Source organism: Mycolicibacterium sp. XJ662 (genome assembly GCF_053484035.1).
On sequence record NZ_JBEFTL010000002.1, the window covers coordinates 111867 to 168589 of the forward strand.

58 protein-coding genes (2 of these 58 cut by a window edge) are annotated in these 56723 nt (G+C 67.5%); 22 read left to right on the forward strand and 36 right to left on the reverse strand.

Annotated features, from left to right (window positions below; translation table 11 throughout):
- The 3 genes from ybaK to ABQE93_RS07805 all read left to right on the forward strand — a co-directional run.
- Positions 1-486, forward strand: the 3' portion of a protein-coding gene (ybaK, locus tag ABQE93_RS07795; protein WP_448407106.1) for a Cys-tRNA(Pro) deacylase. It extends 12 nt beyond the left edge of the window; the window shows 486 of its 498 coding nt (coding positions 13-498); its start codon lies beyond the left edge, outside the window; the stop codon is at positions 484-486.
- A 101-nt stretch (positions 487-587) separates the two neighbouring features.
- On the forward strand, positions 588-1436 hold the full coding sequence (locus ABQE93_RS07800) for an SDR family oxidoreductase (RefSeq protein ID WP_448407105.1): 849 nt from the start codon (positions 588-590) through the stop codon (positions 1434-1436).
- A 4-nt stretch (positions 1437-1440) separates the two neighbouring features.
- The gene (locus ABQE93_RS07805) at positions 1441-2286 is read left to right on the forward strand and encodes a thioesterase family protein (RefSeq protein WP_448407104.1); all 846 of its coding nucleotides are present in this window, start codon (positions 1441-1443) and stop codon (positions 2284-2286) included.
- A gap of 5 nt (positions 2287-2291) precedes the next feature.
- On the opposite strand, the gene ABQE93_RS07810 is transcribed toward ABQE93_RS07805, so the two are convergent.
- The 6 genes from ABQE93_RS07810 to ABQE93_RS07835 form a co-directional block, all read right to left on the reverse strand.
- On the reverse strand, positions 2292-3137 hold the full coding sequence (locus ABQE93_RS07810) for an enoyl-CoA hydratase/isomerase family protein (RefSeq protein ID WP_448407103.1): 846 nt from the start codon (positions 3135-3137) through the stop codon (positions 2292-2294).
- Complete coding sequence (locus tag ABQE93_RS07815; protein ID WP_448407102.1) at positions 3134-3733, reverse strand: TetR/AcrR family transcriptional regulator; 600 nt, start codon at positions 3731-3733, stop codon at positions 3134-3136. The genes ABQE93_RS07810 and ABQE93_RS07815 overlap by 4 nt, the downstream gene beginning before the upstream one ends.
- 75 nt (positions 3734-3808) lie before the next feature.
- The gene (locus ABQE93_RS07820; RefSeq protein WP_448407287.1) at positions 3809-4051 is read right to left on the reverse strand and encodes a hypothetical protein; all 243 of its coding nucleotides are present in this window, start codon (positions 4049-4051) and stop codon (positions 3809-3811) included.
- Positions 4052-4053: 2 nt separating this feature from the next.
- A complete protein-coding gene (locus tag ABQE93_RS07825; RefSeq protein WP_448407101.1) occupies positions 4054-4917 on the reverse strand; it encodes an oxygenase MpaB family protein in 864 nt (287 codons plus the stop codon).
- Entirely contained in the window at positions 4914-5150 is a 237-nt protein-coding gene (locus ABQE93_RS07830; RefSeq protein WP_448407100.1) for a hypothetical protein, read from the reverse strand. The genes ABQE93_RS07825 and ABQE93_RS07830 overlap by 4 nt, the downstream gene beginning before the upstream one ends.
- Before the next feature lie 83 nt (positions 5151-5233).
- Positions 5234-6004, reverse strand: coding sequence for an SOS response-associated peptidase (locus tag ABQE93_RS07835; RefSeq protein ID WP_448407099.1), 771 nt, complete (start codon positions 6002-6004; stop codon positions 5234-5236).
- 99 nt (positions 6005-6103) lie between these two features.
- On the opposite strand from ABQE93_RS07835, the gene aroA reads away from it, so the two are divergent.
- The 3 genes from aroA to ABQE93_RS07850 all read left to right on the forward strand — a co-directional run bounded on the left by aroA (position 6104) and on the right by ABQE93_RS07850 (position 9104).
- Positions 6104-7378 carry a 3-phosphoshikimate 1-carboxyvinyltransferase gene (gene aroA / locus ABQE93_RS07840; protein WP_448407286.1) on the forward strand — a complete coding sequence of 425 codons (1275 nt, stop codon included), beginning with the start codon at positions 6104-6106 and terminating at the stop codon, positions 7376-7378.
- Positions 7375-8355 carry a ribosome small subunit-dependent GTPase A gene (gene rsgA / locus ABQE93_RS07845; RefSeq protein WP_448407098.1) on the forward strand — a complete coding sequence of 327 codons (981 nt, stop codon included), beginning with the start codon at positions 7375-7377 and terminating at the stop codon, positions 8353-8355. Before aroA ends, rsgA begins: the two co-directional genes overlap by 4 nt.
- Before the next feature lie 95 nt (positions 8356-8450).
- A complete protein-coding gene (locus ABQE93_RS07850; RefSeq protein WP_448407097.1) occupies positions 8451-9104 on the forward strand; it encodes a class I SAM-dependent methyltransferase in 654 nt (217 codons plus the stop codon).
- A 104-nt stretch (positions 9105-9208) separates the two neighbouring features.
- On the opposite strand, the gene ABQE93_RS07855 is transcribed toward ABQE93_RS07850, so the two are convergent.
- From ABQE93_RS07855 to ABQE93_RS07875, 5 genes are all read right to left on the reverse strand, one after another.
- Positions 9209-10441, reverse strand: coding sequence for a fatty acid desaturase family protein (locus tag ABQE93_RS07855; protein WP_448407096.1), 1233 nt, complete (start codon positions 10439-10441; stop codon positions 9209-9211).
- 68 nt (positions 10442-10509) lie between these two features.
- Entirely contained in the window at positions 10510-11646 is a 1137-nt protein-coding gene (locus tag ABQE93_RS07860; protein WP_448407095.1) for a ferredoxin reductase, read from the reverse strand.
- Positions 11647-11713: 67 nt separating this feature from the next.
- Positions 11714-12208, reverse strand: coding sequence for a DUF6912 family protein (locus ABQE93_RS07865; RefSeq protein WP_448407094.1), 495 nt, complete (start codon positions 12206-12208; stop codon positions 11714-11716).
- A gap of 9 nt (positions 12209-12217) precedes the next feature.
- Positions 12218-13954 carry a BCCT family transporter gene (locus ABQE93_RS07870; RefSeq protein ID WP_448407093.1) on the reverse strand — a complete coding sequence of 579 codons (1737 nt, stop codon included), beginning with the start codon at positions 13952-13954 and terminating at the stop codon, positions 12218-12220.
- 60 nt (positions 13955-14014) lie between these two features.
- Positions 14015-15424, reverse strand: coding sequence for a WS/DGAT/MGAT family O-acyltransferase (locus ABQE93_RS07875; RefSeq protein ID WP_448407092.1), 1410 nt, complete (start codon positions 15422-15424; stop codon positions 14015-14017).
- Between the two features lie 216 nt (positions 15425-15640).
- Between ABQE93_RS07875 and ABQE93_RS07880 the strand changes: the two genes are divergently transcribed.
- Complete coding sequence (locus ABQE93_RS07880) at positions 15641-16168, forward strand: Rv3235 family protein (protein WP_448407091.1); 528 nt, start codon at positions 15641-15643, stop codon at positions 16166-16168.
- 18 nt (positions 16169-16186) lie between these two features.
- On the forward strand, positions 16187-16657 hold the full coding sequence (locus ABQE93_RS07885) for an SRPBCC family protein (protein WP_448407090.1): 471 nt from the start codon (positions 16187-16189) through the stop codon (positions 16655-16657).
- On the opposite strand, the gene secA is transcribed toward ABQE93_RS07885, so the two are convergent.
- The 7 genes from secA to ABQE93_RS07920 all read right to left on the reverse strand — a co-directional run bounded on the left by secA (position 16654) and on the right by ABQE93_RS07920 (position 26154).
- Positions 16654-19509, reverse strand: coding sequence for a preprotein translocase subunit SecA (gene secA, locus ABQE93_RS07890; RefSeq protein WP_448407089.1), 2856 nt, complete (start codon positions 19507-19509; stop codon positions 16654-16656). The genes ABQE93_RS07885 and secA overlap by 4 nt on opposite strands.
- A gap of 99 nt (positions 19510-19608) precedes the next feature.
- Positions 19609-20271: a ribosome hibernation-promoting factor, HPF/YfiA family gene (gene hpf / locus ABQE93_RS07895; protein ID WP_448407088.1), complete on the reverse strand. Its 663-nt coding sequence runs from the start codon at positions 20269-20271 to the stop codon at positions 19609-19611.
- Positions 20272-20570: 299 nt separating this feature from the next.
- Positions 20571-21200 (reverse strand): ComF family protein, encoded by a 630-nt coding sequence (locus ABQE93_RS07900; RefSeq protein ID WP_448407087.1) that lies wholly within the window; start codon positions 21198-21200, stop codon positions 20571-20573.
- Between the two features lie 107 nt (positions 21201-21307).
- A complete protein-coding gene (lpqB, locus tag ABQE93_RS07905; protein WP_448407086.1) occupies positions 21308-23065 on the reverse strand; it encodes an MtrAB system accessory lipoprotein LpqB in 1758 nt (585 codons plus the stop codon).
- On the reverse strand, positions 23062-24717 hold the full coding sequence (mtrB, locus tag ABQE93_RS07910; protein ID WP_448407085.1) for an MtrAB system histidine kinase MtrB: 1656 nt from the start codon (positions 24715-24717) through the stop codon (positions 23062-23064). The genes lpqB and mtrB overlap by 4 nt, the downstream gene beginning before the upstream one ends.
- Before the next feature lie 48 nt (positions 24718-24765).
- A complete protein-coding gene (mtrA, locus tag ABQE93_RS07915) occupies positions 24766-25452 on the reverse strand; it encodes a two-component system response regulator MtrA (protein ID WP_448393113.1) in 687 nt (228 codons plus the stop codon).
- A 69-nt stretch (positions 25453-25521) separates the two neighbouring features.
- Positions 25522-26154 (reverse strand): dTMP kinase, encoded by a 633-nt coding sequence (locus tag ABQE93_RS07920; RefSeq protein WP_448407084.1) that lies wholly within the window; start codon positions 26152-26154, stop codon positions 25522-25524.
- A 93-nt stretch (positions 26155-26247) separates the two neighbouring features.
- On the opposite strand from ABQE93_RS07920, the gene ABQE93_RS07925 reads away from it, so the two are divergent.
- Together ABQE93_RS07925 and ABQE93_RS07930 are read left to right on the forward strand one after the other, a co-directional pair.
- Positions 26248-26934, forward strand: a complete 687-nt coding sequence (locus ABQE93_RS07925) for a DUF899 domain-containing protein (RefSeq protein ID WP_448407083.1) — start codon at positions 26248-26250, stop codon at positions 26932-26934.
- A gap of 110 nt (positions 26935-27044) precedes the next feature.
- Positions 27045-27413, forward strand: a complete 369-nt coding sequence (locus ABQE93_RS07930) for a heme-binding protein (RefSeq protein ID WP_448407082.1) — start codon at positions 27045-27047, stop codon at positions 27411-27413.
- 2 nt (positions 27414-27415) lie between these two features.
- On the opposite strand, the gene acnA is transcribed toward ABQE93_RS07930, so the two are convergent.
- Complete coding sequence (gene acnA, locus ABQE93_RS07935; RefSeq protein WP_448407081.1) at positions 27416-30214, reverse strand: aconitate hydratase; 2799 nt, start codon at positions 30212-30214, stop codon at positions 27416-27418.
- Between the two features lie 118 nt (positions 30215-30332).
- Positions 30333-30809, reverse strand: coding sequence for a MarR family winged helix-turn-helix transcriptional regulator (locus ABQE93_RS07940; protein ID WP_448407080.1), 477 nt, complete (start codon positions 30807-30809; stop codon positions 30333-30335).
- Between the two features lie 88 nt (positions 30810-30897).
- Between ABQE93_RS07940 and ABQE93_RS07945 the strand changes: the two genes are divergently transcribed.
- The 4 genes from ABQE93_RS07945 to ftsH all read left to right on the forward strand — a co-directional run bounded on the left by ABQE93_RS07945 (position 30898) and on the right by ftsH (position 34881).
- Positions 30898-31362 carry a YflT domain-containing protein gene (locus tag ABQE93_RS07945; RefSeq protein ID WP_448407079.1) on the forward strand — a complete coding sequence of 155 codons (465 nt, stop codon included), beginning with the start codon at positions 30898-30900 and terminating at the stop codon, positions 31360-31362.
- Positions 31363-31443: 81 nt separating this feature from the next.
- Entirely contained in the window at positions 31444-32193 is a 750-nt protein-coding gene (locus tag ABQE93_RS07950; RefSeq protein ID WP_448407078.1) for an SPW repeat domain-containing protein, read from the forward strand.
- Between the two features lie 41 nt (positions 32194-32234).
- Complete coding sequence (locus ABQE93_RS07955; RefSeq protein ID WP_448407077.1) at positions 32235-32861, forward strand: trimeric intracellular cation channel family protein; 627 nt, start codon at positions 32235-32237, stop codon at positions 32859-32861.
- A 46-nt stretch (positions 32862-32907) separates the two neighbouring features.
- Positions 32908-34881: an ATP-dependent zinc metalloprotease FtsH gene (gene ftsH, locus ABQE93_RS07960; RefSeq protein ID WP_448407076.1), complete on the forward strand. Its 1974-nt coding sequence runs from the start codon at positions 32908-32910 to the stop codon at positions 34879-34881.
- Positions 34882-34891: 10 nt separating this feature from the next.
- Here ftsH and ABQE93_RS07965 read toward each other — a convergent pair whose 3' ends face one another.
- From ABQE93_RS07965 to ABQE93_RS07975, 3 genes are read right to left on the reverse strand one after another with little or no spacing between them, the layout of a single operon-like run.
- Positions 34892-35788, reverse strand: coding sequence for an LLM class flavin-dependent oxidoreductase (locus ABQE93_RS07965; RefSeq protein WP_448407075.1), 897 nt, complete (start codon positions 35786-35788; stop codon positions 34892-34894).
- Positions 35789-35812: 24 nt separating this feature from the next.
- Complete coding sequence (gene ggt, locus ABQE93_RS07970; RefSeq protein WP_448407074.1) at positions 35813-37465, reverse strand: gamma-glutamyltransferase; 1653 nt, start codon at positions 37463-37465, stop codon at positions 35813-35815.
- Between the two features lie 49 nt (positions 37466-37514).
- Positions 37515-38144: a DedA family protein gene (locus tag ABQE93_RS07975; protein ID WP_448407073.1), complete on the reverse strand. Its 630-nt coding sequence runs from the start codon at positions 38142-38144 to the stop codon at positions 37515-37517.
- 138 nt (positions 38145-38282) lie between these two features.
- Here ABQE93_RS07975 and ABQE93_RS07980 point away from each other — a divergent pair, with 138 nt between their 5' ends.
- Positions 38283-38663: an SHOCT domain-containing protein gene (locus tag ABQE93_RS07980; protein ID WP_448407072.1), complete on the forward strand. Its 381-nt coding sequence runs from the start codon at positions 38283-38285 to the stop codon at positions 38661-38663.
- 69 nt (positions 38664-38732) lie between these two features.
- Positions 38733-39251, forward strand: coding sequence for a DUF421 domain-containing protein (locus ABQE93_RS07985; protein WP_448407071.1), 519 nt, complete (start codon positions 38733-38735; stop codon positions 39249-39251).
- Here the strand turns inward: ABQE93_RS07985 and ABQE93_RS07990 are convergent, their stop codons facing one another.
- From ABQE93_RS07990 to ABQE93_RS08020, 7 genes are all read right to left on the reverse strand, one after another.
- On the reverse strand, positions 39252-40412 hold the full coding sequence (locus tag ABQE93_RS07990) for an alpha/beta hydrolase family protein (protein ID WP_448407070.1): 1161 nt from the start codon (positions 40410-40412) through the stop codon (positions 39252-39254).
- A 41-nt stretch (positions 40413-40453) separates the two neighbouring features.
- A complete protein-coding gene (ahcY, locus tag ABQE93_RS07995; protein WP_448407069.1) occupies positions 40454-41923 on the reverse strand; it encodes an adenosylhomocysteinase in 1470 nt (489 codons plus the stop codon).
- Positions 41924-41990: 67 nt separating this feature from the next.
- Entirely contained in the window at positions 41991-42623 is a 633-nt protein-coding gene (alkX, locus tag ABQE93_RS08000; RefSeq protein ID WP_448407068.1) for a TetR family transcriptional regulator AlkX, read from the reverse strand.
- Between the two features lie 46 nt (positions 42624-42669).
- On the reverse strand, positions 42670-42849 hold the full coding sequence (locus ABQE93_RS08005) for a rubredoxin (protein ID WP_448393099.1): 180 nt from the start codon (positions 42847-42849) through the stop codon (positions 42670-42672).
- Positions 42850-42868: 19 nt separating this feature from the next.
- Positions 42869-43039 carry a rubredoxin gene (locus ABQE93_RS08010; RefSeq protein WP_448407067.1) on the reverse strand — a complete coding sequence of 57 codons (171 nt, stop codon included), beginning with the start codon at positions 43037-43039 and terminating at the stop codon, positions 42869-42871.
- A complete protein-coding gene (locus ABQE93_RS08015; protein WP_448407285.1) occupies positions 43039-44250 on the reverse strand; it encodes an alkane 1-monooxygenase in 1212 nt (403 codons plus the stop codon). Before ABQE93_RS08015 ends, ABQE93_RS08010 begins: the two co-directional genes overlap by 1 nt.
- A 150-nt stretch (positions 44251-44400) precedes the next feature.
- Positions 44401-45870 (reverse strand): amino acid permease, encoded by a 1470-nt coding sequence (locus ABQE93_RS08020; protein WP_448407066.1) that lies wholly within the window; start codon positions 45868-45870, stop codon positions 44401-44403.
- 52 nt (positions 45871-45922) lie between these two features.
- Between ABQE93_RS08020 and ABQE93_RS08025 the strand changes: the two genes are divergently transcribed.
- Together ABQE93_RS08025 and ABQE93_RS08030 are read left to right on the forward strand one after the other, a co-directional pair.
- The gene (locus tag ABQE93_RS08025; RefSeq protein ID WP_448407065.1) at positions 45923-47302 is read left to right on the forward strand and encodes an FAD-dependent oxidoreductase; all 1380 of its coding nucleotides are present in this window, start codon (positions 45923-45925) and stop codon (positions 47300-47302) included.
- The gene (locus ABQE93_RS08030; protein ID WP_448407064.1) at positions 47299-48237 is read left to right on the forward strand and encodes a DUF808 domain-containing protein; all 939 of its coding nucleotides are present in this window, start codon (positions 47299-47301) and stop codon (positions 48235-48237) included. Before ABQE93_RS08025 ends, ABQE93_RS08030 begins: the two co-directional genes overlap by 4 nt.
- Before the next feature lie 4 nt (positions 48238-48241).
- Here ABQE93_RS08030 and manA read toward each other — a convergent pair whose 3' ends face one another.
- The 4 genes from manA to ABQE93_RS08050 all read right to left on the reverse strand — a co-directional run bounded on the left by manA (position 48242) and on the right by ABQE93_RS08050 (position 52484).
- Positions 48242-49480: a mannose-6-phosphate isomerase, class I gene (manA, locus tag ABQE93_RS08035; protein ID WP_448407063.1), complete on the reverse strand. Its 1239-nt coding sequence runs from the start codon at positions 49478-49480 to the stop codon at positions 48242-48244.
- A gap of 4 nt (positions 49481-49484) precedes the next feature.
- Entirely contained in the window at positions 49485-50567 is a 1083-nt protein-coding gene (locus tag ABQE93_RS08040; protein ID WP_448407062.1) for a TobH protein, read from the reverse strand.
- The gene (locus ABQE93_RS08045) at positions 50564-51970 is read right to left on the reverse strand and encodes a phosphomannomutase/phosphoglucomutase (RefSeq protein ID WP_448407061.1); all 1407 of its coding nucleotides are present in this window, start codon (positions 51968-51970) and stop codon (positions 50564-50566) included. The genes ABQE93_RS08040 and ABQE93_RS08045 overlap by 4 nt, the downstream gene beginning before the upstream one ends.
- Before the next feature lie 94 nt (positions 51971-52064).
- Positions 52065-52484 carry a DUF3499 domain-containing protein gene (locus ABQE93_RS08050; protein WP_448407060.1) on the reverse strand — a complete coding sequence of 140 codons (420 nt, stop codon included), beginning with the start codon at positions 52482-52484 and terminating at the stop codon, positions 52065-52067.
- A gap of 131 nt (positions 52485-52615) precedes the next feature.
- On the opposite strand from ABQE93_RS08050, the gene ABQE93_RS08055 reads away from it, so the two are divergent.
- Positions 52616-53038 (forward strand): metallopeptidase family protein, encoded by a 423-nt coding sequence (locus ABQE93_RS08055; protein ID WP_448407284.1) that lies wholly within the window; start codon positions 52616-52618, stop codon positions 53036-53038.
- 10 nt (positions 53039-53048) lie between these two features.
- Here the strand turns inward: ABQE93_RS08055 and ABQE93_RS08060 are convergent, their stop codons facing one another.
- Positions 53049-53444 carry a WhiB family transcriptional regulator gene (locus ABQE93_RS08060; protein ID WP_448407059.1) on the reverse strand — a complete coding sequence of 132 codons (396 nt, stop codon included), beginning with the start codon at positions 53442-53444 and terminating at the stop codon, positions 53049-53051.
- Positions 53445-53750: 306 nt separating this feature from the next.
- Between ABQE93_RS08060 and cofD the strand changes: the two genes are divergently transcribed.
- Genes cofD through ABQE93_RS08075 form a run of 3 tightly spaced genes read left to right on the forward strand, consistent with a single transcriptional unit; the run spans position 53751 to position 56625 of the window.
- Entirely contained in the window at positions 53751-54731 is a 981-nt protein-coding gene (cofD, locus tag ABQE93_RS08065; protein WP_448407058.1) for a 2-phospho-L-lactate transferase, read from the forward strand.
- Positions 54728-56077, forward strand: coding sequence for a coenzyme F420-0:L-glutamate ligase (locus ABQE93_RS08070; RefSeq protein ID WP_448407057.1), 1350 nt, complete (start codon positions 54728-54730; stop codon positions 56075-56077). The genes cofD and ABQE93_RS08070 overlap by 4 nt, the downstream gene beginning before the upstream one ends.
- Positions 56074-56625 carry an NUDIX hydrolase gene (locus ABQE93_RS08075; RefSeq protein WP_448407056.1) on the forward strand — a complete coding sequence of 184 codons (552 nt, stop codon included), beginning with the start codon at positions 56074-56076 and terminating at the stop codon, positions 56623-56625. Before ABQE93_RS08070 ends, ABQE93_RS08075 begins: the two co-directional genes overlap by 4 nt.
- A gap of 17 nt (positions 56626-56642) precedes the next feature.
- Here ABQE93_RS08075 and ABQE93_RS08080 read toward each other — a convergent pair whose 3' ends face one another.
- A protein-coding gene (locus ABQE93_RS08080) for a mannose-1-phosphate guanylyltransferase ManB (protein ID WP_448407055.1) crosses the window boundary here: on the reverse strand, positions 56643-56723 show its 3' portion. 996 nt of this gene lie beyond the right edge of the window; the window shows 81 of its 1077 coding nt (coding positions 997-1077); its start codon lies beyond the right edge, outside the window; its stop codon occupies positions 56643-56645.

Genomic DNA, 56723 nt, shown 5'->3' on the forward strand with positions numbered 1-56723 from the left:
GCGACCCCGGCGATCAGGGCCCTGCTGGGTGCCGAGATTCCCCACGAGGTGCTTCAGTACGACCACGATCCCCGCCACGAGTCCTACGGCGAGGAAGCCGTCCAGGAACTCGTGCGGGTCCAGGGCGTCGACCCGCAGCAGGTGTTCAAGACGCTGGTGGTGGCCTCGGAGGCGTTGCCAAAGGGCCTCGGCGTCGCGGTGTTGCCCGTGCCCGCGAAACTGTCGCTGAAGGCCGTCGCGGCCGCACTGGGCGTGCCAAAGGTGACGATGGCCGAACCGGCCGCGGCCGAACGCGCCACCGGCTACGTCGTCGGGGGAATCTCGCCGTTCGGCCAGCGCAAGGCGCTACCCACGGTGGTCGACGCATCCGCGATGCGGTGGAACCGGGTGCTGTGCAGCGCCGGAAAGCGCGGTTGGGAGGTCGCGGTACACCCGCAGGACCTCGTCGGTCTCAGCGCGGCCGTCGTCGCCGACATCCAAGCCTGAAACCGGCCGCGAACGTGGGTTACCGACACGTCCTCGCGCCCGAGGCGTGACAAAAGGCCACACTCGGCGGTCGGACGGCGTGCAGGTCATAGGGTGAGCCCATGTCGCTATCCGGGAAAACCATGTTCATCTCCGGCGCGAGCCGCGGTATCGGCCTCGCCATCGCCAAGCGTGCGGCCGCCGACGGTGCCAATATCGCGCTGGTCGCCAAGACCGCCGAGCCGCACCCCAAGCTGCCGGGCACGGTGTACACCGCGGCCAAAGAAATCGAGGAGGCCGGTGGGCAGGCGTTGCCGATCGTCGGCGACATCCGCGACGGCGACTCGGTGAGCGCCGCGGTCGCCAAGACGGTCGAGCAGTTCGGCGGCATCGACATGTGCGTGAACAATGCCTCGGCGATCAACCTGGGTTCCATCACCGAGGTGCCCCTCAAACGCTTCGATCTGATGAACGGCATCCAGGTGCGCGGCACCTACGCGGTTTCACAGGCGTGCATTCCACACATGATCGGCCGTGACAATCCCCATATCCTGACGCTGTCACCGCCGATCCGGCTCGAGCCCCAGTGGCTCAAACCCACCGCATACATGATGGCCAAGTACGGAATGTCGTTGTGCGCGTTGGCAATCGCCGAAGAGATGCGCGAGCAGGGCATCGCATCGAACACGCTGTGGCCGCGCACCATGGTGGCCACCGCGGCCGTTCAGAACCTGCTCGGCGGGGACGAGGCGATGGCCCGGTCCCGCAAGCCCGACGTCTACGCCGATTCGGCCTACGTCGTGTTGAACAAACCCGCGCGCGAGTACACCGGCAACAGCCTGCTGTGTGAGGACGTGCTGCTGGAATCGGGTGTCACCGACCTCTCGGTGTACAACTGCGTCCCGGACGCGCAGCTGGGCGTCGACCTGTGGGTGGATACGCCCAACCCGCCGGGATACACCGGGCCGTAGCGAGGTGCTCAACGGCGACGACTTCGAACTCGACGGGGGGCGGCACGACGCGCAGACCAGCCGGTACAAGCGCGAACTGCCGGAGCACTGGTGCTTTGACGGCCGCGCGTTCGGCGGGTACACCTCGGCGCTAGCGCTCGCCGCGATGTTCGAACACAGCGGCAGGCCGGCAGCGGCATCGCTTTCGGTGACGTTCGTGGAGGCCGGTGTGCCCGGGCCGGTCGAGCTCGTCGCACGGACCGTCCGCGACGGTAAGGCCGCCCACGCGGTGGAAGCCACGATCAGCCAGGGCGGCCGCACCATCCTCATCGCGAGCAGCTGGCTGGCCGACGGTTGGCTCGGTCCGCCCGCAGTGAACCCCCCGGTTCCCTTCGAACGCTACGGAACCGCGACGTCACCATTGCCCGATCCCGCCGAGGGCACGGCGCTGGACTGGCTGCGAGACGAGTGGGCACCGATGCGGTTCGCGCACCGCCGGGGCATCGACTACCCCGACAGCATGACCCGATTCCACCGTGGCCGACCCGAGGTGGCGCTGTGGGTGGCGGTCGATCACGGCCAAGCCGACGGTGATCCCCTGCGGCATCCCCAGATCGGTGACGTGCTGCACGCCGACGCCCACCTGTTCGACTCCCCCGGGCAGGTCACCGGCTTCGTGGACGCGTGGCTGCTCAGCCTCGACCTCACGGTCACCTGGCGGCCCGGGGCCCACCTCGTGCCCTCGACGACGTGGCGGCTGTTCGAGGGCCGCGGATCGGTAGCCACCACCGCGGTGACGGCCTACGGCTCGCTGCGCGCCGACGACGGTTCCCTGCTGGCGGTGCTGACGTCACAAGGCCTGGTGCGCTGAGCGTTTCAGGTCGATTCCTGGTTCACCATGGCGTGCACGCTGTCGGCGAACGCCGCCGTGGTGAAGCAGGTCGGCTCGGCGAACTCCTCGAGGGTGAGCGCGTCGGCCCAGTCCGCGTCCGCCGCCGCACGCAGCAGCGGTTTGGCCATCGCGACCGCATGCGGCGGCATTTCGGCGATCCGCGAACACCATTCGTCGGCCGCGGCCATCAGGCGGTCGTGGGTGAGCACTTCCTGCACCAGTCCCAGGCGGTACGCGGTATGGGCATCGATGTGGTCGCCGCGCAGGTAGTACGCGAACGCTCCCTGATATCCCAGCCGTCGGGTCAGCGCCCAACTGGTACCCACCTCCGGTATGAGGCCCAGCCGCCCGAACGCGGGCACGATCACCGCGCGCTCGCTGGCGATCACCAGGTCGCAGGTCAGGGCCCACGCCAGCCCGACCCCGGCCGCCGCGCCGTTGAGCGCGGCGATGAACACGGTCTCTGAGCCGGCGATCAACCGGGCGATGCCGCCGAACTCACGTCGAATCCACCGCCAGACGTCGGCCGTACCTTCGGGCGCGCCGAGCTGTTCGACGGCGGTGTCCATCATCTTCAGGTCACCGCCGGCGCTGAAGCCGGGATCCGCTCCGGTCAGAACCACCGAGCGCACATCCGGGTCAGCGTCGAGATCCTGTAGGGCACACCGAAGTTGGCGTACCAGCGGGGCGGACAGCACGTTGAGCCGCTTCGGCTCGTCGAGCGTTACCACCGCTCGATCACCGCGGCGCTCGACCCGCACACGCCGTGGCGCCTCGGGGTCATCGCCGGAGGCCACCATCGTCCGGTACAGCGATCCTGACGGCGTCATACTGTGTCCTTTCGGGGAATTTCGTTGGTGCGCAACGCTGTCCACGCAGCGTCGGCAAAGGTTTGGACCACATCGGCCGGCATCGTGACCTCGGCGCCCGAAATCCAGTGGCGGCTGAACTCCTGTGCCGGACCCAGCCACAACGCGGCGGTGACGCCGATGCGCATCGGTTGCAACATCCCGTAGCGCTGGTGTGGACGCCACCAGTCGCGCACCGATCCGAAGAACGCGGCATTGGACTCGCGCAACCGTTCACTGTCGAGCCGGTCCCCGAGCAGCAGCGTCGCCTCGCCCCGATGCGTGCTCACCCAGTCGAGGTGGTAGACGACGCCACCGCGGATACCGCCTTCAGCGGTGTCATGGCCGCGCAGCGTTGCGAGGAACCCGGCCTGGTACTCGGCGATCAGCTGCGCATAGACGGCGGTGGCCAGCGCGAGCTTGTCGGGAAAGTGGTGATACAACGCGCCGACGCTGACGTCGGCCTCGCGACGCACCTGATCCAGCGTGGCGGACAGCGCACCGTCGGCGGCGAAGCGTCGGCGCGCGACGGCAAGCAGCCGGCTCCGCGCGTCTGATCCCGCCGCACTCCCGGGCACGAGGAATACTCTAGCCGAACCGAGGAATCCTCTGTCAAGATGGCGGGGGCCGGTCGCCGGCGGGGTCAACGGGCTTCAGGCCATGCAGACGTCGGTGCCGAACAGCATCAGCGGCCACAGCAACGTCGTCTGCACGAAGGCCGCGATGTCGGCGCCGGCGGGCAACCGGGTCTGCAACGCAACCTCGATGGCGCGCACCTGCTCGGCATCGAAGAACGCCCACACCAGTCCGATCAGCAGATACGGAATCGAGAGCCACATCGCGACCTCGATCATCGCCTCGACACTCACCCGACGGCTCAGCACCCGGCGCAACATCGTCACACCAGCGCGCGCTGCTGCCGCACCCGGCGTCGCACGTCGGCGAGAAGGACGTAACTGCCGCCCTGGCGAATGAACACGGGGAGAAACCTGTTGCCGAAAGCGACGAGCAGAAACAGCCTTTCGAAATAGCGCTGCTTGAAATCGCTCCACCGCAAACCCATGGCGTCACGGAACACCGGAGCCAGAAAACCCGTCGTGAGGAACTTCACGAGCGGTCGAAACGGAAGGCCGAGCACGGGATTGATCATCTTCAGGTTCAGCATCCGCATCAGATAGTCGCGGACCCGGTCGTCGACGGCGACCTGGCCGCAGGCCTGGTTCCAGTACGCGTCGAACTCAGCGCGGGTGGGCGGCCACTGGTCCTCGCTGACCTGCAAGGTGGTGCCCAGCGTCCATGCGGATCGGTAGAACTGCTCGGACCGTTCCGGCGTCATCTCGCCGCGCAGCAGTTGATAGGTATCTTCCAGTCCGACGAAAAGACATGCCGCAACCCACATCTGAAGATCACGGTCGAAGGCGTTGTAGCGTACCGGGCTGTCCGGTGTCGACTGCACGTGTCGGTGCGATCCGTTGACGGCCTCCCGAAACGCCGCGCGGTCCTGCGGTGTCCCCAGAATCGCCACCGCCAGATACTGGAACGTCGTTCTGGCGCGCTTCCATGGATGTTTGAGCAGGTTCCCGGAATCGACCTTGCTCTCCAAGACGCCATATCCGACGCCTGGGCGGGACAGTTGCATGACGACATTGGCGGGTCCTGCGGCAAATGCCCAGAAGTCCATCGCATCGGACGCCGTGACCGGTTCGGTGTCCCAGCGCGCGGTGCGTCGGCGGATGGTGATGCGGTTGGTGGCGGTCGTCATGTCATGCACACCGTGGAGAACAGCAGCACCGGCCACGTGGCGACCGAGCCGAGAAGCGCGATCAGCCGGTTCACACCCTCGGCGTTGATGGAGTTGATGTAGTCGAGGTGAAACGCCGTCCAAACCGCTCCGACCACGAGGTAAGGCACGGCGAGGATAATGGCGGTACCGATCCACTCGGCGATCGTCATCTCGAAGGCCAAAACCTTGCGGACTGCGGTGAGCACACCCATATGTTAATCGCGATTCATGTCTGCCATGGCCGTTTCTGCCAGAGGGGGCGCATGAGTTCGGGGGCGGATGTGAATCGAAGTTCCTACAGCAGGGTGGCCTGTTCGGGTTCCGGCTCGGCCGGCTCGATCAACTCCGGACCGTTGTTGCGGACGTTGTTGACCAGCCGAGACACTTCACGCACCTCGATGCGGTCCAGGTCGCCGTGACCACGCAATAAACCCTCGTCGATCGGGGCGTCGGGGTCCAGCCAGCGGTTCCAGTCGTTTTGGCTGATGCTCAGCGGCATCCGGTCGTGAATGTCGGCCAGCGGCCCGGCCGCGTCGGTGGTGATGATCGTGCAGCTCAACAGGGGCGCAGCGTCCTTCGGCGCGCCCTTGGGCCGCCACGTCGACCACAGCCCCGCCATGAACAACGGTTCACCGTCACTGCCGTACATGTAGAACGGCGTTTTGGCGCCTTTCTCACCGCGCCATTCATACCATCCGTCCATCGGCACCAGGCAGCGCTTGTTCTTCGCCGAGGCGCGAAACGCCGGCGAAGTGGTCACCTTGTCGGCGCGCGCGTTGATCAGCAACGGCCCCTTGGTGTCCGGGCCGCCGTCGTCCGTGGTCTTGGCCCACGGCGGCACCAGGCCCCAGCGCATCGAGCGCAGCCGGCGCGTGGCCTCGTCGTCGGGGTCGGTGTGGCGTTTGACGAGGGAGGTGATCGTGGTGGTCGGCGCGACGTTGTAGTTAGGTCCGGCCGCGTCTTTCTGGGCCGCCGCCTCTTTCTGGGCCGCCGTGGTCTCGTCGATCGCCTTGATCTTCTCGGCCAGCACCGCGGGATCCGTGGTCACCGCGAATCGTCCACACATACGTCCATGGTGGCAGAAGCCGGTGACACGCAGGGGCAAGCAGGGGCAGGCAGAGATCAGGCAGGATATATAGCCGTGAGCACCTGGCAGGCACCGTCGATGTCCAGTCCCGTGCATGCCACGGTCACGGTGCCCGGTTCGAAATCGCTGACCAACCGGGCGCTGGTCCTCGCGGCGTTGGCGACGCCGTCGGGCCCCTCCACCGTCAGCGGGGCGCTGCGCAGCCGCGACACCGACCTGATGATCGCCGCGCTGCAGGCGCTGGGCGTCACGGTCGAGGGCGACGCCGACGAGTTGACGGTCAGCGGCGCGATCGACCCGCCACAGGGCGCACATGTCGACTGCGGGCTGGCGGGCACCGTGCTGCGGTTCGTGCCGCCGGTCGCCGCGCTGGGCACCTCGACGGTCACCTTCGACGGTGACGAGCAGGCCCGCAGCCGTCCGATCGCGCCGCTGCTCGACGCGTTGGGCAGCCTCGGCGTGCAGATCGACGGGGATGCGTTGCCGTTCTCGGTCCGCGGCGACGGGTCGGTCACCGGCGGCACAGTCCAGATCGACGCGTCGGCGTCATCGCAGTTCGTTTCCGGGCTGTTGTTGTCCGCGGCGGCGTTCACCGACGGCGTGACGATAGTGCACACCGGTGAGACCGTCCCGTCGGCGCCCCATGTGGCGATGACGGTGGCGATGCTGCGCGATGCGGGCGTCGACGTCGATGACCGCCAGCCCAACCGGTGGCGCGTTGCCCCCGGCCCGGTCGCCGCGCGGCACTGGACCATCGAACCCGACCTGTCCAACGCGGTGCCGTTTCTGGCGGCCGCGGTTGTCACCGGTGGCACGGTGCGGATCATGGGCTGGCCCAGAACCAGCATCCAGCCGGCCGACTCGATCATCAAGATCCTCAAGCGGCTGGGTTCCGTTGTGCAGCACAGCGATACCTATCTCGAGGTAAGCGGCCCACATGCTTACGGCGGCTTCGATATCGACCTGAACGAAGTCGGTGAGCTGACCCCGGCCATCGCGGCGCTTGCGGCGTTGGCGTCGGAGGGATCGGTGTCGCGGCTGCGCGGTGTCGCGCACCTGCGCGGCCACGAAACCGACCGGCTCGCAGCGTTGTCGGCGGAGATCAACGGTTTCGGCGGGCAGTGTGAAGAGACACCCGACGGGCTGGAGATCACCGCGCGGCCACTGCGCGGTGGGTTGTGGCGCGCCTATGCCGATCACCGGATGGCAACGGCGGGAGCCATCGTCGGGTTGCGGGTGCCCGGTGTGGAGGTCGACGACATCGAGACGACATCGAAGACGCTGCCCGACTTCCCGCACCTGTGGGCCGACATGATGTCCGGGCAGGCACTCAACCCCGAGGCAGGCGCTTGAGCCATCGCGAGTACGACGAGTCCGATGTCCGGGTGCGGCCCGGCCGAGGTTCACGGCCGCGCACCAAGATCCGGCCCGACCACGCCGATGCACAGGAAGCCATGGTGGTGACCGTCGACCGCGGGCGGTGGGGCTGCGCGCTCGGCGGTGACCCCGCCCGTCGCGTCACCGCGATGCGCGCCCGCGAACTCGGCCGCACCCCGATCGTCGTCGGCGACGATGTCGACGTGGTCGGTGACCTGTCGGGCAGACCGGACACCCTGGCGCGCATCGTGCGCCGCGGGAAACGTCGAACGGTCCTGCGGCGCACCGCAGATGACACCGACCCCACCGAACGCGTCGTGGTCGCCAACGCCGATCAGCTGTTGATCGTGGTCGCGCTGGCCGACCCGCCGCCGCGCACAGGCCTGGTCGAACGCGCGCTCATCGCCGCCTACGCCGGCGGTGTGCAGCCCATCCTGTGCCTGACCAAGACGGATCTGGCCGCGCCTGAACCGTTCGCGGCGCAGTTCGTCGACCTCGACCTGACCGTGGTGACCGCCGGACGCGACGATCCCCTCGACACCGTGGCGCCACTGCTGGCCGACAAGGTGACGGTGTTACTCGGGCACTCCGGGGTCGGCAAGTCGACATTGGTCAATCGTCTTGTGCCCGAAGCAGAACGGGCGACCGGCGAAGTCACCGACATCGGCAGGGGCAGGCACACGTCGACGCAATCGGTGGCGCTGCCGTTGAGCCACGGCGGCTGGGTCGTCGACACGCCGGGCATCCGTTCGTTCGGGTTGGCCCATATCGAACCCGACGACGTGGTGCTGGCGTTCTCCGATCTGGCCGAGGCCGTCGAGCAGTGTCCGCGCGGTTGCGGGCACATGGGCCCGCCGGCGGACCCGGAATGCGCCCTCGACGCGCTGTCGGGACCCGCCGCGGGCCGCGTCGCAGCCGCACGACGACTGCTGGAAGCCCTGCGCGAAAAATAGATCTCTATGCGAGCGTGCGTGTTTGCACCCGACACGCCGTACGGTTTCCCGATTCTGTGCACGCTCGGCGACCCTTAGCGCCGTAGGGTTCGTGGGTGTCCGAACAGGATTTTCTGCACCGCACCCGCCACGGATACGACCTGACCGCCAGGACGTACGCCGAGCGTTTCCACGAGCATCTGCGCGCCAAGCCGCTCGATCGCGCGATGCTGGCAGGTTTCGCCGGGCTGGTGGAACGCGGCGGCATCGTCGCCGATATCGGATGTGGCAGCGGCGCTACAACGCAGCTGCTGACAGACCTCGGATTGGATGTCGTCGGTATCGACTTGTCGGCCAACATGATTGCCGAGGCCCGCGATCGCATCCCCGGCGTGCCCTTCCACGTCGGTTCGATGACCGATCTCGAATTCGACGACGGCCGGTTCCACGGCATCTGTGCGTGGTACTCGGTGATCCACATTCCCGACGAGCAGCTTTCGCACGTCTTCGCCGAGTTTCGCCGGGTGTTGCGACCCTACGGGTGGCTGCTGCTGGCCTTCCAGGTGGGTGAACAACCCCGCGTCTTCCATGAAATGTTCGGCCAACACGTGTCGTTGACGTTCTACCGGCGACAGCCCGACACCGTTGCGCTGCTGCTGGAGCAGGCCGGCTTCACACCGTACGCGGGCCTGGTTCGCGAGCCAGACGATGACGGCTTCGAATCCACGCCACACGCGTATCTGATGGCGCAGAACCAAGCATCGGCTTAACGGCGACGCGCCCGAAGGCGTTACACGCTCGCGGCGAGCGTGCGAATTGTTGGCGTATTGAGCGGCGTGTCACCCCCAGACACGCACGCTCGCGCCCGAAGGCGTTACACGCTCGCGGCGAGTCGCTTCTGACGACGCCGTGCCCTGACCGCCGCGATCGAGGACTTCAGCCCGCGACGCTGAGCCGGTTCCAGTTCGGCGAACATCCGCTCGCTGCGGGTTTCGGGTGCGTCGTCCGGGGTGTCGCGCAGGTACTTGTCTGGCAAGGACAGCTTCGCGATGGTCCGCCACGTCTTTCCGTACTGCACGAGGAAAGACCCTGTGGTGTAGGGCAAATCGTACTTGTCGCAGATCTGGCGCACGCGGATCGAGATCTCGTGGAGCCGGTTGCTCGGCAGGTCCGGATACAGGTGATGCTCGATCTGATGGCACAGGTTGCCGCTCATGAACCGCAGCACCGGACCGTTCTCGAAGTTCGCGCTGCCCAGCATCTGGCGCAGGTACCACTGTCCCTTGGACTCGCCGACCATATCGGTCTTGGTGAACTTCTCTGCGCCGTCGGGGAAATGGCCGCAGAAGATCACCGCGTTGGACCACACGTTGCGGATGACATTGGCCACCGCGTTGGCCGTCAGCGTCGACCTGAACGTCGCGCCGGGTGACAGTGACGTCAGCGCCGGATAGGCGACGTAATCCTTGACCAACTGCGAGCCGGCTTTGCGAGCGAACTCCTGTGCGCGAATCTTGCTCTCGTCGCGGTTGTCCCGACCCTTGAAGATCTTGCCGAGCTCGACGTGCTGAAGTCCGACGCCCCATTCGAAGCCGAGCGCGAGAATCGTGTTGTACAGCACGTTTCCGAGGTTGAACGGCTTCCACTTGGCATCGCGGGTGACGCGCAACAGGCCGTAGCCCACGTCGTCGTCCATGCCGAGGATGTTCGTGTACTTGTGGTGCATGAAGTTGTGGGTGAAGCGCCAGTGCTTGGACGACCCGCTCATATCCCACTCCCACGTCGAGGAGTGGATCTCGGGATCGTTCATCCAATCCCATTGGCCGTGCATGACGTTGTGGCCGATCTCCATGTTCTCGATGATCTTGGCCACGCCGAGCGTGACGGTGCCCGCCCACCATGCCGAGCGGCGCGAGCTGGCGGCCAGGACAAGCCGTGCCGCGATCTCGAGTGCGCGCTGACCGGCGATGGTGCGCCGGATATAGCGCGCGTCGCGCTCACCACGCGAGTCTTCAATGTCTTGGCGGATCGCGTCCAGTTCGACGGCCAGGCTCTCGATGTCGGCGTCGGTCAGGTGCGCGAACTCCGGTACGTCAGTAATCGCCATGGTCAGCCTCCTCTCGCGGGCCTACGTTACCGTAACCTACGTACCCGTAGGTTACCAGCCAGTAAACCTCAAACATCGAGTACACAATCACCGGATGCGGCGGAAATGCAGGTTTGGATCCGGCTGCCCGGTTCGTGTTCGACGCCCGAGCGCAGGTCCCGGACGTGACCGTCGAGCAGGCCCACCACACAGGACTGGCAGATGCCCATGCGGCAGCCGAACGGCATGCGGATACCCACCTGCTCACCGGCGTCCATCAACGGCGTCGCGGCGTCGACGGTGACCGACTTACCGCTGCGCGCGAACTCCACCGTGCCGCCCTGCCCGTGCACCGCAGCCCTCGATACCGCGAACCGCTCCAGATGTAAGCGCTGGGCCAGGCCGGCAGCGCTCCACACGCGTTCTGCGGAGTCCAGCATCCCCTCGGGTCCGCAGGCCCAGGTCTGGCGCGCTTGCCAGTCGGGCACCTCGTCAGCCAACCGGGACAGGTCAAGACGCCCCTGCTCCCGGGTAATGCGCGTGCGCAGCGAGTAGCCGGCATGCGCGGACGCCAACTCACCGAGTTCGGTTGCGAACAACACGTCGGATTCCGTTGGCGCCGAATGTAAGTGGATGACATCGGTGATCTGGTCACGCCGCACCAGGGTGCGCAGCATCGACATCACCGGCGTGATGCCGGACCCGCCGGTGAGGAACAGCACCTTGGGTGGGGCCGGATCGGGCATGACGAAATTGCCCTGCGGCGCGGCCAGCCGCACGATCGTTCCAGGCGCTACCCCGCTGACCAAATGGGTCGACAGGAACCCCTCGGGCATGGCTTTGACCGTGATCGTGATGGTTTTCTTCTCGGCGACCGGGCTCGACGTCAGCGAATACGACCGCCACCGCCAGCGGCCCTCGACCAAGACGCCGATGCCGATGTATTGGCCCGGTTCGTAGTCGAAGGAAAAGCCCCACCCCGGCTTGATCACCAGGGTCGCCGAGTCGACGGTCTCCCGACGCACATCGACGACCCGGCCTCGAAGCTCGCGCGCCGACCACAACGGGTTGGCGAGCTTGAGGTAGTCGTCGGGCAGCAACGGGGTCGTAACCCGCGCAACGACGTTGCGCAGGGCGTGCAGGGCCGGATGCCGCGCGGCGCCGGCGATCGTCGGCCGGTCGGTGTCGCGGACGTTGGCCGAGACTTTGATGGAATTCTTGGCCACGAACCTACGCTACCGTAACCTACGGCTCCGTATCCACCCCTGATATGCGCCGAGGTCGAAGTGCACCTCAGAGCAGTTCGAGCAGGAACGGCAGTTCCTGGGGCGCGTACCAGGCCAGGTCGTGGTCCTGGGCGTCGCCGACGACCAAGTCGGCGTCTTCGTCACCGAGGTCCGCGGCGTCGACCGCGTCGATCGCCACGCGCACCGCGTCCTCGGCGTCCGCGTTGTCGACGTAGGCGGCAATGACGTCAGCCAGCCCGACCGGACCTGCCAACCGCACCACCGCGTCGTCGAGATCGGGTCGGGCCGTCACGTCGTCGACCTCGGCGACCAGCACGGCCCGCCGCGGCGGCAGCTCACCGGTCTGATCGCCGAGCAATCTCAGCGACGCCAGCGCCGCCTCGCGCAACGCCACTTCGGCCAGCTCGTCGTCGTCGCCCTGTGAGTAGGCCTCCCGCAGCGTGGGCGTCACCGCAAACGCCGTGCCGCTGCGCGCGTGCAGCATCTCGTCGGCGACGAGCTGCTGCAACATGGCGAGGGTCGCCGGGACGTAGACGCGCACCTGGTGAGGTTATCCGCTGTCGGCCGACGGGTCTTTTTCCACCGAGATGACGAAATCGTCACCGTGCTGGGTGACGCCGGAGATCACGGCGTCGTTGACCGCTTCCATGGCGTAGCGGCGGCGCAGCATCATCGGATCCCTGCGCAGATCCTTGACCAGCGCGACCGCCAACCCGATCATCACCACGACGAACGGCACCGCCGCGATGATCGTGATCGACTGCAGACCGTTGAGGGCGTCGGCGCCGCCGACCAGCAGCATCACGGCGGCGACCGCACCGGTCGCGACACCCCAGAAGATGACAGTGGGCCGGGTCGGTTTGATCGTGCCGCGTTCAGACAGCGAGCCCATCACGACCGATGCGGCGTCGGCCCCGGAGACGAAGAAGATCGCCACCAACACCATCACCAGGATGCTGGTCACCGTCGTCCACGGGAATTGCTCGAGGGTGCCGAACAACTGCTCCTCGAGACTGCCTTGACCGGCCAGGTCGATCCCCGACTGCTGCTCTCTGATCGCGGCGCCGCCCAGGACGCAGAACCACACCAGCGACACCACGCTCGGCACGAACAGCACACCGGCGACGAACTGCCGGATGGTGCGGCCGCGTGAGATGCGGGCGATGAACATGCCGACGAACGGCGTCCAGGAGATCCACCACGCCCAATAGAAGACGGTCCACGACTGCAGCCAGGTGTTGACGGCGGCGCCCTCGGCCCCGGTGCGCGCCGACATCATCGCCAAGTCCTGCAGATAGCTGCCGACCGAGGTGGGCACCAGGTTCAACATGAAGATCGTCGGCCCGACGACGAACAGGAACAGCGCGAGGATCAGCGCCAGCACCATGTTGATGTTGGACAGCCACTGGATGCCTTTGGCCACCCCCGACACCGCCGACAACACGAACCCGCACGTCAGTATCGCGATGATGAGTATCAGCAGCGCGTTGCCGATCTGGCCGATCCCGGTGACGATCTGCAGCCCGCTGCGGATCTGCAGGGCGCCCAGCCCCAGCGAAGCAGCCGATCCGAACAGCGTGGCAAAGATCGCCAGCATGTCGATCACCTTGCCCCAACTACCGTTGGCACGTGAGCCGAGCAGCGGTTCGAACGCCGAGCTGATCAGCTGCAACCGCCCTTTGCGGTAGACGCCGTAGGCGATCGCCAGACCGACAACGGCATAGATCGCCCACGGATGCAGTGTCCAGTGGAACAACGTGGTGGCCATCGCGTTCTGCACGGCCTCGGGGTTGCCTTCCGGGCCGGTGCCCGGCGGCGGGGTCACGAAGTGCGACAGCGGCTCGCTGACGCCGAAGAACATCAGGCCGATGCCCATACCGGCGGAGAACATCATCGCGATCCACGACACGGTGCGGAACTCCGGGCCCTCGTCATCGCGGCCAAGCGGGATGTTGCCGTATCGGCTGACCGCCAGCCACAAGACGAACAGCACGAAGCCGGAGGCCGTGAGCACGAACAGCCAGCCGGTGGTGTTCATCACCCAGCTCAGGGCGCTATCGGAGGCGGTGGCCAGCGATTCGGTGTCCAGAAAACCCCACAGCAAAAAGCTGACCGCGATGACGGCGGTGACGCCGAAGACGACCCAGTCCACGCCCCGCGAGCGACGAAAGGCCGCTGACTCGACGGGCACGTCGAGCGCCGGGTGTGGCAGCACCTCGTCGGTCGGCGACCTCAGCGGTCCGCCGACAGGGTCGGCGGGTTTGCTTCGCTCTGAGCTTGTAGTCATCGCCGAACCATTCGACCGCGTAGCGGCCACGAAATCAAATGCCCTGGTGGCCGACGGTGTTTACTGCGCGGCTTCGCGCAACTCCTCGATCGCCTCGGAAAGCAGCGACGGCAACACGCCGACGTCGCTCATCGCGTCACGATCGGCGTTGATGCCGTAATAGACCATGCCGTTGTAGGACGTCACCCCGATGGCCAGCACCTGGTTGTGCAGCAACGGCGGCACCGCGTAGGTCTCGAGGAGTTTGGCGCCCGCGATGTACATCTGGCTCTGCGCGCCGGGCACGTTGGTGATGAGCAGATTGAACTGCCGCGCCGAGAAACTGGTCGCCACCCGAGTTCCCATGGCGTGCAACGTCGGTGGCGCGAACCCGGACAGCGTGACGATGGTTCTGGCGTCGACCAGGCTGGCCGCGGTCGGATGCGACTCGGTGGCGTGCGCGATCTGCGACAGCCGGATGACCGCGTTGCCCTCGCCCACGGGAAGATCCACCAGAAACGGCGACACCTCGCTGATCGCCTGGCCCGGGCCGGTGGTGTCCAGGTCGGCATCCGGATACACCGACATCGGCGCCATCGCCCGCACCGTGGTGGACGTGGTCACCGGCTCACCGCGCGACATCAACCAGTTGCGCAGCGCACCGGCGACGACCGCGAGCACCACGTCGTTGACGTCGCAGTCGTAGCGGGCCCGCACCAGCCGGTAGTCCTCCAGCTTGCCGCGGGCGACGGTGATGCGCCGGTTGCGTGACACCGTCGTGTTCAGCGGGCTACTCGGCGCGTTACCGCGCGCGACGGTGCGCGCCACGTCGACGAATCGGCGGCCCACCGCTACCCACTGGCCGGCGTTGGTGGCGACGTCGGCCACCGTCGAGCGCACCGTGCGGAGTTGCTCGGCGGGGCGGGTGATCCACTCGCCCACCGCGCCCAGTAGGAGTTGGCGGTCGCTGGGTTCACGCGCCGGGATCCAGATGTCCTCGCCGAACTCGGGCGGTTTCTGTGTGCGGTCGGCGATGACGTGGCCGATCTCCAGCGCCGTCATCCCGTTCACCAGCGCCTGATGGGATTTGGTGTAGATCGCGATGCGGTTTTTGGCCAGCCCCTCGATGAGGTACATCTCCCACAGCGGCCGAGATCTGTCCAACGGCCGCGAGCCCAGCCGGGCGATGAGCTCATGGAGTTGCTCGTCGCTGCCCGGCGACGGCAACGCCGAGCGACGGATGTGGTACGTGATGTCGAAGTCGCGGTCGTCGACCCACACCGGCCGGGCCAACCCCAGCGTCACCTCGCGCACCTTCTGGCGATACCGCGGAATCTGCGGCAGCCGTTGTTCGACCGTCGCGAGCAGCGTTTCATAGCTCAGCCCGCTGCGTGGCCTACGCAGGATCGCCAGCGACCCGACATACATGGGCGTCGAACTGTTCTCGAATTGGAAGAAGGCCGCGTCGGACGCCGACAACCGTGTCACCATCGCGACGCCGCCCCTCCTCTGATGTCTGTGCGGTCAACCGCGAGACGGCCAATGTGGCTTGCCGCGGCGAGTATCGGATGCCCGCAACGTTATCCGGACGTCCGGCCATATCGCATCACTGGTGCGTAGAGCCCTCTGTGAACTGTGCGATCATGGAGGGGTCTGCGACTCTCCCGCCGATGTGTCCTGTTTCGTCGACCGCTGGAGAGCCTGAGGGTGACAACCGCTTCCACACCGTCCGTCGGCGCCCCACCCGCGCTGGTTTCGCCTGTCATCGACTACGAGCCACCACCGGCCGGCCAACCCGCCTGTGTTTCCTCCAGCCGTCAAATGCGGCGTCGCCACCCAACGCGACGGCTACGCGCAACGTCTGGTGCCGAAAGAGGACGGGAAGCCGTCCCGCCGCGCGCCGCGGTCGTCTTCGCCGACGCGGCGTTGCGCCGAGTACTCGAGATCATCGACCGGCGCCGACCCGTCGCGCAGCTTCGCCCGATCCTGGCGCCGGAACTGATCGACATCGTGATCGCCATGGTGAGGTCGCCGCACACCGCCACCCGCCACGACGAACGCCGCACCGCGGCCACGCTGCAGCGGGTCCGGCTGCGCATGGTCGACGACGGCTCAGGCGCCCCGGCCGCCGAGGTGTTCGGTACCTACACCCGCGGACGGAGGGTCCGCGCCCTGGCCGCGCGGATCGCGTTCACGGCCGACCGGTGGCGCATAGTCGCCATTCAGATCGGGTGAGCCGATAGGGTTTTGGGCATGGAGGGAAGCGTCGTCAGTGTGGAGCGCGTCATCCGGGCGCCGGCGGAGTCGATCTTCGCGTTGGTCGCCGACGCCGGCAGGCATTCCAGCTTCGACGGGTCAGGCACCGTCGACCGCGCGACCGGTGAGAAGTCGCAGCCGCTCTCGCTGGGCTCGAAGTTCGGCATGTCGATGCGCAGCCGTCCCGAGTCGCTGTTCCTTCCGTACCGCACCACCAACACCGTCGTCGAGTTCGAGCCCGACCGGCGCATCGCATGGAAGACCACCATGGGACCGGGTGGGCTGATCGGCGGGCGGATCTGGCGCTACGAACTCGAGCCCGTCACCGACGGCACGCTGGTACGCGAAAGCTGGGACATCTCCCAGGACCGGCAACGGCTGATGCTGCGGCTCGGTTCGATGCCGCGGCAGGCCGAGGACGGGATGCGCGCCACGCTGGAGCGCATCGCCGCCCTGGTGGAGCCTTAACGCCTGCGCGATGACTTGGCCGCGCGGGCCTGCTTACGCGCGGCCTCGCGGCGCTCGCGACGGGTTCCCCCGCCGGCCGCATGCCGCGCGCCGCCGCCCCCTCCACCGGAACGCTGCACCTGCGCGGAACCGTCCTCCGACGGTCCGGTGTAGGTCAGCGGCGGTGGGTCGTTGTCGATTCCCTTGGCGCGCAACGCCGCCGGCTGAGCCGGCGCTCCAGCTCCCGTCGGCGCGGGACGTTCCTTGGTGGCGACCGCACCTTCCCCGGTGGCCTTGGCGGCGGCAGCCGCGGCGAACTCGGCCAGCCCGGTCGGCGCGGCGACGGGCGCGACCGCGGGGGCCGGGGCCGCTTCCACCTGAACGTTGAACAGGAAGCCGACCGACTCCTCCTTCAGGCCCTCGAGCATCCCGACGAACATGTCGTAGCCCTCGCGCTGGTATTCGACCAGCGGGTCGCGCTGGGCCATCGCCCGCAGCCCGATGCCCTCCTTGAGGTAGTCCATCTCATAGAGGTGTTCGCGCCATTTGCGGTCGAGCACGTTGAGCAACACGTTGCGCTCGAGTTGGCGCATCGCGCCCTCACCGGCGATCTCCTCGATCTGCTTCTCGCGTTCGCTGTAGGCGCGTTCGGCGTCGGCGATCAACGCGTCCAGCAGTTCCTCGCGGGTCAGCTCGCCGGGTTCCCCGATGGCCTCGGAGTCCAGGAGGTCGTGGTGGTCGATGCCCACCGGGTAGAGCTGACGCAATGCGGTCCACAGCTGCTCGAGATCCCAGTCCTCCGAATAGCCTTCGGCGGTCGCGCCGTCGACGTAAGCGGTGACCACGTCGACCAGCATCTTGTGCGCCTGCTCGGCGAGGTTCTCGCCTTCCAGGATGCGGCGACGCTCGTCGTAGATGACGACGCGCTGCTGGTTCATCACCTCGTCGTACTTGAGGACGTTCTTGCGGACCTCGAAGTTCTGCTGCTCGACCTGGGTCTGCGCGCTCTTGATCGCGCGGGTGACCATCTTGGCCTCGATCGGCACATCGTCGGGCAGGTTCAGCCGGGTGAGCAGGCTTTCCAGCGTCGCGCCGTTGAACCGCCGCATCAGTTCGTCGCCGAGCGACAGGTAGAACCGCGACTCGCCCGGGTCGCCCTGGCGGCCGGAGCGGCCACGCAGCTGGTTGTCGATGCGACGCGATTCGTGGCGTTCGGTGCCGAGCACGTACAGCCCGCCGGCCGCGATGACGTCCTCGGCCTCCTGCGCGGCTTCGGCCTTCATCTGCGGCAGCATCTCGTGCCAGGCCTTCTCGTAGTCCTCCGGCGTCTCCACCGGGTCCAGGCCGCGTTCGCGCAGCCGCTTGTCGGTGAGGAAGTCGGGGTTGCCGCCGAGCACGATGTCGGTGCCGCGGCCGGCCATGTTGGTCGCGACGGTGACCGCGCCGAGCCGGCCGGCCTCGGCGATGATCGACGCTTCCTGCTCGTGATACTTGGCGTTGAGCACGTTGTGCGGGATGCGGCGCTTCTGGAACTGCCGCGACAGGTACTCGGAGCGCTCCACGCTGGTGGTGCCGATCAGCACCGGTTGACCCTTTTCGTAACGCTCGGCCACGTCGTCGACGACCGCGATGTACTTGGCCTCTTCGGTCTTGTAGATCAGGTCGGACTGGTCGGCGCGGACCATCGGCTTGTTGGTCGGGATGGGCACGACGCCGAGCTTGTAGATCTCGTGCAGCTCGGCCGCCTCGGTCTGGGCGGTACCGGTCATGCCGGCGAGCTTGTCGTAGAGCCGGAAGTAGTTCTGCAGCGTGATCGTGGCCAGCGTCTGGTTCTCGGCCTTGATCTCGACGTGCTCCTTGGCCTCGATGGCCTGGTGCATGCCCTCGTTGTAACGGCGGCCGGTGAGCACGCGGCCGGTGAACTCGTCGACGATGACCACTTCGCCGTCGCGCACGATGTAGTCCTTGTCGCGCTGGAACAGCTCCTTGGCCTTGATCGCGTTGTTGAGGTAGCTGACCAGCGGCGAGTTGGCGGCCTCGTAGAGGTTGTCGATGCCGAGCTGGTCCTCGACGAACTCGACGCCGATCTCGTGCACGCCGATCGTGCGCTTCTTGATGTCGACCTCGTAGTGCACGTCCTTTTCCATCAGCGGGGCCAGCCGGGCGAATTCGGTGTACCAGTGCGCCGCGCCGCCGTCGGCCGGGCCGGAGATGATCAGCGGGGTGCGGGCCTCGTCGATGAGGATCGAGTCGACCTCGTCGACGATCGCGTAGTTGTGCCCGCGCTGCACCAGGTCGGCCAGCGAGTGCGCCATGTTGTCACGCAGATAGTCGAACCCGAACTCGTTGTTCGTGCCGTAGGTGATGTCGGCGGCGTAGGACACCCGGCGTTCGTCGGGCGTCAGGCCGGACAGGATGACCCCGACGGACAGCCCGAGGAACCGGTGCACGCGACCCATCCACTCGGCGTCACGTTTGGCGAGGTAGTCGTTGACGGTGACGATGTGCACGCCCTTGCCCGCCAGCGCGTTGAGGTAGGCGGGCAGCACCGCGGTCAGCGTCTTACCTTCACCGGTCTTCATCTCGGCGACGTTGCCGAAGTGCAGCGCCGCACCGCCCATCACCTGGACGTCGAAGTGGCGCTGCCCGAGCACCCGCCACGAGGCCTCCCGCGCGACGGCGAACGCCTCGGGCAGCAGATCGTCGAGGTCAGCGCCGTCGGCGACGCGCTTCTTGAACTCGTCGGTCTTGGCCCGCAGTTCGGCGTCGGACAGCTTCGCGACGTCGTCGGACAGGGTGTTGACATAGTCAGCCACCTTCTTGAGGCGTTTGACCATGCGGCCTTCGCCGAGACGCAGCAACTTATCCAGCACGCGGTATCCCCTGTTGGTCGGAGTTTTGAGCCCTACCCATGTTAGGGGAGATGTGGACGCCGTCGACCGAACTGCGCCGGGCCAGGCAAAACAGCAGGCTCAGGCTAGTCGGATCAACCCGTAGTCGTAGGCGTGGCGACGATATACGACGCATGGCCTATCGCTTTCCTTGTCGTGGAACAGGAAGAAGTCGTGGCCCACGAGCTCCATCTGGGACAGCGCGTCATCGACGGTCATCGGCGTGGCCGGATGCTCCTTGATCCGCACGATGCGGCCGGGCTCGTAACCGTCGACCTGCGCCGGTTCGGGTTCGGAAGTCTTCGGCAGCGGCGGCAGCGGTTGCGCCGCGGTGGCTTCGGCGACCGAGAGCGGCCGCTTGTCGCCGTAGTGGATTTTGCGCCGGTCGTTGGCGCGACGTAGTCGTTCCTCGAGCTTGTCCACCGCGGATTCCATCGCGCCGTAGAAGCTGTCCGCGCAGGCTTCGGCGCGCACGACCGGACCGCGACCGCGCGCGGTGATCTCGACGTGTTGGCAGTTCTTGCGCTGGCGCCGGTTGCGCTCGTGGTCGAGTTCGACGTCGAACAGGTAGATGGTGCGGTCGAGCCGCTCCAGGCGGCGCAGCTTCTCTGATACGTAGACGCGGAAGTGGTCGGGGATCTCGACGTTGCGGCCCTTGAGGACGACCTCGGCGCGGGTTTCGGCGTCGGTCTGCTCGGGCTCGACGACCATCGGTTGTGCTGAATCGACGGATTGGGTTGACATGCTAGGCAACTCGTTTCTCTTCACGTCCGCACGCGGCTGCGTGCCCGGGTTGTCTGGATTCGCGCCGACGTGGCTTGCATGTCTCGCCGCTCGCCGGTGCAAGGTGTCGTCTACTCACCTCCTACCGCTTGGGGCGATGCTGGCGCCTCATGCTGGGCGCCGCCGTGAGCATTCACGGGTGGTTGATGCCGACGGTAGCCGTGTTCACCCGGGAGTGCCACCGATTTGGTCCACGTGTTCACGGTTCGTCACATTCCTTTGATCTGCGGGAAATTGCCACCGACGTCACTGCGTCGCGTTCAGGCGTTGGCGACGGCGAGGACGGCCACGACGCGCGCGGTATCGGCATGCAGGACGCGCACGGACTCGGCGGCGGTGGCGCCGGTGGTCACGATGTCGTCGACGAGCACCACCTCGCCCGCGACGGCGCGCACGGCCTTCACCCGCCCGGCGATGTTGCGTTCGCGGTCGGCGCCGGACAAGCCGACGGAGTCGACGACGAACGCTCGGGTCCGCAACGCCTCGGTGACGGTGATCCCCGACGATTGCGCCGTCGCGGCCCGTGCCATCCGGGCGACCGGGTCACCGCCGCGGCGGCGGGCCGCCCACCGCCGGGTCGGCGCGGGCACCACGGTCACCGGGGTGTCGACGACGCCCCAGGTGAGCAGCCGCAGGAGCCCCGTGCGCAGCGCGGCGGCGAGCGGGGCGATGAGATCGGCTCGGCCGTGTTCCTTGACCGCGACGATGGCCTCCCGGCGTGCGCCCGCGTAGCGGCCCAGCGAGAACACCGGCACGCCGGGATCCAGCCGCGGCGTGATCAGGTGCGGTTGGTCGGCTTTGACCTGCAGCGCGTTGGCGCATATGTCGCACCACCGCGTCGAGGGCGTACCGCAGCCGCCGCACTGCAGCGGTAGCACCAGATCGAGCATGTCGCAAGTGTGGCGGCGAGGGCTGACACGCTCGCCGAATGTGGGGTCGTGTCACGCCCCGAAGACATATTGCGGGCGGGTAACCCACGTTCGGCGGGACGCCGAGGTCAGCCCGGCAGCACCGGCTCGGCGCCGGGCACCATCAGCGGTCCAACGTCGGCCCATGCCAGGTTGTTCTCCCCCGCCGTTCCGACCAGCTGGTGCACACCGCGTCCGTCGGCCACATACACCGACGACGGGCTGGCCGCGACGGTGGTGACCGGCAGGACCAGGTTGTCGCTCGGCCCGTCGGAGTTCACGCCGTCGAGGTTCACGTAGGAGACCGGATGTTGCGGGTCGGTGCGGGTGACGACGATGTCGTCGCCGGTGCGCCACGACAACGACACCACGGTGTCGCCGAGCCCGAAGCCCAGCCGGCGCGGATAGGTCAGCGCGTAGCCGCCGTCGGCGGTCTGCTCGACGCCGGCCAGGATCACCCGGCCTTCGACGACCATGGCGGCGCGGGTGCCGTCGCGCGACAGCTGCAGCTCGGTGATGGCGCCGGGGAACCTCGTCGACACCTGGGTGGAGGCCACGGGGATGCGGGCCGGCTGCCCCGAGGGGTCCTGGATGACGCGGATGATCGTGTTCTCGTCGACCACCACCCATATCGCGTTGTCCAGCGACCAGCTGGGTCGTGTCAGGCTTCGGGCGTCCAGCAGCGGCGACGCGTTGCCGCCGAGCGGGCCCACCCACAGCGACGACGCCATGTCCGGCGCGCCTGGCCGCAAAGTGACGACCGACGCGACGTCCTGCCCGCTGCGCGAGACCGCTGCCCCGGTCTGGTTCGGCATCTGCCCGAAGGAACCGGGCACCGGCGGGGCGCGTTGACCGGCGAGCGCCACCAACGACCCGCCGACCAACGCATGCAGGCCCGCCGCCGCCCCGGACGCGGCACCGGGATCGGTGGCCGCGACGTCCGTGGTTTCCCAGCCGTCGACGAACCGGTCGTCCAGCGCGGCGCCGTCGGCGTTGATCACGTACGGGCCGTTGATGCCGGCCCGCGACAGCGTCCAAATGATCTGCGCGGCAAGCAGTTGGCGACTGTGCGGGTCGGTGGTCGACAGGTTCTCCAGATCGATCCGCGCACCACCGTAGCCGCGGCCGACGCCGGTTTTGCCGCCGTCGGCGCGGGTCACCGGGCCGCGCAGTTTCAGCGGCGGGCCGAGCAGGTTGCGCACAGTGTTCGACATCTCCGGACGCGGTCCGGCGATCAGCTTGCTGACCAGTTCGGTGGCCAGCTGATCGGGGTCGGACACCGCGACGTAGCGCGGATCGGGCACCACCGTGGTTCCGGTCGGGTCGGCGAAGTACAGCGTGTAGCGCTTGTAGGTGGCCTGAAACTGTTGCCAGTCAAGGAAAACACCGTTCGGCAGCTTGTCGATGCGCCAGCCGTCCGGAGTCTTGATCAGCTCGATGGGGCCGGGGTCGGGCAGCGCACCCTCACCCGTCTCGAAAACCCCCATGTCCGACAGCGATCCGAGGATATCGGCGCGCATGGTCACCGAAACCCGTTCGGGGCCACGGGTCTCGACGAACACCACGTTGTCGATCAGCAGGGCGCTGCCGGCGTCATCCCAACCGCGCGAAGCGGATTCGGTGAGGAACTGGCGCGCTGCCAGATGCCGGTTGGCGGGATCGGCGGTGGCCTTGAGGAACTCACGCAGCAGAACGTCGGGGTCCATACCGGGGGTGGGTTTGGGCAGGCTCGGCGGGGCGGGCCGGTCGACGGTGCCGATGGCCTGGGGCGCAGAGGAACTCGGCACTCCCGCGCAACCCGTCAACGCCAAGACCAGCAGCCACACGGCCGCCAGCGCGCGTCTCACACCTTCTCCTGTGCCGGTTGATGATCCCGGGTACTGGGCGGCGGGCTTTCGGGCTCAACGGGTTTCATCGGCAGCGGGCTGGTAGTCACCTTGTGTCCCCGCACCAGCGGCAGCGTGAGCCGGAAGCAGGCACCGTTGCCGGGTTCGCCCCACGCCTCCAGCCGGCCCTGGTGCAGCCGGGCGTCTTCGATGCTGATCGCCAGCCCGAGGCCGGTTCCGCCGGAGCGCCGCACCCGGGAGGGATCCGAACGCCAGAACCGGCTGAACACCAGCTTCTCCTCGCCCTGGCGCAGGCCGACACCGAAGTCGCGAACGGTGACCGCGACGGTGTCCTCGTCGGCGGCCATCCTGATCCGCACCGGTTTGTGCTCGGCGTGGTCGATCGCGTTGGCGATGAGGTTGCGCAGGATGCGTTCCACCCGCCGCGGGTCGACTTCGGCGATCACCTCACCGGTCGGCATGTCGACGATGAGCTCGATACCGGCGTCGGCGGCGAGGTGGCCGACGTTGTCCAACGCGCTTTGCACCGTGGAGCGCAGGTCCAGCGACTCGACCGACAGTTCGGCCACGCCGGCGTCGTGCCGCGAGATCTCCAGCAGGTCGTTGAGCAGAGTTTCGAACCGGTCCAACTCGTTGACCATCAACTCGATCGAGCGCCGCAACGACGGATCGAGGTCGTCGCTGTGGTCGTGGATCAGATCGGCGGCCATCCGCACCGTCGTCAACGGGGTACGCAACTCGTGGCTGACGTCGGAGGTGAACCGCCGCTGCAGGTTGCCGAACTCCTCCAGTTGGGTGATCTGGCGAGACAGGCTTTCGGCCATGTCGTTGAACGACACCGCCAGCCGGGCCATGTCGTCCTCGCCGCGCACCGGCATCCGTTCGGTGAGATGTCCCTCGGCGAACCGCTCGGCGATCCGCGACGCCGACCGCACCGGAAGCACGATCTGGCGGGCCACCACCAGGGCAATCACGGCCAGCAGACCGAGCAGCACGACTCCGCCGGTGGCCATCGTGCCCCGCACCAGCGCGATGGTGGACTCCTCGTTGTTCAGCGGAAAGATCAGGTACAGCTCGAGGTTGGCCACCGGCGACGACGTCGGGGTGCCGATGATCAGCGCGGGCCCGGAGAACGTGTCGGTGTGCACCGTGGCGTACTGGTAGCTGACCTGCCCGGCCTTGACGAACTCCCGCAGCGCGTCGGGCACCTGCTGCACCGGGCCGGCCGCCGTCGCCGCACGGGGCCCGTCGCCAGGCACCACCAGCACGGCGTCGAAGGCGCCGGCGAGCCCCGGACCGGTGTCCGCGGTCCGGTCGATCAGCGTGTTGCGGGCCAACTGCAGGCTGCTGTCCAGCGAGCGGGTCTCCTCACCGCCGACGATGCCGCTCACGGTGCTGCGGGCACGATCGATCTCCTCGGTGCCCGCACGCACTTTGACCTCGAGGATGCGGTCAGTGATTTGGCTGGTCAGCACGAAACCCAACACCAGAATGACGGCCAGCGACAACCCGAGCGTCAGGGTCACCACGCGCAGCTGCAACGAACGGCGCCACGCCAATCCCAGCGCACGACCCAGCGCCGCGACCCCACGAACCAGCGGCGCCGACGGCCCCCAGCGTCCGCGAATGCGCCGCCTGGAGCTAAAGATCATGGCGACCGCCGAGCGGTGAAAATCACGGCGACCGCCGAGCGGTCAAGATCACGGGGGTCCGGCCTTGTACCCCACTCCTCGAACGGTCAACACCACTTGCGGGTTCTCCGGGTCCTTCTCGACCTTGGCCCGCAAGCGTTGGACATGCACGTTCACCAAACGGGTGTCGGCGGGGTGCCGGTAACCCCACACCTGTTCGAGCAGCACATCTCGAGTAAACACCTGGCGTGGTTTACGCGCCAACGCCACCAACAGGTCGAACTCCAGCGGCGTCAGCGAGATCTGCTCGCCAAGGCGGGTGACCTTGTGGGCAGGCACATCGATGTCCACATCGCCGATCGAGAGCATCTCGGCGGGCTCATCCTCGTTGCGGCGCAACCGCGCCCGCACCCGGGCGACGAGCTCCTTGGGTTTGAAGGGTTTCATGACGTAGTCGTCGGCACCCGACTCCAAGCCGAGCACCACGTCGACGGTGTCCGTCTTGGCCGTCAGCATCACGATCGGCACACCGGAGTCGGCACGCAGCACCCGGCACACGTCGATACCGTTCATACCGGGCAGCATCAAGTCGAGCAGCACCAGGTCGGGCCGCAGTTCACGGACCGCGGTGAGCGCCTGCGTGCCGTCACCGATGACCGCGGTGTCGAATCCCTCTCCGCGCAGCACGATGGTGAGCATCTCGGCCAGCGACGGATCGTCGTCGACAACCAGAATCCTTTGCCTCATGTTGTCCATGGTGTCACCAAATCGCGATAAAGCCCGGGTACCACGCGGGCGTTTTGCGCGTTGACCGGTCCGAATTGATCACTGAGCGAGCAGAGTGCGGGCCAGTTCGCCCGGTTCCACGTCGGGACCGGCCACCAGCCACCGCCCGCACCAGCCGGCCGCGGCGAGTTCGGCGTAGGCCTGCGCCGTGCGCCGTTGCAGCCCGTCGTCGCGCTCATAGGCGTCTTTTGCGCGGTCGGCCTCCTGGCGGGCGCGGTTGTCGGCGCGTTCGGCGGCCAGTTCGGTCGGCACGGCCAGCAGTACCTGCCAGTCCGGCGCCGGCAACCCGAGCCGCCCGTATTCGAGCTCGCGCACCCATGCGACCACGTCGCCGTGGACGCCCTGGTGCAGCCGCGCGGCGCTGTAGGCGGCGTTGGACGCGACATAGCGGTCCAGGATGACGACGTCGTGGGCGGCGGTCAGCTCGGCGATCTCGGCGCGGGCGGCCGCCCGGTCCAACGCGAACAACACCGCCATCGCGTAGGCCGATTCGGCGAGGTCACCGTGGCCGCCGTGCAGCGCCTCGGCAGCCAGGTCGGCTTCCACCGATCGGCCGTAGCGGGGAAAGTCGAGGCTGGCGACCGTCTTGCCCGCGCCCTCGAACGCGGTACGCAGCCCGTTGGTCAAGGTGCGTTTGCCCGCACCGTCGACACCCTCGATCACGATGATCACGCGGCTGAGCGTATCGGCCAGCCGCGCGCGATGATTTTGGTCGCCACCTCAGGTCTATTTCATCGCACCCATCGACCCCAGAGAGAGGACCCGATGACGACACATGCGGTCGGAACGCGCCAACAGTGGCGGGCAGCCTACGAACGGCAGCTGGCCAATGAAAAGGAGCTGACGCGGCGCGGCGCCGAGCTGGCCGCCGAACGTCAGGCACTGCCCTGGGTGCCGGTCGACAAGCAGTACGTGTTCGACACGACGGCGGGTCCGCGCACGCTTGCCGAACTGTTCGACGGGCGCTCCCAGCTGATCGTGCGGCACTTTATGCACGGGCCGAAAACTCCCGAGGGCTGTCCGGGCTGCACGTTCGAAACCGACAACCTTGTCGGCGCGGTGCCGCACTTGGCCCAGCGGGACGTGACCTTTCTGCTGTCGTCGCGCTCGCCACTGCCGGTGCTGACCGCGTACAAACGGCGGATGGGCTGGGACGTGGAGTGGGTGTCGTCGGGCGCCAACGACTTCGACGCCGACTTCTTCGAGTACATGCACGTCCCGACGCCGCGGCGCGACCCGGGTCCCGGCGGCGCCAGCATGCTCGATGTCATGGAGCTGATGGCGCTGAGTTGTTTCGCGCTGGAGGACGGGGTGGTCTATCACACGTATTCGACCTACGACCGCGGCACCGAAGCGCTGAACGCGACGTGGCAACTGCTGGACCGGGCGCCCAGGGGCCGCGGCACGGATTTCTCCGACTGGCCGCGCAGACGCGACGAGTACCCCACCTAGCAATCCTTCCGAGCGCCTGCGGGTTTCCTGTGAAAAGCCTTCGCAGCACACGCATCTCCATCGGTTGCGCCTCAAACTGACACCTGCGCCCAACCCGAGGAGATCACCCGATGCCCAATAACCGCATAACCCGACTGTCGTTCGCGATACTCGCCGGCGCTGCCGGTGGCATCGCGCTGCTCGGCCTTTCGCCGTTCGCCGACGCCGCCCCCGACCCCGCGGCCAACCCGCCCAACTGTTCCAGCGCCGACCTCCAGTGGGTCCAAGCCGGTGTCGACGCGTCGACCTCGGCATATCTGTTCACCCATCCCGACCTGAACGGCTTCATGAGCGGTCTGGCGGGCCTTTCGCGCGAACAGGTCGCCGAACACGTAATGGGTTATCTGGCAGACCATCCCGTGGAGAAGGCGGAGATGACCGGCATCCGCCGGCCGCTGCAGGACCTCAAGAACCGCTGCGGCGCGCCGTCGACTCCGTAGGGTCAGCCATCGGCGCCGTTCAGCAGTCGCCGCAGCACGTAGTGCATGATGCCGCCGTGGCGGTAGTAGTCGGCTTCACCCGGGGTGTCGATGCGCAGCACGGCGTCGAACTCCACATCGCCCGCACGCACGTGCACGGTGTCGGGAATCCCATCCGACAACGCCGTCACACCGGTGATGTCGAACGTCTCCTCGCCGGTCAGCTTCAACGAGTCGGCGTTCTGGCCCGCCGGGAACTGCAGCGGAAGTACGCCCATGCCAATGAGATTCGAGCGGTGGATGCGCTCGTAGGATTCGGCGATCACCGCCCGCACACCCAGCAGCAGCGTGCCCTTGGCCGCCCAGTCGCGGGACGAACCGGAGCCGTACTCCTGACCTGCCAGGATCACCAACGGCGTCCCGGCCGCCGCGTAGTTCACCGACGCGTCGTAGATCGTGGTGACCGGCCCGTCCGGTTGGCTGAAGTCGCGGGTCCAGCCGCCCTCGGTATCGGGTGCCAACTGGTTGCGTAGCCGGATATTGGCGAACGTGCCCCGGATCATCACCTCGTGGTTGCCGCGTCGCGACCCGTACGAGTTGAAGTCCTTGCGTTCGATTCCGTGCTCCGACAAGTACTTTCCGGCCGGAGAGTCGGGGCTGATGGACCCCGCCGGGCTGATGTGGTCGGTGGTGACCGAGTCACCGAGCTTGGCCAGCACCCGGGCGCCGGTGATATCGGCCACCGGTTGAGGCTCGACGGTCATGTCCTCGAAGTACGGCGGTTGGCGCACATAGGTCGATTCGGGCGCCCACTGGAACGTGTCACCGCTCGGGACGTCGAGGTTGCGCCAACGCTCGTCGCCGGTGAACACGTCGCTGTAGGACTTCGTGAACATCTCGGCCTTCAGATGCGCGCCGACGACGTCGGCGATCTCGGCCTCGGTGGGCCAGATGTCGCGCAGGTAAACCGGCTGCCCGTCGGTGCCGGTGCCCAACGGATCCTCCAACAGATCCACGTGCAGGCTGCCCGCCAACGCATAGGCAACCACGAGCGGCGGCGAGGCAAGGAAGTTCATCTTGCACTCGGGATGGATGCGGCCCTCGAAGTTCCGGTTGCCCGACAACACCGAGCACACCGTCAGGTCGTTGTCGGTGACGGCCTTGCTCACCTCGGGGATCAGCGGCCCGGAGTTACCGATGCAGGTGGTGCAGCCGTAGCCGACCAGATTGAACCCGAGTTTGTCCAGATACGTTGTGAGACCGGCCTTGTCGTAGTAGTCGGTGACAAGTCGCGAACCCGGCGCCAACGAGGTCTTCACCCAGGGTTTGCGGCTCAGCCCCCGTTCGACGGCCTTCTTGGCCAGCAGCGCCGCGCCCACCATCACCGACGGGTTGGAGGTGTTGGTGCAGGAGGTGATCGCTGCGATCACCACGTGCCCGTTGTCCAACTCGGCGCGGTTACCGTCGGCGAGCTCGACCGACACCGGGGCGGACGGCCATTCGTTATCGGTGCCGAAGTCGCGTGGTTTACGCGGCTGGTCGGACGGTGAGTTCGTGCGGACCGCGATGGGGTCGCTGGCCGGGAACGACAGCGCGGAGGCCCGGTCGACGCCGCTGAGCGCTTCGGCGGTGGTCGGCGTACCGGCCAGCAACGAGGCCACCGCATCCGGTGCGACTCGCAGCGGAATGCGTTCCTGCGGCCGCTTGGGACCTGCGATCGAGGGTTCGACCGTGCTGAGGTCCAGCTCGATCGCTTGCGAATACGCCGGTTCGTGGTCGGGGTCGTGCCACAGCCCTTGTTCCTTGGCGTACGCCTCCACCAGCCGGATCTGCGATTCCGAGCGGCCGGTCAACCGCATGTAGTCCAAGGTGACGCCGTCGACGGGAAAGATCGTGGCGGTCGAGCCGTACTCCGGGCTCATGTTGCCGATCGTGGCCCGGTTGGCCAGCGGCACGTTGGCCACACCTGGCCCGTAGAGGTCGACGAACTTACCGACCACCCCGGTGCGCCGCAGCAACTCGGCCACGGTGAGTACCAGGTCCGTAGCGGTGGTGCCGGGTTGCAGCTCACCGGTGAGCTTCAACCCGACGACTTGCGGGATGAGCATGCTCATCGGCTGGCCGAGCATCGCCGCCTCGGCCTCGATACCGCCGACGCCCCAACCGAGCACCCCGAGACCGTTGACCATCGGTGTATGAGAGTCGGTGCCCACCAACGTATCTGGGTAGGCGACCGGGCCGTCGTCGCCCTCCCCGGTGAACACCACCCGTGCCAGGTATTCCAAGTTCACCTGGTGGCAGATCCCCGTGTTGGGCGGTACGACGGAAAAGTCGGCGAAAGCCTGCTGCGCCCAGCGCAGCAGTTGATAGCGCTCTTCGTTGCGCTCGAACTCCAGCTCCGCGTTGATCTGGAACGCATCGGGGCGGCCGAACACGTCGGCGATCACCGAGTGGTCGATGACCAACTCCGTGGGGCACAACGGGTTGATGCGTTGTGTGTCGCCGCCGAGGTCGGCGATGGCGTCGCGCATGGCGACCAGGTCGACCACACACGGCACCCCGGTGAAGTCCTGCATCAGCACCCGCGCAGGGGTGTAGGCGATTTCGCGACCGTGTTCGGCCGTCGGGTCCCACGCTGCCAGCGCGTTGATCTGCTCGTCGGTCACCAACCGGCCGTCCTCGTTGCGCAGCAGGTTTTCCAGCAGCACCTTCAGGCTGTACGGCAGACGTTCCGAACCTTCGATGCGATCGAGTCGATAGATCGTGTACGTGCTGTCGTCCACGGTGAGACGATCCCGGGTTCCGAAACTGTCGGCAGACATGGCGCTCCCCTATCCAGAGACGGCGTGTGCCCTCAACGTATCCCTTGTCGTAGGACCAAAACCACCTATCGGCGCGGGCCGTTTCGCCGCCGACTGACTCACCGTCGTTTGGGCGCGGTCACGCGGTAGAGGCGGCACGCCCCAGTGTGTCGCCCGGTGATGTGAGGTCGAGGGCGAACCGGTCGAGAAGCGCGACGAGGTCTCGCCGGTCGCTCTCGGGCCAGTGCGCCAGCGCGCGCGAGATGACGGCGGTGCCTTCGACGTCCATGCGCTGACAGGTCCGGCGCCCCTTGGCGGTCACGGTGAGCAGTACGGCGCGCTGGTCGACCGGATCCGGCCGACGGCGGATGAGGTCACGCTGTTCGAGTCGGCGCACCTGCGAAGACATCGTGGACTTGTCGACGCCCTGCCACTGCGCGAGGTCCGAGATCCGCACCGGACCGTTGGCCGAGATGGCGCGAAGCAGGTCCACGTCAATCGGCGACAGATCTTGCCCTGCCCGCCCGAGCAGCATCGCGCGGGTGTCGGGGCGGTTGGACCACCGCGCGATCCGTCTGATCGCCTCGTAGACGACTCGGTCTCCCGACTCCTCCATGAACATCCTCCTCGCTATTGGTTGGTATACCCAGATCAAGTTGTTATAGTTGGATAGTACCAACCAACTAATGCAGAAAAGGAGCAAAGTGACTACCACCTTTGACAGCCGCCCGCTCGAGTCGATGGTGCTGGGCGTGTACCCGACCTACGAAGAGGCCCAACGCGTCGTGGACGGACTGTCGGATGCAGATTTTCCGGTCGAGCAGGTGCGCATCGTCGGACACGGCATTGACAGCGTCGAACAAGTGACCGGGCGGATGACCAACGGCAAGGCCGCGCTGCTCGGCGCCGGCGCAGGCGCCGCAGTCGGTCTCCTGTTCGGCATGTTGTTCAGCCTCTTTGTCCTCGTCCCGGCCGGCGTGCTGCTGACGCTGTTGGGCAGCAGTTTCATCGGCGCGTTCTTTGGTGCGGTGCTCGGCTTCATCGCCCACTGGACCTCTGGCGGACTTCGCGACTTCTCCAGCATCTCCGGCCTTGTCGCCAAGAGTTACACCGTGCAGGTGGACGCCCCGTACTTCGGCGAAGCCGTCCGCATCGCCGACGAGCTCTGACGGCTATCGCCCGGCAAGCAACGGGAACCGATGGTCTGCCGCGTGGGCACATATTAACGACAGAAAAGGATTGGACGAATGGTGAGGAATTCAGCACGGGTATGGGTCAGCGGTCTGGCGTTGGCGGTCGGGGTCGCCGCCGTGGTGGCTTCCTTCGTGGTGACCGAGACGCGCGTCGGCGCTGGCCTCACATTCGGGTTCGGTGCGTTCATCGCGTTCTTCGCGCTGCTGTCATTGCTGGTCCACAACCGGGCGCCCGATTTCTTCGGGCTGTTGGTCGTCGGCGTGGCAACGTTCATCCTGCCGTTCCTCGGCCAGGGGTTCGTCAGCGATCGCGGTGCTGCGTGGACGGCCTGGGTGGCGGGATTTCTCGCGATGACGCTCGGCGGCCTGGGCTGGCTGCGCTCGACACCGCCGCACGGCTTGGTTGGCGGCGGGCAAGCGGTGGACTCGGTTGTGCGCCATCCCCTTTCGAACTGGATCGGCAGGGCCGCGCTGCTGGCCGGACTGGTCACCGCGGTGTTGGGCGCCACTGTGCTGCGGGCCTCGGCCGTAGGCGTCATCGTCACCATCGGATTGGGCGCCATGACCGCGGTGATCGCGGTGTGGGTGTTAGCCGCTGAGGACGCGCCGCGCGATTATCTGACACTGGCCGTCGTCGGGTTCGCTCTGTTTCTCTCACCTTGGGTCGCCGGTTTCACCGGTGAGGCTGCTGGTTGGACGGCTTGGATCGCCGGCGCCGTCGTCACCGCACTCGGCGTGGGTGGCTACCTGTCGACCGAGTCGGCTATTGCGGATCGCGCCGGTCGCGGCAACGTCGAAGCACGCTGACGCCCTGTGCCGCGGTACCGACCTCGGGTATACACCTTGAAATGTCGACCGAAACGCCGCTTCTGCTGGCGCTCGACCTCATCGGCACCTTCGCGTTCGCGCTCAACGGCGCCCTGGTCTCGGTCCGGGCTACCCGGCTCGACATTTTCGGCGTCGTCACTGTCGGCATGCTCACCGGACTCGGCGGTGGTGTGATCCGCGATGTCCTCCTCGACGCGCTTCCGCCCGCGACGTTCGTGGACTGGCGCTACCTGGCCGTCGCTGCCGGCGGCGGGGCGATCGCGTTCGTGCTGAGCCCGGCGCTCGAACGGTTCACCATGCCGATCACCGTGCTCGACGCGGTCGGGCTGAGTGTGTTCGCGGTGCTCGCCTCCTATAAGGCCCTCGGTCTCGGCTTCGGCGTCGTGCAAGCGGTCGTCGTCGGCACCATCACCGCGGTCGGCGGGGGAACCATCCGCGACATGGCAATCGGTCAGGTCCCCGTCGTGTTCCGCAGCGAGTTGTACGCGATACCGGCGATGGTGGGCGCCGGATGCGCTGCGCTGGTGCACAGCCTCGACTACCAGAACATCGCGGCGACGCTGGGCGCCGCCTCGGTGTGCTTTGTGATCCGCATGCTCGGCGTGCGGTTCGACCTCAACGCTCCCCGACCGCCTTGGCAGGGTTGACGACTCCCCCGGCTACGGCGCATCGACGACGCTTGTTTGGAGGAAGATGAACGAGTCACGGCAGACGAACGGCGCGCGCAAGGCACAGCCGCCTGCGCCGTCGAACAACGCACCGCCGAAACCGTGGCGCACCGAAGGGCTGCCGAACCAGAACGAGGATCCCGACGGTCGTCGGCAGCGGCCCCGCTGGTGGGTGATACTGATCTACCTCGGGCTCGGCTATCTGCTGGTGTTCGGGATGTTGTCGTTCCAGGACTCGCTCGGCGAGCCGACCAAGGTGCCCTACACCGAATTCACCGCACAAGTGGAGCAGCACAACGTCGACGAGGTGTTCTCACAGGGCGACACCATCGAGGGCACGTTGCGGGAACCCAAACCGATCCCCGACCAAGACGACACCGACAAAGCCTACGAGCGGTTCACCACCGAACGTCCGACGTTTGCCCAAGACGACCTGCTCACGCAGCTGAAGGCAGGCGGCGCGACGGTGTCGGCGACACCGCTGACCCAAGACCGGGGCATCTTCTGGAACCTGCTGATCTCCTTCGCGCCGATCCTGCTGCTGTTCGGATTCTGGTTCTGGCTGTTTCGGCGCGCCCGCAAGATGGGCGGCGGTGCGGGGATGTTCGGCGCGAGCAGCCGCAAGAAGAAGCCCGTCGACCCCGAAACGGTCCGGGTGACCTTCGACGATGTCGCGGGCATCGAGGAGGTCAAGGCCGAGATCAACGAGATCGTCGATTATCTGCGACATCCGGAGAAGTACCGCAAGCTCGGCGCGAAGGTGCCCAAGGGCGTGCTGTTGACCGGCCCGCCCGGCACCGGCAAGACGCTGCTTGCCAGGGCGACTGCCGGCGAAGCCGACGTGCCGTTCTTCTCGGCCAGCGGTGCCGAGTTCATCGAGATGATCGTCGGCGTCGGCGCATCCCGGGTGCGTGAGCTGTTCGAAGAGGCCCGCAAGGTTGCCCCGTCGATCATCTTCATCGACGAGATCGACACCATCGGGCGGTCCCGCAGCAACGCGGCCAGCGTGGGCGGACACGACGAACGCGAGCAGACCCTCAACCAGATCCTGACCGAGATGGACGGCTTCACCGGGTCGGAGGGCGTCGTGGTGCTCGCCGCGACCAACCGCCCCGACATCCTCGATCCGGCGCTGCTGCGCCCGGGCCGGTTCGACCGCCAGGTCAGCGTCAACCCACCGGACCGCAAGGGCCGCGTCGCGATTCTTGGGGTGCACACCCGTTCCGTGCCGCTGGCCGACGACGTCGACCTCGACCGTCTCGCCGCCGCGACACCGGGGATGACCGGCGCGGACCTGGCCAACCTCGTCAACGAGGCGGCGCTGGCCGCCGCCCGCGACGGTCACACCCACGTGACGGACCGGTATCTGTTCGACGCTCTCGAGAAGGTGCAACTCGGTACGGCCCGCCACGTCGTGCTGCCCGAGGAGGACCGCCGCCGCACCGCCTACCACGAGGCCGGCCACGCGCTGCTCGGCATGCTGCAACCCGGCGCCGATCCGGTGCGCAAGGTGTCGATCATCCCGCGCGGTCACGCGCTCGGCGTCACCCTGTCCACCCCCGACGAGGACCGCTACGGGTTCACCGCCGAATATCTGCGCGGACGCATCATCGGCGCGCTGGGCGGGATGGCGGCTGAGGAGGAGATCTACGGCGTGGTGACCACCGGCTCCGAAAGCGATCTGGAGACCGCCACCAACGTGGCCCGCGGCATGGTCGGCAGGTGGGGTATGTCCGAACGGATCGGCCCGGTGGCGGTGCTGCCCAGAGAGGGTGACCCGCGCATGGCAGGCGTTTCCGACTCGATGCTGGGCGCAGTCGACCAGGAAGTCCGCCGGCTCATCGACGAATGCTACGCCGAGGCGCGAGAGATGTTGCGCGCCAACCGAGATCGGTTGCACAGTATTGTCGCGGAGCTGCTTGTCCACGAGACGCTCGATGAACAGCAGGTGTATGCGGCCGCGGGTGTCGACAGGCAGGCCGCCGCCGTCCACGCCTGACGCCGACGGGTCAGCCGCGCTCCGCTGCGACGAGTTCGCGCACGGCCGGCGCGACTTCGGCCGCGAAGCGCTCGGTGGTCTCGGTGTCGTCGGAGGCGAGGATGAACCCGCTGGTGCCGTAACCCAGCGCGACGTCGGCGAGTTCTTCGGCCCACTGCGAGGGCGGGCCTTGCAGAAACCCCGATCCGGTCGCCGAGAAGCGGCCGCCGATGTTGAGCAGACGCCGGATCGCGCCGGGTTCGCGCCCCGCGCCCGCTGCGGCGTCGTCGATGCGGCGGTTCATGTCGCCCAGGTCGGCGACGCCGCCACGCAGGTACTGGACCGACGGCACCCAGCCGTCGGCGTCGCGGCCGATCAACCGCAGCATGCGCGGCCCGTAGGCGCCCACCCAGATGCCCACGTCGTGCGCCGGAGCGGGACCGCGTTTGGCGCCCTCGATGCGGTAGTGCTTTCCCGCGACCATCAGCGGGCGCCTGTCGTCGACGTCCCAGATGCCGCGGATCACCGCGACGGCTTCCTGCAGCGCCTCGACCGACTCCCCCGCGGTGCGCCGGGGCCCGCCCATCGCGACGACGCCGTCCCAGAACGCGCCGGCGCCGATGCCGAGTTCGACGCGCCCGCCGCTGAGCAGGTCCAGCGAGGCGACGGCGCGGGCCAGCACCGCCGGCGGCCGCAGCGGCAGGTTGGTGACGTTGAGTGCGAGCCGAACGCGTTCGGTGCGCGCGGCGGCGTAGGACATCAATGTCCAGGCGTCGTGGAATCGGGCGACGTACGGGTGGTCCTGGTAGGTCACCAGGTCCAGCCCCGCGCGGTCGGCCGCGACGGCCTGTTCGACGGCCTGTGCCGGCGGGTCGTTGACCGGGGTGACGAAGGTACCGAAGAGCAGGTCGTGGCCGTAGTCGCTCATTACGTCTCCGTTGCGGTCGTGGGGTCAGTAGCCGAGCGCAGCACCGTCGCCGCGCGGGTCGGCGCCGCCTTCCAAGAAGCCGTCGGGATGCACCCGGATCGCCTGCGCGTGGCCGGCATCTTCGTCGAAGGCAGGCAGCATCTGCACCGGTTGGCCGCGGCGTTGCAGTTCGTGCACCACGGGATCGGGAAAGCGGCTCTCCAGCCAGAGGTTCTGGGAGGCGGCGCCCCATGTCCGTCCCATCAGCCAGCGCGGGGCCTCGATGGCCTGCTGCACGTCGTAGCCGAAATCGACGAGGCGGGTCAGCATGGCGACCTTGGTTTGCGGCTGTCCCTCCCCGCCCATGGTGCCGATCGCGGCATACGGTGAACCGTCCTCGCGCTGCACCAGCGCGGGACACAACGTGTGAAACGTCTGCTTGCCCGGCTCGAGCTGATTGTGGTGTTCGGGGTCGAGGGAGAAGAACGATCCGCGGTTCTGCATCACGATCCCGGTGCCCTCGGGGACCACACCCGATCCGAAGTCGTGGTAGATCGACTGCATGAACGAGACCACCAGGCCGTCCTCGTCGACGGTGCACAGGTAGATGGTGTCGCCTGCCGGCACCGGGCGCGCGCCGGCCCAACCACCGGGGATGCCGCTTTGCACCTCGCCCATCTCCATGGCCGATTCGGTGTCGATCAGCCGCCGGCGCTCGTCGGCGTATGCCTTGTCGACCAACCGGTCCAGCGGGATGTCGTGGTGCTCGGGGTCGGTGAGCCAGGCGTCGCGGTCGGCGAAGGACAGCTTGATCGCCTCGGCGGCATGGTGCACGTAGTCGGCGGACATGTCGCCCCACCGGGTGACGTCGAAGTCCTCGAGAATGTTCAGCGTCTGCAGCGAGGTGAAGCCCTGGGTGTTGGGCGGCAGCTCCAGCAGCGTCAGTCCGCGGTACGTGCTCCGGGCGGGGTCGACCCACGACGCGGAGAAACTGGCGAAATCGTCTGGTTCCAAAGGTGATTCGGAAACACCGGCACACAGTTTCTGCGCCAGCTGGCCCTCGTAGAACCCGTCGCGGGCACCGTGGCGCGCCAGCACCTCGAAGGCGTCGGCGAGATCGGGGTTGACCAGCCGTTCCCCTTCGCGGGGGATACGCCCACCGGGCAGGAACACGTCGTGCGCGCCGGGGTCCTGCCGAAGCATCGCGGCGTCCTGTGGCAGCCAACGCGCAAGTGAGCGCGCCACCGGTGCGCCGGTACGTGCGTAATGGATTGCGTCGACGAATAATTCACTCCAGGGCAGCCGACCGTGGCGCTCGTGGGCGAGGCGCCAGCCGTCCACCGCACCCGGCACGGTCAGCACCGCAAGCGGTCCGCGGTTGGGTATCTCGGTGGTATGCCCGGCCTTTGCGTAGAACTCGGGGGTGGCCTTGGCCGCGGAGGGCCCAGACGCGTGCAGGGCCTCGACTGGTCCGCCGCGTGGCTGGATGAGGGCGAAGGCATCCCCGCCCAGCCCGGTCATGTGCGGGTACACCGCGCACAGCGCCGCGTTGGCGGCGATCGCGGCGTCGACGGCGCTGCCGCCGCGACGCAGGGTCGCCAGGCCGGCGCCCGAAGCAAGGACGTGCGGGGTCGAGACCATGCCGCGCTCGGCGCGGGTGGGCGGTCGCCCGGTGGCGGGCCCGTTCGGATTGGTCATGTCGGCCTCACCAGAACGACGAAGCGCAGCGCGGTAGGCGTCGCTCGCGTCATACCGCCTCCTCTTTACCCGCCGCGTCGGCGCTAAACCTCATCCGGCGCTTGTGCAGCCAGCGCACCAGTTCGATGAGCCCGGCAAGCGCCAGCGCCACGCCGAACGACAACGCGAAGGCTGCGAGCGCGTTGTCGGCGAATGCGCGTCCACCCAGGTAGCCGATCAGCGTGTTGATCGTCCCCCACAGCACGGCGCCGACGGCATCGAACACCACGAACTGTCGGTACGGGAAGCGCAGCACCCCGCAGGCGACGGTCGTCGCGGTGCGACCGCCGGGGATGAACCTCGCCACGATCAGCAGCGGACCTCCGTGTCGGTCCAACTCGCGTTGCGCCCACTGCAGGCTGCGCCTGCCTCTGGCCCCGCGGGTGATAAAGCGGCGGGCCCAGTCCTCGGCGGAGCGACCGATCCAGTAAGCGATGTTGTCACCGAAAAACGCCCCGAGGGAGGCCATCACGATGACGCCACCCAGCGCCATTCGACCGTCGGCCGCGAGGATGCCTCCCGTGATCATCGCGGTCTCGCTGGGCAGCGCGGGAACGACGGCGTCGAACGTGCAGAACAGCAGGATCAGCGGATATGCCCACCACGCGTCGCCCAGTACGTCGAGCACCGAATCGAACATTGTGGCCGTTTCTCGTCGACAAACCCGCAGCTGTGAAAAAAGGAAGCAGCTCAGACGATATACGCTGCGCTGCAGGGTATTTACCCCGCGGCCCTGGTTCGGTGCGAAAGTCCGTTGCGACAGTGGTGAAATGTAGCTATGTGGACTGATATCTGGCAGGTCTTTTGGACAGCGGTGCTGATATTCCTTTTCATCGCATACCTGCTCATCCTCTTCAACATCCTCGTTGATCTTTTCGTCCGCGATCACGAGACGTCGGGCTGGATCAAGGCGTTGTGGGTCGTTTTCCTTGTCGTGCTGCCGTATTTGACGGCGTTGGTGTATCTGGTCGTTCGAGGTAAAGACATGGCGGTCCGCGCGCGGACCGAAGCGCGCGCCGCACACCTTGGCACCGACACGCATCTCGATGCGACTGGCCGCACCCCGGTGCAGGAGATCGCTGACGCGAAACGGTTGCTCGACGCGGAGGTCATCACCCGGGAGGAATTCGATCTGATCAAGGCGAAGATCCTGCGCTGAAGCACATTTCGGTTTAGCAGTTGCGGCAGAGGGTATTCACTGGCGTCCACGCCAGACCGAAGGTGGCGCATGCCTGAATGGGAGTCGATCTTCATTCCGGCTCTGCCGATGCTCGAGGGCGTCGTGCGGGGCACGGTCACGTTTGTCGCGCTGTTGATCCTGATGCGCATCGTCGGACAGCGCGAGTCCGGCGGCCTCGGGGTCACCGATGTGCTGATCATCGTGCTGGTCGCCCAAGCCGCTGGCCCAGCGCTGTACACCCAGGACTCGACGGTGGCCGACAGCTTCGTCGTCATCGTGACGATCCTGTTCTGGAGCGTCGTCGTCGACGCAGTGTCCTACCGGTTTCCGGTTTTCTCCCGCCTTGTGAAGGCACGCCCCAAACCGTTGATCCGCGAGGGCGAACTCAATCGGCACACGATGCATCGGGAGTTCATGAGCCGCGAAGAGGTCGAATCGCAACTGCGACTGCACGGCATCCACGACCTGTCCCGCGTGCAGCAGGCCTATCTCGAACCGAACGGAATGATCAGCGTGCTCACCCGCGACGGCGAGGAGAACGGGCCGGTCGAACGGCCCGAAATGTGATCACGGCTGGGCGAACACCGCTTTCAGAAACGGCGTCGAATCCGGCAGTGCCGCCAGCACGGTGCCGCCGTGGTCCTGGTCCGGATAGACCCGCAACTCGACGTTCTGGTGGTTGGCCACCAACTGGTCGTAGAACGTCAGCGTCGACTGGGGCGGCACATCACGATCCAACAACCCGACCCCGAGAAAGATCGGCCGGTCATAGCCGCGGTCCGGTGTGCCCATGTAGGCGTCGAGCGCCTCGGAGATCCCCGGCAGCGACAGCACCGGCGCGCTGAAGAACTCCGCAGGCGTCATCCCCGTCAGCTCGCGGTCCAGTTGCGGTTTACACATCGTCGCGGCCTTGGCGGCGGCGTCGCGTCCGGCCGGGGTGAGCACCGAGTTGATGTCGATGTCGGGACGCGCTTCCCGGAAGGCCGCGAGGATGTAGGCGGCGTAGCTGTTGGCGGCCGGGCCGAGTTCCGCAGGCAACTTCATATCCGGCGCGGCCAGTTTGACCACCCGTTCGATGTTGGCGGGGGTTCCGGTGGCCACCACACCGCGGTAGTCCAGCCCGCTGCCGTCGCTGAACTCGGTGGCCCACCGGGCACTGTTGACCGCCGCACCGCCGCCCTGGGACTGGCCGACGATGGCCCACTTCGGTGCCAGCGGCAGGTCCATCTGGTGCGCGGCGATCACCGAATCGATGACACCGTGGGCGGTGGGCACGCTGTTGAGGTAGCTCATCAAACCCGGTGTCCCCAAACCGACGTAGTCGGGGGCCACCACCGCATAGCCCTGGTCGAGCCAGTGCGTCAGGTACTCGTCGTCGCGTGGGCTGCGCGGCAGCGCAGACGGTGTGCAGTCATCGCCCAACCCCACGGTGCCGTGCGCCCACGCGATCACCGGCCATCCGCCCTGCGGTGGCTCACCGTGCGGCATGAACACCGCAGCTGTGCCCACCGCGGGGTCGCCGTGCTGGTCGACGGTCGAGTACAGGATCCGATAAGCATCCGCCGAACCCCGCACCGCCAGCGCGGGATTCAGCGGTACCGATCGAATCAACGTGGCATCCAACGGGATCGGCCCGTCGTAATGGCGCGCGTCGAGGCCGGACCAGTCCGGTGCCGCCGCAGCGGCGCCCGGCACCGGCGCAACCAGCAGCGCAGCGGCCAACAGCAAGGCCGTGAGCGCGAGACGGCCTCGCCCGCCGCCGATGGCGATCAGTATCGGTAGTGCTCCGGCTTGTAGGGCCCCTCGACGTCGACGTTGATGTACTCGGCCTGCTCCTTGGTGAGCTTGGTCAGCGAACCACCTAGCGCCTCAACGTGAATGCGTGCGACCTTCTCGTCGAGATGCTTGGCCAGCCGGTACACCGCGTTGTCGTACTCGTCGTTCTTGGTCCACAGTTCGATCTGGGCGATCACCTGGTTGGAGAAGCTGTTGCTCATCACGAACGAGGGGTGCCCGGTCGCGTTGCCCAGGTTGAGCAGCCGCCCCTCGGACAGCACGACGATCGACTTGCCGTCGTCGAACACCCACTGGTCGACCTGCGGCTTGATGTTGATCCGCTTGGCCCCGGAGCGTTCCAGCGCAGCCATGTCGATCTCGTTGTCGAAGTGGCCGATGTTGCCCAGGATCGCCTGATCCTTCATCGCCCGCATGTGCTCGAGCGTGATGATGTCTTTGTTGCCGGTCGCGGTGATGACGATGTCGGCCTCGCCGATGCCCTCCTCGACGGTGCGCACGTCGAACCCGTCCATCAGCGCCTGCAGCGCGTTGATCGGGTCGATCTCGGTGACCGCCACCCGCGCGCCCTGGCCGGCCAGCGACTCCGCGCAGCCCTTGCCGACGTCGCCGTAGCCGCAGATCAGCACCTTCTTACCGCCGATCAGCACGTCGGTGCCGCGGTTGATGCCGTCGATCAGCGAGTGCCGGGTGCCGTACTTGTTGTCGAACTTGGACTTGGTCACCGAGTCGTTGACGTTGATCGCCGGGAACGGTAGCTCGCCCGCGGCCTCGAACTGGTAGAGCCGCAGCACCCCCGTCGTCGTCTCCTCGGTGACGCCCTTGACCGCCTCGGCGATCTTGGTCCACTTGTCCTTCTCGGTTTCGAAGCGCTCCCGCACCAGCGCCAGGAAGACCTTCCACTCGGCTGGATCGTCGTCCTCGGCGGGCGGCACCACACCGGCCTTCTCGTACTGCGCGCCGCGCAGCACCAGCATGGTGGCGTCGCCGCCGTCGTCGAGGATCATGTTGGCCGGCTCGCCCGGCCACGTGAGCATCTGCTCGGCGGCCCACCAGTACTCCTCGAGCGTCTCGCCCTTCCAGGCGAAGACCGGGGTGCCCTGCGGCTCCTCCGGGGTGCCGTGCGGGCCGACGACGACCGCGGCGGCGGCGTGGTCCTGGGTGGAGAAGATGTTGCACGACGCCCAGCGCACTTCGGCGCCCAGCGCCGTCAGCGTCTCGATGAGCACCGCGGTCTGCACGGTCATGTGCAGCGACCCTGAGATGCGCGCACCCTTGAGCGGCGCCACATCGGCGTACTCGCGGCGCAACGCCATCAACCCGGGCATCTCGTGTTCGGCGAGCCCGATCTCCTTGCGACCGAATTCAGCAAGGGACAGATCGGCCACCTTGTAGTCGATGCCGTTGCGGACGTCGGGGGTCAGCCGCTGTTCAGTCGTCGTCATGGAGCTCTCTTCCTGGGGCTTTCTGGGGCATGCGGTTGTACTCAAGCTTGCCCGGCCAGCGTCGTGGCTAATCGGTGGCGATCACACCGTAGCGTTCAGCGGCCGGCGTAAGCAGCCTAGCCAAGTCCGCCGCGACGTCGTGATCTGCCTCCGGTGGCATCGAGATATAGCTCATCGCCAGCCGCACGATCGCGCGGGCCAGCATGCCGGCGTCGTCGCCGCTGCACGCCACCCAGCTGTGCACGAACGTCGCCGTCAGCCGCTGCGAACAGTGGTTGATGATCGGGCCGCTGCCGGTGGTGATGAGCGCCAACAGGTCCGGTTTGATCTCGCCGGTCAGCAGCGACATGACCAATGGGTCGGCGGCCGACTCGGTGAAGAAGTCGCGGAAACCCTGCAGGAACGCCGAGTAGACATCGCCCACGTTGCCCTCGATCGCCTCGTCGACGTGGTCGACGAGGCGGTCGGCCAACCGCAGCGCGTACGCCTGCGCCAGGCCCTGGCGCGATCCGAACTCGTTGTAGATGGTCTGGCGGCTGATGCCGGCGGCGTTGGCCACGTGCGACAGCGTGATCGCCGACCAGTCGCGGGTGAGCAGCAGGTCGCGCATACCGTCCAGGATGGAGTCACGCAGCAACACCCGGGACGCTTCCGCGTAGGGGACGCGCTGCGCGGTTCGCTTCGTGCGCGGTGGACTCACACGCGCGACATTAGCGTTTTCTGCCGCCGCGCTCGCGAAGACGGCCTCACCGGCGGGCGACTTGGACCATTTCGAAGTCCGATTTGGCCGCGCCGCAGTTCGGGCAGGTCCAGTCCTCGGGGATGTCCTCCCAGCGGGTGCCGGGCGCGATGCCGTCCTCGGGCCAACCCTTGGCTTCGTCGTACTCGAACCCGCACACCAGGCATTCGTACACCTTGTAGTCCACGGTCTCTCCCTTCGTTGCGTTAACTGGTTCCGGCGGGTTGGAAGTCGACCTTCTCGCGGACCGCGCAGTCCGGGCAGCCCCAGTCGTCGGGGATGTCGGAAAACGGGGTGCCGGCCGGAAAGCCTTCGCGCGGTTCGCCGTTGGCCTCGTCATAGACGTATTCGCACCCGGGGCATTTGAAGGACGCCATCAGGCACTCTCCTTTTTCCCGTACCGGGCCACCACCTTGTCGCGCACCCGCGGGTGGATGTTGACGCGGGTGATGTCGCCGTCGTAGTGGTCGAGCACCCGGTGGTCCATCACGCGGCGCCACAGCGGCGGGAAGTACGTCAGCGTGATCATCGACGCGTAGCCGCTGGGCAGGTTGGGCGCGCCGGCCATGCTGCGCAGTGTCTGGTAGCGCCGGGTGGGGTTGGCGTGGTGATCGCTGTGCCGCTGCAGGTGATACAGGAACAGGTTGGTCACGATGTGGTCGGAGTTCCAGCTATGGGCGGGCGTGCAGCGCTCGTAGCGGCCGCTGTCGAGCTTCTGGCGCAGCAGGCCGTAGTGCTCGAGGTAGTTGACCGTCTCCAGCAGCATGAAGCCGTACACCGCCGAAATCACGATGTAGGGAATCAACGCGACGCCGAACACCGCGATCAGGGCGCCGTAGAACACCGCCGACATCGCCCACGCGTTGAGCACGTCGTTGGACGGATGCCACTTGCTCTTTCCGGCCCGTTCGAGCCGTTTGGCCTCCAGTTCCCAGGCCGACTTCAGCGAGCCGAACACGCTGCGCGGCAGGAACTCCCAGAACGTCTCCCCGAACCGGGCCGACGCCGGATCCTCCGGGGTGGCCACCCGGACGTGGTGGCCGCGGTTGTGCTCGATGAAGAAGTGCCCGTAGCAGGTCTGCGCCAGCGTGATCTTGCTCAGCCAGCGCTCCAGCGAGTCCTTCTTGTGCCCCATCTCGTGGGCGGTGTTGATGCCAACGCCGCCGAGGACCCCCACCGACAGCGCCAGGCCGATCTTGGCCGGCCAGCCCAGCCCGCCGTCGAAGCCCAGCCAGCTCAGGTCCGAGGCGGTGAACAGGTACGCGCCGACGATGACGCTCGCGTACTGGAACGGAATGTAGGCGTAGGTGCAGTACCGGTAGTACTTGTCGTTCTCCAGCCGCTCCATCACCTCGTCGGGCGGGTTCTGCCCGTCGGGTCCGAAGCGCAGGTCCAACGCGGGCAGCAGCAGGTAGACCAGGAGCGGACCGATCCAGAACGGCACCTGCGCGGCCACGTGCCAGCCCCACTGGTTGAACGCCCACACCACCGGCAGCATCACGAACAGCGCCGTCGGCGCGATCAGCCCCATCAGCCACAGGTAGCGCTTCTTGTCCCGCCACTGTTCGGTGGTCTGGGGTTCGGTCATATGCGTGGTCACTGCAAGCCTCCCGAAGTGAATGCCATCACGTCTGGGGTTTGACTATAGAGGCCTTCGTGTCGGTTGTCTAGACACAGACGGTCGATTTGTAAAACCTACGTCAGCGATTTGGGTGCGCTAAGGGTCGCTGAGCGAGCGTTACCGCACCGAAATCGAGTCGGCCTCCCGGCGGCCCAGCACCGAGTGGCCGCGGCTGTACAGGAAATACAGCACCACGCCGATGGCCATCCAGACCAGGAACCGGATCCATGTCACCGCGGTGAGGTTGAGCATCAGCCAGATGCACGCCACGATCGAGGCGATCGGCAGCCACGGGACGCCCGGCGCGCGGAAGCCGCGTTTGAGGTCCGGGCGCGTGCGCCGCAGCACGATCACCCCGGCCGAGACCAACACGAACGCGAACAGCGTGCCGATGTTGACCATCTCCTCGAGCTTGTCCATCGGGAACGCCGACGCCGTAACCGCGACCACCGCGCCGACCAGCAGCGTGATGCGCACCGGCGTGCCACGGGCGCCGGTCTTGGCCAGCCCGCGGGGCAGCAGGCCGTCCCGTGACATCGCGAACAGCACCCGGGTCTGACCCAACACCAACACGATGACGACGGTGGTCAGGCCGGCCAGCGCGCCGATCGAGATGACCTGGGCCGCCCAGTCCACTCCATTGGCGGCGAACGCGGTGGCCAGGTTGGCGTCCTCCCCCGCCGCGCGCAACTCGGTGTAGTGCACCATGCCGGTCAGCACGATCGCGACCGCCACGTAGAGCACGGTGACGATCGCCAGCGACGCCAGGATGCCGCGCGAGACGTCGCGCTGGGGAAACTTGGTCTCCTCTGCGGTGGTCGCGATGATGTCGAACCCGATGAAGGCGAAGAACACGATCGACGCGCCGGCCAGCAGGCCGTACCACCCGTAGCTGCTGCCCTGAGCGCCGGTCATCAGAGAGAACAACGACTGCTCGAGGCCGCTGCCGCCCTGGCCGGCTTCCGCGGGCGGCAGGAACGGCGAATAGTTCGCCGCCTTGATGTAGAACGCGCCGACGGCCACCACGAGCAGCACTACCGCCACCTTGATCACGGTGATCGCCAGGCTCACCCCCGCCGAGAGCTTCGTGCCGACCGCCAAGATGAACGTGACGAACGCGATGATCAGCAGCGCGCCCCAATCCAATTGCAGGCCAAAGACATTGACCGTGCCGCCGCCGAAGCCGAACACGGTGCCGAGATAGCTCGACCAGCCCTTGGCGACCACCGCGGCCGCCACGGCGAACTCGAGGATCAGGTCCCAGCCGATGATCCACGCGATGAACTCACCGAACGTCGCATAGGAGAACGTGTAGGCGCTGCCCGCCACCGGCACCGTCGACGCGAACTCGGCGTAGCACAGCGCGGCCAGCCCGCAGGTGGCCGCGGCGATCACGAACGAGATCGAAATGGCCGGGCCGGTGAGGTTACCCGCCGTCGACGCGGTGATCGTGAAGATACCGGCGCCGATCACCACCGAGACGCCGAACACCGTGAGGTCCCACCAGGTGAGGTCCTTGCGTAGCCGCGTACCGGGTTCGTCGGTGTCGGCGATGGACTGTTCTACCGACTTGGTCCGCCGCGTCATTGGCATTCCTTCCTGATCCGCTGACCGCAATGTAGCGAGTACCCTCTGCTCAATGGGGCGGACTGCCGAACACGCGGTTGTCATCGGGGCCAGCATCGCCGGCCTGTGTGCGGCGCGGGTGTTGTCGGACTTCTACGACCGGGTGACGCTCTGTGAGCGCGACGAACTGCCCGATGCGCCCGCCAACCGTTCTGCCGTCCCGCAGGGCCGGCACGTGCACCTGCTGATGGCGCGCGGCGCCCAGGAGTTCGAAACCCACTTCCCCGGACTGCTCGACGGCATGGTCTCCGAGGGTGTGCCGATCCTGGAGAACCGGCCCGATTGCATCCACTTCGGTGCGGCCGGTCATGTGCTCGGCACCGCGCATCGGCTGCAGAACGAGTTCACCGCCTACGTGCCCAGCCGCCCGCAGTTGGAATGGCAGATCCGCAAACGGGTCTCGGCGCTCGACAACGTCGAGTTCATCCACGCGGCGGTCACCCAACCGCGCTTCGATTCCGCGCGCGAGCGGGTGACCGGGGTGCACCTGGAATCGGGCGCGGTGCTGCCTGCGGATCTGGTGGTCGACGCGACCGGCCGCGGTACCCGGTTACCGGTATGGCTGCAGAACTGGGGTTATGAGCGGCCCCGCGAGGACGTCGTGTTCGTCGGCATCGCCTACACCAGCCAGCGCGTCCAGGTTCCCGACGGCCTGCTCAGCGAGAAGGTCGTCGTGGCGGGCGCGTCGGCGGAGCAGCCGCTGGGAATCGGCATGCTGCTCTACGAGGACGGCATCTGGAACATCACCACGTTCGGTGTCGGCAAGGTCGCGCCGCCACAGGACTTCGCGCAGATGTGCGCGTTGGCCGACGAGATCCTGCCCGCCCACGTGGCATCCGCGCTGCGGCGCGGCACCCCGCTCGACGACGTCGCCCACCACAAATATCCGGCCAGCCGGTGGCGCCGCTACGACAAACTGCAGCGCCTGCCGGGCGGCATCCTGCCGTTCGGCGATGCCGTGGTGAGCTTCAATCCCACGTTCGGCCAGGGCATGTCGATGACGTCGCTTCAGGCCGGGCATTTGCGGCGCGCCCTCGAGACGCCGGGCGCCGACGTGGTCCGCGAAACCCTGCGCGCCACCGCCAAGACCACGTTTCCGGTGTGGACCATGAACGCCATCGGCGACCTGACCATGCACCGGGCCACCGGGCCCTCACCGTGGTGGTACAAACCGGTGGGTTCGCTGTTCGACCAGTTCCTCGGCGCCGCCGAGACGGATCCCGTTCTGGCCGAATGGTTCCTGCGCCGGTTCAGCCTGCTCGACAGCCTCTACATGGTGCCGTCACCGCGCCTGGTCGCCCGCACGATCCGTCACAACATGCGGCTGTGGCTGGCGCAGAAGCGGGCCGTCAAAGAGCCGGTAATCTTCGAAGCGATGAGAGAAACACGATGAGCGCGGGGCTGTTCGGGCTCCTCGACGACGTCGCGGCGCTGGCCCGGCTGGCGGCCGCGTCGGTCGATGACATCGGCGCCGCCGCCGGACGCGCGACGGCCAAGGCGGCCGGCGTCGTGGTCGACGACACCGCGGTGACGCCGCAGTACGTGCAGGGCATCACCGCCGACCGCGAACTGCCGATGATCAAGCGCATCGCGATCGGGTCGTTGCGCAACAAGCTGCTGTTCATCCTGCCCGCGGCGCTGCTGCTCAGCGAGTTCCTGCCGTGGCTGCTGACCCCGCTGCTGATGATCGGCGCGACGTATCTGTGCTACGAGGGCGCCGAAAAGGTATGGGGCCGTGTGCTCGGCCACGACGACCACGCCGTGCCGGCCACGGCGGTCGGCGGTGATGTCGAAAAGCAGATGACCGCAGGCGCGATCCGCACCGACTTCATCCTGTCCGCGGAGATCATGGTGATCGCGCTCAACGAGGTCGCCGGCGAACGGTTCTGGCCCAGGTTGATCATCCTCGTGGTGGTCGCGTTGGTCATCACCGCCGCGGTCTATGGCGTCGTCGCGGCCATCGTCAAGATGGACGACGTCGGGCTGAGCCTGACGCAGCGGACCTCGGCGGCCGCGCAGAAGATCGGCCGGGGCCTGGTCGCCGGGATGCCCAAACTGCTCGCCGCGCTGTCGGTAATCGGCACGGTGGCGATGTTGTGGGTGGGCGGCCACATCCTTCTCGTCGGCACCGACGAGGTCGGCTGGCATGCCCCCTACGGGCTCGTCCACCACGCCGAGGAGTTCGTCCGCCACGCCGCCGAAGGTATCGGCGCGCTGACGAGTTGGCTCGTCAACACCGCAGCATCAGCGGTGATCGGCCTGGTTGTCGGGTCCGTGGTGGTCGCGGTCATGCACGTGTTGCCGTTCGGCCGCGACGACAAGCACTGAGCCGTCAGATTCCCACGGTGGAACGGAACAGCTTCGTCGGTTCCGAGGCGACCAACCGGATCGGGCCGTCGTCGGCCGACACCCACGCCGCCGAGCCGCGCTGAAGCGTCACCTTGCCCGACTTGGCGTGCACCACCGTCGACCCCTCCGTGCACAACAGGATCTGCGGGCCGTCGTTGCGGGTCGGCGCGTCGATCTCGTGGCCGAGCTGGTCGCCGTCGATGCACAGCACCGACACCGCGAATTCCGGTGCGGGCGTGTCATAGACCAGCTCCATACCGCCTTCCATGCTGTCCCTGGCTATTTCGGGACGGATGACCACATCGGCCGCGGGGGTGAAGTCGAGCACCCGCAGCAGCTCGGGCACGTCGACGTGTTTGGGGGTGAGCCCGCCGCGCAGCACGTTGTCGGAGTTGGCCATCACCTCGACGCCCACCCCCTCCAGGTAGGCGTGCAGGTTGCCTGCGGGCAGGTAGATGGCTTCGGCCGGTGCCAGGCTGATCCGGTTCAACAGCAGCGAGGCCAGCACACCGGCGTCGCCGGGATAGCGCTCGCCGAGCTCGAGCAGGGTCTTGGCCTCGGCGGCGAACTCGCGCTTACCCGAGCGCACGTAGTTGATGGCGCCGTCGAGCACCGCGGGCACCAACGCGTCGATGTCGGGCTGCGGCGCGGTGATCCAGGTGGTGAACAGGGCGCGCAAACCGTCGGCGTCGGATTGGCCGCCGAGCAGGTTGATGAACGGGTCCAGGGCGCTGACGCCCAGCGCGCGCATCAACTCGACCGTGCGCCCCGCCGGCCGGAACCCGGCCAGCGCTTCGAATTGCCCTAGGGCGACGAGTATTTCGGGTTTATGGCTGGGGTCGCGGTAGTTGCGGTTGGGTGCCGAGATCGGGATGCCTGCCCGCTCCTCGCGGTGAAACCCCTCCACCGCCTGCTCGGCGCTCGGATGCGCCTGCAGCGACAGCGGTTCGTCGGCGGCGAGCACCTTGAGCAGAAACGGCAGGCTGTCGCCGAACCGGCTGCACACCGCCGCGCCCAGTTGGCCTTCCGGATCCTCACTCAAGGTGTCCAGCAGCGAGCGCTCACCGTCGTCGGTCTGCAGCCACGCCGGGTCACCCGGGTGGGCGCCGAACCACAGCTCCGCCTCGGGATGTGCTGTGGGGCTTGGCCGTCCAGTGAAATCGGCAATCGCGGTCCGCGAACCCCACGCATAGGTCCGCACCGCGCCACGTAGCAGGTGCACTTGCTTAACCTCGAACCAGTTTCAGATAAACGGCCGTCATCTCCAACCGCACCGCCAGGGTCGCCAATTGCCGTTCGGGGCGGCCGTTACCGGAGGTCGGGGCGCCCTCGCCGTTGGGCGCCTCCGGCACGTCTTCGGCGTCGAGCACGTCGACGTCGTCGAGCCCGCTCACCCGCGCCACCACGACCTGCCGTTCGGCGTCGGTGGTCAGCGCGAAGGTCCGCACCCGCTCGGGCAGCGGGCCGTCGATCTCTTCGTCATGGAACAACGGGTCGACGCCGGGTACACCACCGAACCCGGCGCGCAGTGCGGCGACCGTGTCGGCCAGGCCGGCCGCCGCGACCACCCGGTGCGCGACGCGCAACATCACCGCGGCGCCGTGCCGCGCCAACGCCAGCGTCGCCGGAGTGTCACCGGCCAACACCACCTGCCGGTCGGCCATGCGGTCGGCCAGCGTCTTGGCGGGATTGGTGAACAGCTCATGGGCGGCGCTGTTGCGGAACGCCTCGGCGTCGAGTTCATCGGCCAACGCCTCGAGGTCGACCCGCATGCTCGGCTGCACGACGGACAAGATCGCCAACCCGGCGGCGAGGTAGCGCACCAGGCTGAACTCCTCGGGCACCCACACCCGCGGCGCCAGCGCGACGGCGCGGCCCGCGACCACGTCGCGCAGCGGGCCCTCGAACGGCGCCACCACCACGACGCGGGCGCCGCGATGCAGCGCGGTGGCCGCCGCCGACACCAGCACCGGGTCACCGGCATCGTCGCCCGCGACGACGAGCACGTCCAACGCGCCGATCCAGGGCGGCACCTCCGCCGCGACGACGATCGGCGCGGTCACCGACCCGCCGACGGCGGCGGCAAGCAGCGCCCCGCCCGTCTGGCCGTTGCCGCGATCGGCCAGCCAGATCAGGGTGCGCGGTGGTTGTTCGGCGCGCAGGCCGTCCAGTTCGCCCTCGGCGAGCGCGGCGGCGGTCGCGCGCACCTGCGCGCCGGCCATCGACGCCGCGCGCAGCAAACCGTCCCGGTCGGCGGCGAGCAGACCGTCCACATCGTCGAGGTCGACGGTGGCGCGCGTCGCGTTCACGTGACGGCCCCTGACTCCTCGGGCATCTGAGCGTCCACGGTCTGGGAGACCTGCCCGACGATCGTGTCGATCTCCTCGACGGTGCGGGCCTCCACGTTGAGCCGCAGCAACGGCTCGGTGTTGGACATGCGCAGGTTGAACCAGCTGCCGTCACCCAGGTCGACGGTCACGCCGTCGAGGTGGTCGATCGATTCGATCTGCGGGCCGAACGCCTTGAGCACCTCGTCCACGCACGCCTCGGCGTCGGTGACCGTGAAGTTGATCTCGCCGCTGGCCTCGTAGCGCTGGTAGTCGGCCATCAACTCCGACAGCGGCCGGTCCGCTTCGCCGAGCGCCGCCAGCACGTGCAGCGCGGCGAGCATGCCGGAGTCCGCGCCCCAGAAGTCGCGGAAATAGTAGTGCGCGGAGTGCTCGCCGCCGAAGATGGCGCCGGTGTCGGCCATCAACGCCTTGATATAGGAGTGCCCGACGCGGGAGCGCACCGGTGTGCCGCCACGCTCGGCGACCAGTTCGGGCACCGCCCGCGAAGTGATCAGGTTGTGGATCACCGTCGCGCCGATCTCGCGGCCCAGTTCGCGCGCGGCGACCAGCGCGGTCACCGCCGACGGCGACACCGGGCGGCCCAACTCGTCGACGACGAAGCACCGGTCGGCGTCCCCGTCGAAGGCCAGCCCGATATCGGCGCCGGACTCGACGACATGGGCCTGCAGGTCCAGCAGGTTGGCCGGGTCCAGCGGGTTGGCCTCGTGGTTGGGGAACGTGCCGTCGAGCTCGAAGTACATCGGTTCCACGGTGACCGCCGAGATCGGGCCGAGCACCGCGGGTGTGGTGTGGCCCGCCATCCCGTTGCCCGCGTCCACGGCCACCTTCAGCGGACGCAGATCGGTCAGGTTCACCAGCGACCGTAGGAACTCGCCGTAGTCGGCGAGCACATCGCGGTCGCTGATCGTGCCCCGCGGGCCGTCATGGCCGGGCACGCCCGCGATGACCTCTTCGCTGATGGCCGAGAGCCCGGTGTCTTTGCCGACGGGTTTGGCACCGGCCCGGCACAGCTTGATGCCGTTGTAGGCGGCCGGGTTGTGGCTGGCGGTGAACATGGCGCCGGGACAATCCAGCAGACCCGAAGCGAAATAGAGCTGATCTGTCGACGCCAGCCCGATCCGTACGACGTCGAGACCTTGGGCCATCACACCCTCGGCGAAGGCGGCGGCCAGCGCCGGTGAGCTGGCCCGCATGTCGTGGCCGACCACCACCTGCGACACCTGAGATTCTGTGTCGCGAACCAGCCGCGCGAACGCACCGCCGACGTCGGCGACGAACGCGTCGTCGAGTTCCTCACCAACCAAGCCACGCACGTCATAGGCCTTGATGACGCGATGAACCGCCGCGGCGGGCCGAGACATATAGCTCCTTGTGACGTGGACTACTGGCGCCAGCCTAGCCGTCAGACGCTGCCTGCACGGCCGCTACTCCGGGCCGGGCCGGCTTCGAGGTGACTCAATCGGTGGGGTCGGGCAACACCCGCAGGTGGCCCCGGCGGCGCCCGTTGGATGCAGGCCGCTTCGTCGGCGGCGCCACCAGCGTGCCACCGGACGTCGGAGTGGTCGGGTCGGAAAAGCCGGCGGCGACGCCGTTGACCGGAGGTGCGACGTCGCGTCCCTCACGGACCGCCTCGGCCAACGCGACCAGATCGTCTTCGTCAGGGTGCGACGGCAGCGGTCCGGCATGGCGCACCAGCTCCCAGCCGCGCGGCGCGGTGATCCGGCCGGCGTGCACCACGCACAGGTCCCACGAGTGCGGCTCAGACACCGTGGCGAGCGGGCCCACCACCGCGGTCGAGTCGGAGTAGACGAAGGTCAGCGTCGCGACCGCATAGTGAGGGCACCCGGGCCGGCAGCAGCGACGGGGAACGTTCACGCACGGAAGGCTATCGCGGACGCACCCGGCAAGCTGCTGGACACGCGCAGTGCCCGGACGGCCGATCTCCAACCGTTACGATCGTGTCCGTGGCCGAACGGGCACGTATGCGATCGCGCCGCGGCCGGGAGATGCGCGGGCCGCTGCTTCCCCCAACCGTGCCCGGCTGGCGCAGCCGCGCCGAGCGATTCGACATGGCGGTGTTGGAGGCCTACGAACCGATCGAGCGGCGCTGGCATGAGCGGCTGTCCGCGCTCGACGTGGCGGTCGACGAGATACCGCGGATCTCGCTGAAGGATCCCGACACCATGCAGTGGCCACCCGAGGTGGTCGCGGACGGCCCGATCGCGCTGGCGCGGTTGATCCCGGCGGGCGTGGACGTGCGGGGCAATTCCACTCGGGCCCGAATTGTGCTGTTTCGCAAGCCGATCGAGCGACGGGCCAACGACACCGTCGAACTCGGCGATCTGTTGCATGAAATTCTGGTGGCTCAGGTGGCCACCTATCTGGGGGTCGAACCTTCTGTCATCGACCCGACGATCGACGACGAGTAGAGCGCGCGGACTAGATGATGCCGCGTTTGAGGCGGCGGCGCTCGCGCTCGGAGAGCCCGCCCCAGATGCCGAAACGTTCATCGTTGGCCAGCGCGTAGTCGAGGCAGGCGTCCTTCACCTCGCAGCCCTGGCAGATCCGCTTCGCCTCCCGCGTCGAGCCGCCCTTCTCCGGAAAGAACGCCTCCGGATCGGTTTGAGCGCACAGTGCGCGCTCTTGCCAGAGGTCGTCCTCGGGAGTCAATGGCGGCGCAACATCAATTGGGTCGGGTACCAGACTCAATTGCGGACGCGTGGGCGTCGCAGCCGGTGCCGGTCCGATATTGGTGTGCGGCGCGCTGCCTACTGAGCCGAACAGTCGGTCATCGAACGGAACCACACGATCGAAATGGCCTTGCTCAAAAGACATCTTCCCGCCTCCTCACCTGATCTCGTAGATCCCTTGAAATGGAGCCTCGCTGTTGAGATGTGGCCATCCCATTCGAACAAGTGATCGAATCTCGGTCTGCGACACCGGAACCGGCAGGCCAACCGCGAAATGACACTGCTGTGATTACACACGCGTTAGATGCTGCGGTCAAGCGTTGGAACAGAATTTCATACCATTCCGTGACCGATTCTCGGCGAGTCGTTGATCGGCGTGTCTGTCACACCCGCCCCATTGCAGTGCTCCTGCGCGAACCGCTTCGACCGCGACGGCCTACTCTCGTTCGATGTGAAGGTCACGGTTCTGGTCGGCGGGGTCGGCGGTGCGCGGTTCCTGTTGGGCGTGCAGCATCTTCTCGGGCTGGGCCAGTTCGGCGACGACTCGACCAACGAGTTGACGGCGATCGTCAACGTCGGAGACGACGCATGGATGTTCGGTGTGCGGATCTGCCCGGACCTCGACACCTGCATGTACACCCTCGGCGGCGGCATCGACCCGGAGCGCGGCTGGGGCCATCGCAACGAAACGTGGCACGCCAAGGAGGAACTCGCCGCCTACGGCGTGCAGCCGGACTGGTTCGGGTTGGGTGACCGCGACCTGGCCACCCATCTGGTGCGCACCCAGATGCTGCGGGCCGGTTATCCGCTGTCTCAAGTCACCGAGGCGCTGTGCAAGCGGTGGTCACCCGGGGCGCGTCTGCTGCCGGTGACCGATGACCGCAGCGAAACCCACGTTGTCATCACCGATCCCAGCGACGGTGAGAAGCGCGCCATCCACTTTCAGGAGTGGTGGGTGCGCTACCGCGCGCAGGTGCCCACGCACAGTTTCGCGTTCGTCGGCGCCGATGCCGCCACCGCAGGCCCGGGTGTCGCCGAGGCGATCGCGACGGCGGACGTCGTGCTGCTGGCACCTTCCAACCCGGTGGTCAGCATCGGCGCGATCCTGGCCGTCCCCGGCATCCGTGCCGCATTGCGCTCCACCCCGGCACGGGTCATCGGCTACTCCCCCGTGATCGGCGGAAAACCGTTGCGCGGCATGGCCGACGAATGCCTGTCGGTGATCGGGGTGCAGAGCACCTCCGAGGCGATCGGCCAGTACTACGGCGCGCGTTCGGGCGTCGGCATTCTCGACGGCTGGCTGGTGCACGAAGGTGACTCCGCCGCGATCGACGGCGTCGAGGTGCGGGCGGTGCCGCTGTTGATGAAGGATCCGGCGACCACAGCCGAAATGGTGCGCGCCGGGCTGGATCTGGCCGGTGTGAAACCGTGACCGAACACGGATCGGCGGCCGCGGTCGAACTGCTGCCCGTGCCGGGACTACCGGAGTTCCGGCCCGGTGACAACCTGGCGGCGGCGATCGCGACCGCGGCACCCTGGTTGCGCGACAACGACGTCGTCGTCGTCACCAGCAAGGTGATCTCCAAGTGCGAAGGCCGTATCGTCGCCGCACCGTCTGACCCCGACGAACGTGACGCGTTGCGCCGCAAGCTCATCGACGCCGAGGCCGTGCGAGTCCTGGCCCGCAAGGGGCGCACGTTGATCACCGAGAACGCGCTGGGGCTCGTCCAGGCGGCCGCCGGCGTTGACGGTTCCAACGTCGGGTCGACCGAGTTGGCGCTGCTGCCCGTCGACCCCGACGGCAGCGCGGCGGCCCTGCGCACCGAACTGCGTGAGCGCCTCGGCGTCACCGTCGGCGTGGTGGTCACCGACACCATGGGCCGGGCCTGGCGCAACGGCCAGATCGACGCCGCGATCGGCGCCGCGGGCCTCACCGTGCTCCACGGCTACGCCGGGTCGCAGGACCGGCACGGCAACGACCTGATCGTCACCGAGATCGCGGTCGCCGACGAGATCGCCGCGGCCGCCGATCTGGTGAAGGGCAAGCTGACCGATATTCCGGTCGCGGTGGTGCGCGGGTTGTCGCTGCCCGACGACGCATCCACGGCCCGCACCCTGCTGCGGCCCGGCGAGGAGGACCTGTTCTGGTTGGGCACCGAGGAGGCGATCGCGCTCGGCCGCTCCCAGGCCCAACTGCTGCGCCGGTCGGTGCGCCGCTTCACCGCCGAACCCGTCGCCGCCGGCGTCATCGAGGCCGCCGTCGGCGAGGCACTCACCGCCCCGGCGCCCCACCACACCCGGCCGGTCCGGTTCGTCTGGTTGCAGGACCGCGCCCGGCGGGTTGCGCTGTTGGACCGGATGAAGGACAAGTGGCGCGCGGACCTGCGCGCCGACGGCCGACCCGAGGACGCCGTCGAGCGCCGGGTCGCCCGCGGCCAGATCCTGTATGACGCACCCGAAGTCGTGATCCCGTTTCTGGTTCCCGACGGTGCGCACAGCTATCCCGATGCCGAGCGCACGGCGGCCGAACACACCATGTTCACCGTCGCGGTCGGAGCGGCGGTGCAGGGGCTGCTGGTCGCGCTCGCGGTGCGCGGGGTGGGTAGTTGCTGGATCGGTTCGACGATCTTCGCGGCCGACCTGGTGCGCGACGCGCTCGACTTGCCAGAGGATTGGGAGCCGTTGGGCGCCATCGCGATCGGATACCCCGAAGAAGGCCCGGCCGCTGCCGGACCCCGTGATCCGGTGCCCACCGACGATCTGCTGGTGCGCAAGTGAGCCTGCATGCTTCGGCGGTCGAGACGCTGAGCCGTTGGCACACAACCGATCCCGGTCAGGACACGCTGCGCCACGCGGTGCTGGCGTTTCTGGCCGCGCGTCCGGACGGTTGCCTGCGCGAGTGCGTGCCCGGCCACATCACCGGATCGGCGCTGGTGCTCGACCACACCGGAACCCGCGCGCTGCTGACCCTGCATCCGCGGGTCGGCCGCTGGCTGCAACTGGGTGGACACTGTGAGCCCTCCGATTCCACGATCGTGGCGGCCGCGCTGCGGGAGGCGGTCGAGGAGTCCGGGATCGACGGGCTGGCGATCGATCCCGACCTGGCCGCGCTACACGTGCACCCGGTGACGTGTTCCTTGGGTGTGCCGACGCGCCACCTCGACATGCAGTTCATCGTGCACGCACCGGCAGGCGCCGAAATCGCCTGCAGCGACGAGTCGTTGGATCTGCGCTGGTGGCCGTTGGACGCCCTGCCCGACGACTGCGACTTCGGCTTGCGGCAATTGGTGATTTCGGCGCGCAAATGGACCCGCACGGGGCGTTAGCGCGCCGAAATCGCAAGTTAGACGTCGGTGGAGAAGCGGATGCCGCCGTCGGGGATCGTCACGCCCGGCCACACCCGCGCGCCGCGCAACAACTCACA

What these genes read in the sequence shown, in the direction of transcription:
- ABQE93_RS07800 (WP_448407105.1), top strand. Translation starts at nt 588, where the DNA reads ATGTCGCTATCCGGGAAAACCATGTTCATCTCCGGCGCGAGCCGCGGT.
- ABQE93_RS07810 (WP_448407103.1), bottom strand. Translation starts at nt 3,137, where the DNA reads ATGACGCCGTCAGGATCGCTGTACCGGACGATGGTGGCCTCCGGCGAT.
- ABQE93_RS07820 (WP_448407287.1), bottom strand. Translation starts at nt 4,051, where the DNA reads ATGTTGCGCCGGGTGCTGAGCCGTCGGGTGAGTGTCGAGGCGATGATC.
- ABQE93_RS07825 (WP_448407101.1), bottom strand. Translation starts at nt 4,917, where the DNA reads ATGACGACCGCCACCAACCGCATCACCATCCGCCGACGCACCGCGCGC.
- ABQE93_RS07830 (WP_448407100.1), bottom strand. Translation starts at nt 5,150, where the DNA reads ATGGGTGTGCTCACCGCAGTCCGCAAGGTTTTGGCCTTCGAGATGACG.
- ABQE93_RS07835 (WP_448407099.1), bottom strand. Translation starts at nt 6,004, where the DNA reads ATGTGTGGACGATTCGCGGTGACCACGGATCCCGCGGTGCTGGCCGAG.
- aroA (WP_448407286.1), top strand. Translation starts at nt 6,104, where the DNA reads ATGTCCAGTCCCGTGCATGCCACGGTCACGGTGCCCGGTTCGAAATCG.
- ABQE93_RS07855 (WP_448407096.1), bottom strand. Translation starts at nt 10,441, where the DNA reads ATGGCGATTACTGACGTACCGGAGTTCGCGCACCTGACCGACGCCGAC.
- ABQE93_RS07870 (WP_448407093.1), bottom strand. Translation starts at nt 13,954, where the DNA reads ATGACTACAAGCTCAGAGCGAAGCAAACCCGCCGACCCTGTCGGCGGA.
- ABQE93_RS07875 (WP_448407092.1), bottom strand. Translation starts at nt 15,424, where the DNA reads ATGGTGACACGGTTGTCGGCGTCCGACGCGGCCTTCTTCCAATTCGAG.
- ABQE93_RS07885 (WP_448407090.1), top strand. Translation starts at nt 16,187, where the DNA reads ATGGAGGGAAGCGTCGTCAGTGTGGAGCGCGTCATCCGGGCGCCGGCG.
- hpf (WP_448407088.1), bottom strand. Translation starts at nt 20,271, where the DNA reads ATGTCAACCCAATCCGTCGATTCAGCACAACCGATGGTCGTCGAGCCC.
- ABQE93_RS07900 (WP_448407087.1), bottom strand. Translation starts at nt 21,200, where the DNA reads ATGCTCGATCTGGTGCTACCGCTGCAGTGCGGCGGCTGCGGTACGCCC.
- mtrB (WP_448407085.1), bottom strand. Translation starts at nt 24,717, where the DNA reads ATGATCTTTAGCTCCAGGCGGCGCATTCGCGGACGCTGGGGGCCGTCG.
- mtrA (WP_448393113.1), bottom strand. Translation starts at nt 25,452, where the DNA reads ATGGACAACATGAGGCAAAGGATTCTGGTTGTCGACGACGATCCGTCG.
- ABQE93_RS07925 (WP_448407083.1), top strand. Translation starts at nt 26,248, where the DNA reads ATGACGACACATGCGGTCGGAACGCGCCAACAGTGGCGGGCAGCCTAC.
- ABQE93_RS07930 (WP_448407082.1), top strand. Translation starts at nt 27,045, where the DNA reads ATGCCCAATAACCGCATAACCCGACTGTCGTTCGCGATACTCGCCGGC.
- acnA (WP_448407081.1), bottom strand. Translation starts at nt 30,214, where the DNA reads ATGTCTGCCGACAGTTTCGGAACCCGGGATCGTCTCACCGTGGACGAC.
- ABQE93_RS07940 (WP_448407080.1), bottom strand. Translation starts at nt 30,809, where the DNA reads ATGGAGGAGTCGGGAGACCGAGTCGTCTACGAGGCGATCAGACGGATC.
- ABQE93_RS07955 (WP_448407077.1), top strand. Translation starts at nt 32,235, where the DNA reads ATGTCGACCGAAACGCCGCTTCTGCTGGCGCTCGACCTCATCGGCACC.
- ftsH (WP_448407076.1), top strand. Translation starts at nt 32,908, where the DNA reads ATGAACGAGTCACGGCAGACGAACGGCGCGCGCAAGGCACAGCCGCCT.
- ABQE93_RS07965 (WP_448407075.1), bottom strand. Translation starts at nt 35,788, where the DNA reads ATGAGCGACTACGGCCACGACCTGCTCTTCGGTACCTTCGTCACCCCG.
- ggt (WP_448407074.1), bottom strand. Translation starts at nt 37,465, where the DNA reads ATGACCAATCCGAACGGGCCCGCCACCGGGCGACCGCCCACCCGCGCC.
- ABQE93_RS07975 (WP_448407073.1), bottom strand. Translation starts at nt 38,144, where the DNA reads ATGTTCGATTCGGTGCTCGACGTACTGGGCGACGCGTGGTGGGCATAT.
- ABQE93_RS07980 (WP_448407072.1), top strand. Translation starts at nt 38,283, where the DNA reads ATGTGGACTGATATCTGGCAGGTCTTTTGGACAGCGGTGCTGATATTC.
- ABQE93_RS07985 (WP_448407071.1), top strand. Translation starts at nt 38,733, where the DNA reads ATGCCTGAATGGGAGTCGATCTTCATTCCGGCTCTGCCGATGCTCGAG.
- ahcY (WP_448407069.1), bottom strand. Translation starts at nt 41,923, where the DNA reads ATGACGACGACTGAACAGCGGCTGACCCCCGACGTCCGCAACGGCATC.
- ABQE93_RS08010 (WP_448407067.1), bottom strand. Translation starts at nt 43,039, where the DNA reads ATGGCGTCCTTCAAATGCCCCGGGTGCGAATACGTCTATGACGAGGCC.
- ABQE93_RS08015 (WP_448407285.1), bottom strand. Translation starts at nt 44,250, where the DNA reads ATGACCGAACCCCAGACCACCGAACAGTGGCGGGACAAGAAGCGCTAC.
- ABQE93_RS08020 (WP_448407066.1), bottom strand. Translation starts at nt 45,870, where the DNA reads ATGACGCGGCGGACCAAGTCGGTAGAACAGTCCATCGCCGACACCGAC.
- ABQE93_RS08025 (WP_448407065.1), top strand. Translation starts at nt 45,923, where the DNA reads ATGGGGCGGACTGCCGAACACGCGGTTGTCATCGGGGCCAGCATCGCC.
- ABQE93_RS08030 (WP_448407064.1), top strand. Translation starts at nt 47,299, where the DNA reads ATGAGCGCGGGGCTGTTCGGGCTCCTCGACGACGTCGCGGCGCTGGCC.
- ABQE93_RS08045 (WP_448407061.1), bottom strand. Translation starts at nt 51,970, where the DNA reads ATGTCTCGGCCCGCCGCGGCGGTTCATCGCGTCATCAAGGCCTATGAC.
- ABQE93_RS08055 (WP_448407284.1), top strand. Translation starts at nt 52,616, where the DNA reads ATGCGCGGGCCGCTGCTTCCCCCAACCGTGCCCGGCTGGCGCAGCCGC.
- ABQE93_RS08060 (WP_448407059.1), bottom strand. Translation starts at nt 53,444, where the DNA reads ATGTCTTTTGAGCAAGGCCATTTCGATCGTGTGGTTCCGTTCGATGAC.